General features: G+C 65.1%; 48 protein-coding genes, 1 tRNA gene, 1 pseudogene and 1 riboswitch (1 of these 51 cut by a window edge). Of the genes and pseudogenes, 38 read left to right on the forward strand and 12 right to left on the reverse strand.

The window, feature by feature from the left end; translation table 11 throughout:
• Both ACIQTZ_RS09910 and ACIQTZ_RS09915 read left to right on the forward strand, forming a co-directional pair.
• Positions 1 to 7, forward strand: the 3' portion of a protein-coding gene (locus ACIQTZ_RS09910) for a GNAT family N-acetyltransferase (RefSeq protein ID WP_402979987.1). Its footprint begins 506 nt before the window's first position; only the last 7 of its 513 coding nucleotides appear in the window; the start codon falls outside the window, past its left edge; the stop codon is at positions 5 to 7.
• A 53-nt stretch (positions 8 to 60) separates the two neighbouring features.
• Positions 61 to 441 carry a RidA family protein gene (locus tag ACIQTZ_RS09915; RefSeq protein ID WP_400331171.1) on the forward strand — a complete coding sequence of 127 codons (381 nt, stop codon included), beginning with the start codon at positions 61 to 63 and terminating at the stop codon, positions 439 to 441.
• A 69-nt stretch (positions 442 to 510) separates the two neighbouring features.
• Here the strand turns inward: ACIQTZ_RS09915 and ACIQTZ_RS09920 are convergent, their stop codons facing one another.
• Positions 511 to 1,170 carry a response regulator gene (locus ACIQTZ_RS09920; protein ID WP_402979990.1) on the reverse strand — a complete coding sequence of 220 codons (660 nt, stop codon included), beginning with the start codon at positions 1,168 to 1,170 and terminating at the stop codon, positions 511 to 513.
• Positions 1,163 to 2,875, reverse strand: a complete 1,713-nt coding sequence (locus tag ACIQTZ_RS09925; RefSeq protein ID WP_402980128.1) for an ATP-binding protein — start codon at positions 2,873 to 2,875, stop codon at positions 1,163 to 1,165. Before ACIQTZ_RS09925 ends, ACIQTZ_RS09920 begins: the two co-directional genes overlap by 8 nt.
• A gap of 197 nt (positions 2,876 to 3,072) precedes the next feature.
• Here ACIQTZ_RS09925 and ACIQTZ_RS09930 point away from each other — a divergent pair, with 197 nt between their 5' ends.
• Positions 3,073 to 4,575 (forward strand): CitMHS family transporter, encoded by a 1,503-nt coding sequence (locus ACIQTZ_RS09930; RefSeq protein ID WP_402979993.1) that lies wholly within the window; start codon positions 3,073 to 3,075, stop codon positions 4,573 to 4,575.
• A gap of 24 nt (positions 4,576 to 4,599) precedes the next feature.
• Here the strand turns inward: ACIQTZ_RS09930 and ACIQTZ_RS09935 are convergent, their stop codons facing one another.
• On the reverse strand, positions 4,600 to 4,938 hold the full coding sequence (locus ACIQTZ_RS09935; protein ID WP_402980131.1) for a LytR C-terminal domain-containing protein: 339 nt from the start codon (positions 4,936 to 4,938) through the stop codon (positions 4,600 to 4,602).
• Positions 4,939 to 5,339: 401 nt separating this feature from the next.
• A pseudogene (locus ACIQTZ_RS09940) lies at positions 5,340 to 6,146 on the reverse strand (LCP family protein); the annotation flags it as partial.
• 168 nt (positions 6,147 to 6,314) lie between these two features.
• Here ACIQTZ_RS09940 and gatC point away from each other — a divergent pair.
• The 3 genes from gatC to gatB are packed head-to-tail and all read left to right on the forward strand — an operon-like array spanning position 6,315 to position 9,665.
• Positions 6,315 to 6,611, forward strand: coding sequence for an Asp-tRNA(Asn)/Glu-tRNA(Gln) amidotransferase subunit GatC (gene gatC / locus ACIQTZ_RS09945; RefSeq protein WP_397325772.1), 297 nt, complete (start codon positions 6,315 to 6,317; stop codon positions 6,609 to 6,611).
• Positions 6,612 to 6,615: 4 nt separating this feature from the next.
• Positions 6,616 to 8,157 (forward strand): Asp-tRNA(Asn)/Glu-tRNA(Gln) amidotransferase subunit GatA, encoded by a 1,542-nt coding sequence (gene gatA / locus ACIQTZ_RS09950; RefSeq protein WP_402979996.1) that lies wholly within the window; start codon positions 6,616 to 6,618, stop codon positions 8,155 to 8,157.
• Positions 8,157 to 9,665: an Asp-tRNA(Asn)/Glu-tRNA(Gln) amidotransferase subunit GatB gene (gatB, locus tag ACIQTZ_RS09955; RefSeq protein ID WP_402944102.1), complete on the forward strand. Its 1,509-nt coding sequence runs from the start codon at positions 8,157 to 8,159 to the stop codon at positions 9,663 to 9,665. Before gatA ends, gatB begins: the two co-directional genes overlap by 1 nt.
• Before the next feature lie 50 nt (positions 9,666 to 9,715).
• Here gatB and ACIQTZ_RS09960 read toward each other — a convergent pair whose 3' ends face one another.
• A complete protein-coding gene (locus ACIQTZ_RS09960; RefSeq protein ID WP_402944100.1) occupies positions 9,716 to 10,744 on the reverse strand; it encodes a formylglycine-generating enzyme family protein in 1,029 nt (342 codons plus the stop codon).
• Positions 10,745 to 10,949: 205 nt separating this feature from the next.
• Between ACIQTZ_RS09960 and ACIQTZ_RS09965 the strand changes: the two genes are divergently transcribed.
• The 5 genes from ACIQTZ_RS09965 to ACIQTZ_RS09985 all read left to right on the forward strand — a co-directional run bounded on the left by ACIQTZ_RS09965 (position 10,950) and on the right by ACIQTZ_RS09985 (position 16,987).
• Positions 10,950 to 11,984 carry an ABC transporter permease gene (locus ACIQTZ_RS09965; protein ID WP_402979999.1) on the forward strand — a complete coding sequence of 345 codons (1,035 nt, stop codon included), beginning with the start codon at positions 10,950 to 10,952 and terminating at the stop codon, positions 11,982 to 11,984.
• Positions 11,985 to 12,015: 31 nt separating this feature from the next.
• Positions 12,016 to 12,939 carry a carbohydrate ABC transporter permease gene (locus ACIQTZ_RS09970; protein WP_402980001.1) on the forward strand — a complete coding sequence of 308 codons (924 nt, stop codon included), beginning with the start codon at positions 12,016 to 12,018 and terminating at the stop codon, positions 12,937 to 12,939.
• Between the two features lie 57 nt (positions 12,940 to 12,996).
• Entirely contained in the window at positions 12,997 to 14,658 is a 1,662-nt protein-coding gene (locus tag ACIQTZ_RS09975; RefSeq protein WP_402980004.1) for a sugar ABC transporter substrate-binding protein, read from the forward strand.
• Between the two features lie 80 nt (positions 14,659 to 14,738).
• Entirely contained in the window at positions 14,739 to 15,776 is a 1,038-nt protein-coding gene (locus ACIQTZ_RS09980; RefSeq protein WP_402980006.1) for a LacI family DNA-binding transcriptional regulator, read from the forward strand.
• A 17-nt stretch (positions 15,777 to 15,793) separates the two neighbouring features.
• Complete coding sequence (locus tag ACIQTZ_RS09985) at positions 15,794 to 16,987, forward strand: Gfo/Idh/MocA family protein (protein ID WP_402980008.1); 1,194 nt, start codon at positions 15,794 to 15,796, stop codon at positions 16,985 to 16,987.
• Between the two features lie 57 nt (positions 16,988 to 17,044).
• On the opposite strand, the gene ACIQTZ_RS09990 is transcribed toward ACIQTZ_RS09985, so the two are convergent.
• Positions 17,045 to 17,974 carry a LysR family transcriptional regulator gene (locus ACIQTZ_RS09990; protein ID WP_402944090.1) on the reverse strand — a complete coding sequence of 310 codons (930 nt, stop codon included), beginning with the start codon at positions 17,972 to 17,974 and terminating at the stop codon, positions 17,045 to 17,047.
• 109 nt (positions 17,975 to 18,083) lie between these two features.
• On the opposite strand from ACIQTZ_RS09990, the gene tdh reads away from it, so the two are divergent.
• The 4 genes from tdh to hutI all read left to right on the forward strand — a co-directional run bounded on the left by tdh (position 18,084) and on the right by hutI (position 23,014).
• Entirely contained in the window at positions 18,084 to 19,130 is a 1,047-nt protein-coding gene (tdh, locus tag ACIQTZ_RS09995; RefSeq protein WP_402980010.1) for an L-threonine 3-dehydrogenase, read from the forward strand.
• Positions 19,131 to 19,150: 20 nt separating this feature from the next.
• Positions 19,151 to 20,344 carry a glycine C-acetyltransferase gene (locus ACIQTZ_RS10000; protein ID WP_400331201.1) on the forward strand — a complete coding sequence of 398 codons (1,194 nt, stop codon included), beginning with the start codon at positions 19,151 to 19,153 and terminating at the stop codon, positions 20,342 to 20,344.
• A gap of 343 nt (positions 20,345 to 20,687) precedes the next feature.
• Positions 20,688 to 21,785, forward strand: a complete 1,098-nt coding sequence (locus tag ACIQTZ_RS10005; protein WP_400331203.1) for an NAD(P)/FAD-dependent oxidoreductase — start codon at positions 20,688 to 20,690, stop codon at positions 21,783 to 21,785.
• 11 nt (positions 21,786 to 21,796) lie between these two features.
• On the forward strand, positions 21,797 to 23,014 hold the full coding sequence (gene hutI, locus ACIQTZ_RS10010) for an imidazolonepropionase (RefSeq protein ID WP_402980013.1): 1,218 nt from the start codon (positions 21,797 to 21,799) through the stop codon (positions 23,012 to 23,014).
• Between the two features lie 15 nt (positions 23,015 to 23,029).
• On the opposite strand, the gene ACIQTZ_RS10015 is transcribed toward hutI, so the two are convergent.
• The gene (locus ACIQTZ_RS10015; RefSeq protein ID WP_402980016.1) at positions 23,030 to 26,920 is read right to left on the reverse strand and encodes an endo-alpha-N-acetylgalactosaminidase family protein; all 3,891 of its coding nucleotides are present in this window, start codon (positions 26,918 to 26,920) and stop codon (positions 23,030 to 23,032) included.
• Between the two features lie 272 nt (positions 26,921 to 27,192).
• Between ACIQTZ_RS10015 and ACIQTZ_RS10020 the strand changes: the two genes are divergently transcribed.
• From ACIQTZ_RS10020 to ACIQTZ_RS10040, 5 genes are read left to right on the forward strand one after another with little or no spacing between them, the layout of a single operon-like run.
• Positions 27,193 to 28,110, forward strand: a complete 918-nt coding sequence (locus tag ACIQTZ_RS10020) for an SIS domain-containing protein (RefSeq protein WP_402980019.1) — start codon at positions 27,193 to 27,195, stop codon at positions 28,108 to 28,110.
• A gap of 9 nt (positions 28,111 to 28,119) precedes the next feature.
• Positions 28,120 to 29,079, forward strand: a complete 960-nt coding sequence (locus ACIQTZ_RS10025; RefSeq protein WP_402980022.1) for an ROK family protein — start codon at positions 28,120 to 28,122, stop codon at positions 29,077 to 29,079.
• On the forward strand, positions 29,076 to 30,032 hold the full coding sequence (locus tag ACIQTZ_RS10030; RefSeq protein ID WP_402980025.1) for a 1-phosphofructokinase family hexose kinase: 957 nt from the start codon (positions 29,076 to 29,078) through the stop codon (positions 30,030 to 30,032). Before ACIQTZ_RS10025 ends, ACIQTZ_RS10030 begins: the two co-directional genes overlap by 4 nt.
• Positions 30,014 to 30,868, forward strand: coding sequence for a class II fructose-bisphosphate aldolase (locus ACIQTZ_RS10035; RefSeq protein WP_402980028.1), 855 nt, complete (start codon positions 30,014 to 30,016; stop codon positions 30,866 to 30,868). The genes ACIQTZ_RS10030 and ACIQTZ_RS10035 overlap by 19 nt, the downstream gene beginning before the upstream one ends.
• 24 nt (positions 30,869 to 30,892) lie before the next feature.
• Positions 30,893 to 31,693: a DeoR/GlpR family DNA-binding transcription regulator gene (locus ACIQTZ_RS10040; protein WP_400331218.1), complete on the forward strand. Its 801-nt coding sequence runs from the start codon at positions 30,893 to 30,895 to the stop codon at positions 31,691 to 31,693.
• Positions 31,694 to 31,696: 3 nt separating this feature from the next.
• Here the strand turns inward: ACIQTZ_RS10040 and ACIQTZ_RS10045 are convergent, their stop codons facing one another.
• Entirely contained in the window at positions 31,697 to 32,377 is a 681-nt protein-coding gene (locus tag ACIQTZ_RS10045; RefSeq protein ID WP_402980032.1) for a histidine phosphatase family protein, read from the reverse strand.
• 62 nt (positions 32,378 to 32,439) lie between these two features.
• Between ACIQTZ_RS10045 and ACIQTZ_RS10050 the strand changes: the two genes are divergently transcribed.
• Positions 32,440 to 33,207, forward strand: a complete 768-nt coding sequence (locus ACIQTZ_RS10050) for a CPBP family intramembrane glutamic endopeptidase (protein ID WP_402980035.1) — start codon at positions 32,440 to 32,442, stop codon at positions 33,205 to 33,207.
• Positions 33,208 to 33,357: 150 nt separating this feature from the next.
• Here the strand turns inward: ACIQTZ_RS10050 and ACIQTZ_RS10055 are convergent, their stop codons facing one another.
• Positions 33,358 to 33,996 carry a VOC family protein gene (locus ACIQTZ_RS10055; protein ID WP_397323870.1) on the reverse strand — a complete coding sequence of 213 codons (639 nt, stop codon included), beginning with the start codon at positions 33,994 to 33,996 and terminating at the stop codon, positions 33,358 to 33,360.
• 211 nt (positions 33,997 to 34,207) lie between these two features.
• Between ACIQTZ_RS10055 and ACIQTZ_RS10060 the strand changes: the two genes are divergently transcribed.
• Both ACIQTZ_RS10060 and ACIQTZ_RS10065 read left to right on the forward strand, forming a co-directional pair.
• The gene (locus tag ACIQTZ_RS10060) at positions 34,208 to 35,548 is read left to right on the forward strand and encodes a bifunctional o-acetylhomoserine/o-acetylserine sulfhydrylase (RefSeq protein ID WP_402980038.1); all 1,341 of its coding nucleotides are present in this window, start codon (positions 34,208 to 34,210) and stop codon (positions 35,546 to 35,548) included.
• 162 nt (positions 35,549 to 35,710) lie between these two features.
• Positions 35,711 to 35,825, forward strand: a riboswitch (SAM riboswitch).
• A gap of 14 nt (positions 35,826 to 35,839) precedes the next feature.
• A complete protein-coding gene (locus ACIQTZ_RS10065) occupies positions 35,840 to 36,961 on the forward strand; it encodes a homoserine O-acetyltransferase (RefSeq protein WP_402980041.1) in 1,122 nt (373 codons plus the stop codon).
• Positions 36,962 to 36,998: 37 nt separating this feature from the next.
• On the opposite strand, the gene ACIQTZ_RS10070 is transcribed toward ACIQTZ_RS10065, so the two are convergent.
• Complete coding sequence (locus ACIQTZ_RS10070) at positions 36,999 to 38,159, reverse strand: winged helix DNA-binding domain-containing protein (protein ID WP_402980043.1); 1,161 nt, start codon at positions 38,157 to 38,159, stop codon at positions 36,999 to 37,001.
• Positions 38,160 to 38,161: 2 nt separating this feature from the next.
• Positions 38,162 to 38,989 (reverse strand): SGNH/GDSL hydrolase family protein, encoded by an 828-nt coding sequence (locus tag ACIQTZ_RS10075; RefSeq protein WP_400331235.1) that lies wholly within the window; start codon positions 38,987 to 38,989, stop codon positions 38,162 to 38,164.
• 85 nt (positions 38,990 to 39,074) lie between these two features.
• Here ACIQTZ_RS10075 and ACIQTZ_RS10080 point away from each other — a divergent pair, with 85 nt between their 5' ends.
• Positions 39,075 to 39,722 (forward strand): alpha/beta hydrolase, encoded by a 648-nt coding sequence (locus ACIQTZ_RS10080; RefSeq protein WP_402980046.1) that lies wholly within the window; start codon positions 39,075 to 39,077, stop codon positions 39,720 to 39,722.
• On the opposite strand, the gene ACIQTZ_RS10085 is transcribed toward ACIQTZ_RS10080, so the two are convergent.
• Positions 39,719 to 39,946, reverse strand: coding sequence for an RNA-binding S4 domain-containing protein (locus tag ACIQTZ_RS10085; protein WP_400271402.1), 228 nt, complete (start codon positions 39,944 to 39,946; stop codon positions 39,719 to 39,721). The two genes, ACIQTZ_RS10080 and ACIQTZ_RS10085, sit on opposite strands and share 4 nt — an antisense overlap.
• A gap of 23 nt (positions 39,947 to 39,969) precedes the next feature.
• Between ACIQTZ_RS10085 and ACIQTZ_RS10090 the strand changes: the two genes are divergently transcribed.
• From ACIQTZ_RS10090 to ACIQTZ_RS10155, 14 genes are all read left to right on the forward strand, one after another.
• Positions 39,970 to 40,974 (forward strand): DMT family transporter, encoded by a 1,005-nt coding sequence (locus tag ACIQTZ_RS10090; protein ID WP_402980049.1) that lies wholly within the window; start codon positions 39,970 to 39,972, stop codon positions 40,972 to 40,974.
• Positions 40,975 to 41,052: 78 nt separating this feature from the next.
• The gene (locus tag ACIQTZ_RS10095; protein ID WP_400331243.1) at positions 41,053 to 42,438 is read left to right on the forward strand and encodes a glycine--tRNA ligase; all 1,386 of its coding nucleotides are present in this window, start codon (positions 41,053 to 41,055) and stop codon (positions 42,436 to 42,438) included.
• A 2-nt stretch (positions 42,439 to 42,440) separates the two neighbouring features.
• Positions 42,441 to 43,403 carry a GNAT family N-acetyltransferase gene (locus ACIQTZ_RS10100; protein ID WP_402944046.1) on the forward strand — a complete coding sequence of 321 codons (963 nt, stop codon included), beginning with the start codon at positions 42,441 to 42,443 and terminating at the stop codon, positions 43,401 to 43,403.
• Between the two features lie 214 nt (positions 43,404 to 43,617).
• Positions 43,618 to 44,460, forward strand: coding sequence for an FAD-binding oxidoreductase (locus ACIQTZ_RS10105; RefSeq protein ID WP_402980052.1), 843 nt, complete (start codon positions 43,618 to 43,620; stop codon positions 44,458 to 44,460).
• Between the two features lie 48 nt (positions 44,461 to 44,508).
• Positions 44,509 to 44,991 (forward strand): BBE domain-containing protein, encoded by a 483-nt coding sequence (locus ACIQTZ_RS10110; protein ID WP_402980054.1) that lies wholly within the window; start codon positions 44,509 to 44,511, stop codon positions 44,989 to 44,991.
• Between the two features lie 75 nt (positions 44,992 to 45,066).
• Positions 45,067 to 46,500, forward strand: coding sequence for a YibE/F family protein (locus ACIQTZ_RS10115; protein ID WP_400331251.1), 1,434 nt, complete (start codon positions 45,067 to 45,069; stop codon positions 46,498 to 46,500).
• Positions 46,501 to 46,603: 103 nt separating this feature from the next.
• On the forward strand, positions 46,604 to 47,539 hold the full coding sequence (locus ACIQTZ_RS10120) for an ABC transporter ATP-binding protein (RefSeq protein WP_402980057.1): 936 nt from the start codon (positions 46,604 to 46,606) through the stop codon (positions 47,537 to 47,539).
• Positions 47,536 to 48,312, forward strand: a complete 777-nt coding sequence (locus ACIQTZ_RS10125; protein ID WP_402980060.1) for an ABC transporter permease — start codon at positions 47,536 to 47,538, stop codon at positions 48,310 to 48,312. Before ACIQTZ_RS10120 ends, ACIQTZ_RS10125 begins: the two co-directional genes overlap by 4 nt.
• A gap of 29 nt (positions 48,313 to 48,341) precedes the next feature.
• Positions 48,342 to 49,445: a sensor histidine kinase gene (locus tag ACIQTZ_RS10130; protein ID WP_402980062.1), complete on the forward strand. Its 1,104-nt coding sequence runs from the start codon at positions 48,342 to 48,344 to the stop codon at positions 49,443 to 49,445.
• The gene (locus ACIQTZ_RS10135; RefSeq protein ID WP_400331263.1) at positions 49,442 to 50,053 is read left to right on the forward strand and encodes a DNA-binding response regulator; all 612 of its coding nucleotides are present in this window, start codon (positions 49,442 to 49,444) and stop codon (positions 50,051 to 50,053) included. The genes ACIQTZ_RS10130 and ACIQTZ_RS10135 overlap by 4 nt, the downstream gene beginning before the upstream one ends.
• 51 nt (positions 50,054 to 50,104) lie before the next feature.
• On the forward strand, positions 50,105 to 51,286 hold the full coding sequence (gene dusB / locus ACIQTZ_RS10140) for a tRNA dihydrouridine synthase DusB (RefSeq protein WP_402980065.1): 1,182 nt from the start codon (positions 50,105 to 50,107) through the stop codon (positions 51,284 to 51,286).
• Positions 51,287 to 51,350: 64 nt separating this feature from the next.
• Complete coding sequence (locus ACIQTZ_RS10145; RefSeq protein WP_402980067.1) at positions 51,351 to 52,667, forward strand: deoxyguanosinetriphosphate triphosphohydrolase; 1,317 nt, start codon at positions 51,351 to 51,353, stop codon at positions 52,665 to 52,667.
• A gap of 34 nt (positions 52,668 to 52,701) precedes the next feature.
• Positions 52,702 to 54,582 (forward strand): DNA primase, encoded by a 1,881-nt coding sequence (dnaG, locus tag ACIQTZ_RS10150; protein ID WP_402980070.1) that lies wholly within the window; start codon positions 52,702 to 52,704, stop codon positions 54,580 to 54,582.
• Positions 54,583 to 54,633: 51 nt separating this feature from the next.
• Positions 54,634 to 54,706, forward strand: a tRNA-Asn gene (locus tag ACIQTZ_RS10155).
• The last annotated feature ends 164 nt before the right edge of the window (positions 54,707 to 54,870 follow it).

Raw genomic sequence — 54,870 nt, forward strand, 5'->3', positions numbered from 1 at the left:
GCCCTAAAGTTTTCCTCGGAATCCCGGCACCAGGCCGGGAAGCGACAGGAAAGGCGCGGCATGCGCAAGACATTCGGCTCGGGCTCGGTCTGGGAACAGACCCTCGGCTACTCCCGTGCGGTCCAGGTGGACAACACCCTCTTCATTTCGGCGACGGCTGCCTCCGGGCCCGACGGCATCGTTGGCGATGACTTCTACTCGCAGACCAAGTACATCCTGGAAAAGCTCGGCGCTGTCCTGGAAGAAGCCGGCTTCTCCTACGAGGACGTGGTGCAGTCCAAGCTGTACCTGACGGACATCAGCAAGTGGGAAGACGCGGGCCGCGCGCATGGCGAGGTCTTCGGCGAGATCCGCCCCACGCTCTCCCTGGTGCACGTGCTGCCGTTCCTGGACCCGCAGATGCTCGTGGAGATCGAGCTCGTGGCGCAGAAGTCCGCGTAGGCACCCAACTAGGGGACAGTAACTGCTCCACTGAACGCTGAGTGGAGCACTTGCTGTCCCCTACTTGGGTCAGCCCGGGATGCCGTAGCGGTGTTCCGGGCGGCCCGTGGTTCCGTAGCGCAGTTGGATTTCGACGGCGCCATCGTCCGCGAGCGAGGACAAGTACCTTTGCGCTGTGGCCCGGGAGACGCCCACCCGGTCCGCGACTTCGGCTGCGGAGTACTGCTCACCCGCCACCAGCGACTCCAGCACGGCCGCTTCGGTCGCCGATCGCGGCTTGGCCGACGGCGTCACGTCGCCGGGGATGAGGGCCCGCTTGGCCCTTTCGATGCTGCCCTGGTCCACACTGGGTTGTTGGCCCAGAATGCGGCGGTACCGGGCATAGGCCCGGAGCTGCTGGGACAACGATTCGGCGGTGAAGGGCTTCAGCAGATAGCCAAGCGCGCCGCGGCGGAACGCAACCTTGATGGATTGTGCATCCGAGGCCGCGGTCAGCATCACCGCGTCAACATCGAGCTGGCCCAGGAGGTCCAGTCCCGAACCGTCGGGCAGGTACACGTCCAACAGCACCAGGTCCGGCCGGAGGCTGTGGATGGCCTGCAGGGCCTGGGACACGGAGCCTGCGGGGGCGAGTGCCATGAAACCCGCCACGGAATCGACGTAGGCCGCGTGCAGCCTGGCCACGTGGAAGTCATCATCCACGATCAGCACCCTCAAGTCCTCAACCACTGCTGTCCTTTCCCAACGTTGAGTCGGTGTCCGTCGCCGCAGAGTCCATGACTCCGGGGACACTTGCCATAAAAACTGCTCCTGGACCTCCTGTGCTGCCGGCTTCCAGCACCCGGACGTCCCCACCGCGGCGCCGGGCAAGTTGGCGTACCAAAGCCAGGCCCAAGCCCTGGCCGGCGCCCGGACGCGCCGGATGGTCCGCCGTCGTAAATCCTTCCGCAAACACGTCCTCCGGTTCGATACTGCCCAAACCGTCGCCCGAGTCTCCCACCACGATGTGGAGGGTGCCGCCGTCGTGCGTTGCATCGTCCAGGAGCTCAACCTCCACCCAGCGCTCAGTCGCTGAGCCGGCGACGGCGGCGTTGACGGCGTTGTCGATCAGGTTGCCCAGTACCGTGGTGACGTCCTGGGGGTCGGCCACATGACCGCGGACCAGGGTTTCGGGGCCGATGCGCAACGCCACGCCGCGCTCGGAAGCCTCGACGCTCTTGGCGCCCACGAACGCTTGCAGGTACGTGTCCTGAAGCAGTTCGCCCTGCTCCACCGGGAACTTCAGTGGGCCGGTGGCGGAGATGCGGGCCAGGTATTCCTTGGCTTGCTCGTACTGTCCGATGCTCATGAATCCCGCGATGGTATGGAGTTGGTTGGCGAACTCGTGGCGCTGGGCGCGCAGGGCCGTGGACATGGTTCCCACGGCGTCGAGTTGGCGGGTCAATTGCTGGAGCTCGGTACGGTCACGGAGCATGACCACCCAGCCGAGGTCCTCCTTGCGGTGCCAGGCCTTGCGCGCGCTGGCCACCAGCACGCGCCCGCCGGCCACCACTTCCACGGCCTCCGCGTCCTGGGCTGCCGGACGGGTGAGCTTTTTGAGCTGCTCCGGCACCGGAGCGGTGGCCCAGTCCTGGCCTGTGGCATCGGGAACCTCCAGGAGCCGGGAAGCTGCCGCGTTGAAGACCGAGATCCGGCCGTCGGCGGCAATGCCGATCACGCCGTCGTCCACGCCCTGCAGGACTGCCACTTGGTCGTGGACCAAGGTGCTGATTTCTTCCGGTTCCAGTCCGAGGGTGAGCCGCTGCAACCGGTGGCGGAGCAGGAACGAGGCCAGGACGCCGGCCAGCAGGGCACCACCTGCCGTCAGGGCAATTGGCGCGATGTCCCGGGCCAGGCTTTGGCTCAGGGATTCCATGGAGTAGCCCACGCTGACCTCGCCCACGATCGCACCGTTGGACGTACCGGCACCCTCGGGAGTCCCCGGCGCGTAGATCGGGACCTTCGCGCCGGCGGACGGGCCGAGTGTTCCTGTGTTGCGGGTAGTGATTTCCTGGCCGCCCAAGGCAACCGACGGATCCGTGCTCACCCGCTCGCCCAGCCTGGCCGTCTCGGGGTGGGCCAGCCGTAATCCGGTTTCGTCGGTAATCACCACGAACAGGGCGCCGGTCCGGATCCGGGCGGCTTCGGCGGCCTCCTGCAGGGGACCGGCAGCGAGTACCGCCGGGGGAGGGGTGCCTTCTTCCTTGCTGATTTCCTGGACGTCGGATCTGACATCGGGATCAGCTGCCACAGTCCGGGCCAGGGTCAGGGCCTGGTTCTCGGCTTCCGTGCCGATGCGGTCGTAGACCAGCCAGGCGTGGACGGCCCCGCTGAGGAGAACCACCAGGAGTACGACGCCGAGCTGGAGGAGGAGTGTCTGGGTGGAGAAGCGCATACTGATCCGGCTGTTGCGGGGCACCTTCACTCCTTTCCTCCTGTTCCATTGAATCACTGAGCACAATGCGCAAAACGTTCGCAACGAGCAGTATTCCCATCAAGACCCACAAACCTCACGGCGTGACGGAGGCCACCCTACGGTTTGTAGTGCGCATCACACCGAAGTGTTGCCATCACAGTAGTAAGGAGCCGGCCGTGCTGGTTTTGCTTGGATTCGCAATGATTGCGGTATTCATGGTCCTGATCATGACCAAAAAACTGACGCCAGTCCTGGCGCTGATCATCGTCCCCACCATCTTCGGCCTCTTCGCCGGAGCCGGGCTCGGCATCGGACCCATGGTCATGGATTCGATGAAGTCCATGACGTCCACGGCCGCGCTCCTCATGTTCGCGATCATCTACTTCGGCCTCATGATCGACGTCGGACTCTTCGACCCCCTGGTGAAGTTCATCCTGCGCAAGCTCGGCAACGACCCCGCCAAGGTGGTCCTCGGCACGGCGATCCTCGCCGCCGCCGTTTCCCTCGACGGTGACGGCTCCACCACGTTCATCCTCACGACGGCCGCGATGCTTCCGGTCTACCTGCGCCTCAAGATGAGCCCCGTCGTCCTCACCTGTGTGGCAGGCCTCGCCAACGGCACCATGAACATCCTGCCGTGGGGCGGCCCCACAGCCCGCGCCGCAACGGCCCTGCACCTGGACGTCAACGACGTCTTCGTCCCGATGGTCCCGTCCCTGATTGTTGGCCTGATCGTGGTCCTCGTCTTCTCCTGGCTGCTCGGCCTGCAGGAGCGCAACCGCCTCCGCGCCACCGCTCCGGAGATCTGGGGCGAGGTCGCCGATCCGTCTGACGCGTTCGACGGCGGTAACGGCCGCGGCGGCGCTGTTGCGGCCGGTTCGGGCTCAGGTTCGGCCAAGGGCAGCTCCCGCTTTGGCCGCACCGGCTCAACCCCGACGGCGGGTGAGCCGGGCACCGGCGGAGGCTCCGTCGTCGTGGTCCTGGAACGCACCGAAGAACTGGTTGACGAGCACGACACCGCCATGGCGGACACTGCACTGGATCCCAACCGCTCCACGCTGCGCCCCAAGCTGCTCTGGTTCAACCTGGCCCTGACCGTCGCGGTGATGGTGACCCTGGTAGCCAACATCATCCCGCTGCCGTTCGTCTTCATGGTGGGCTCGGCCGTTGCACTCCTGGTGAACTTCCCCAAGGTCAAGGACCAGGGCGCCCAGTTGATCGCCCATGCACCGTCCATCGTGGCAGTGGTCAGCATGGTGATGGCAGCCGCAGTCCTCACGGGTGTACTGAATGGCACCGGCATGGTCAAGGCCATGTCCGAGTGGCTCGTCCAGATCATCCCCGCGGACATGGGACCGTTCATGGCAGTGATCACCGGCGTGCTCAGCATCCCCATGACGTTCTTCATGAGCAACGATGCCTTCTACTTCGGCGTCCTTCCCGTCCTTAGCGAGACCGCCGCGCACTACGGTGTTGGCGCCGCGGACATGGCCCGCGCTTCCATCACCGGCCAGCCGTTCCACCTGCAGAGCCCCTTGGTCCCGGCCATCCTCCTGCTGGTCTCCCTGGCCAAGGTGGACCTGGGCGACCACCACAAGAAGGTCCTGTGGCGCACCGCGGTCATCTCGCTGGTGATGCTGGCAGTCGGTGTCCTGACGGGAGCCATCGGCATCGGCTAAAAGTTCCGCCGTTACCGCAAATGATCAGCCTGCCGGGTTCGTCGCCTGGCAGGTCTGGTCATTTGCTGTTTGTGCAGCAACGTTCCCTTGGGCGGGCGCCGGGGTGGGCTTGGCGCCTGACGCAAAGTCCTCGCCCGCGTAAATCTGGACGCCTTGGATGGCTGAGGCGGGTTGGATGCTGCTTGCCGGCAAACCGAACATCGCGGCGACGTCCGCGGCCACGTCCTCAAAACCGGACTGATAGTAGACCACGGTGGTGGGTACCGCCTGGGCCTCGAGCTTGGTGATCTGGGTGAAGCCGGCCGTCGTGAGCGTTTCCGCGATGGCGTTGCTGCGGCCTGCCACGTTGGTGCCGTTGGCCACCGAGACCGGTTGGAGGGACTTGTCATACGAAGACGTGGCGGGCGCCGTGGACTGGTCGGCCTGCGCAGGGGGGCACCCTTGCTGAGGTCCGCGCTGTTCTGCAGGGCCGAGAAGAGGTTTCCTGCCGCGGGTTCGTCCAAGGACAGCCGGTTGGGATCAGAGGGCGCCGGAACCGTAGGGACGGTGATGAAATTGACCTTCGCAGGGTCGATGTTCTTGAGCCGGTCCGCGATGGTCAGCAAGGATGGAACCGAAGCCAAACCTGTGTCCACGGTCAGGTTCTTGGTCATGGTGTCTGCGATATCCAGCACCTTCTGCGGGTTGCTGAGGGTTCCCTCGGACTTGAGCTTGCGGGTCAGCGAACCGAGGAATGCCTGCTGGGCCTGGATGCGGCCCAGGTCCCCGCCATCGGCGAAAGCATGCCGGGTCCGGAGGAAAGCCAGCGCCTGGTCGCCCTGCACCTGCGAGGTTCCCTCCGGGAGCTTAAGACCGGAATCGGGATCGTTGACGGCCGAGTTGACGCACACATCCACGCCGCCAACCGTGGTGGAGAGTTCTTTGACCGCGTTGAAGTCGGCCATCATGAAGTGGTCGACCTCGAGTCCTGTCAGTTTGCTCACCGTGTCCACGGCACACCCGATGCCGGCCTCGGCCATGGCGCTGTTGATCATCACGCCCTCGCGTGCGGCGTGCTGCTGCTTGGTTTCCTGGTCTGTGCACTCCGGGACGTCCACCAGCAGGTCCCGCGGGAAGCTGATGACGTTGACGTTCTGGTTGTCCGCTGAAATGTCCACCAGCATCATGACGTCCGACTGCCCATAGCCGGCGGATTGGTCGGCCGTGCCGTACTGGCTGTTCTTGCCGCTGCGGGTATCGCTGCCCAGGACCAGGATCTGGAGCCGGTCCTTCCGGTCGTCCACGGCGCCTTCGGTCCGGGTGCCTCCCGCGCCCAAGGAACCGGTGGAGATGTTCGATTGCAGGCGCCAGAGCCAGTAACCGCCGAAGCACAGGACGCCCACCAGCACTGCGGCAACCACCAGGATGCCCACCCTGAGCCAACGGCGACGCTTGCGCGTCGGTGAGCCCAGGCTGCCTTCGGCGAGGCTTCCTTGGCCTGGGTAAAGCGTGGGTTCTGAGGGGTTGTGGTCAGGGATATTGTGGCGACCTTGCACGTCGCGGGCCTTTCCTCGGGGTAAGAAGCTGTCCATGGTACGCACCGAAACTGGGAACTTCCCGAGTCAGGGTCCTTGCCTGCGGGCAGGCCTGCCCCCATCCGCACGGCTGCTGACGGCCGTTGACGGCTGCACGGCAGGTGAAGGGCAGCCCGGCCAAGTAGACTGGTCCGGAAAACCATTTGAACTTTGCAGGGGAGATCCATGGCTGCGATCAACCGTGACGACGTCGCGCATCTTGCGCGTCTGGCTCACATTGAAATGAGTGCCGAAGAGCTGGACAGGATGGCCGGCGAGCTTGCCGTCATTGTGGATTCGGTGAAGTCCGTCAGCGAAGCCGCCGGGGATGACGTCCCGGCCACGTCCCACCCGATTCCGTTGACCAACGTGTTCCGCGAGGACGTTGTGGGCCACACGTTCACGGCCGAGCAGGCATTGTCCGGCGCCCCTGACGCTGCCGAGGACCGTTTCAAGGTTCCGGCAATTTTGGATGAGGACTAACACCATGACTGAACTGAAGAACGAACTCATCCACCACTCCGCTGCCGATCTCGCCGCCAAGCTGGCCGCCCGCGAGGTATCCGCCGTCGAGGTTACCCAGGCGCACCTTGACCGGATCGCCGACGTCGACGGCCAGGTCAACGCGTTCCTGCACGTCAACACGGAGGAAGCCCTGTCCGTCGCAGCCGAGGTTGATGCCGCGCGGAATGCGGGCGAAGAGCTCCACGCGCTCGCCGGCGTACCCATCGCGGTCAAGGACCTGATCGTCACCATCGGCCAGCCGACCACCGCCGGCTCCAAGATCCTCGAAGGGTGGCACAGCCCCTACGACGCGACGGTCATCAAGAAGCTCCGCGCGGCCAAGATGCCCATCCTGGGCAAGACCAACCTTGACGAGTTCGCCATGGGTTCGTCCACGGAGCACTCGGCGTTCGGCCCTACACGCAACCCGTGGGACCTGGACCGCATCCCCGGCGGTTCCGGCGGTGGCTCCGCTGCCGCCGTCGCAGCTTTCGAAGCTCCGCTCGCCCTCGGTACGGACACCGGCGGCTCCATCCGCCAGCCCGGTGCCGTCACGGGAACGGTGGGCGTGAAGCCCACCTACGGTGCCGTGTCCCGTTATGGTGCCATCGCGATGGCGTCGTCGCTGGACCAGATCGGCCCCGTGTCCCGGACCGTCCTTGACTCCGCGCTGCTGCAGGAAGTCATCGGCGGACACGATCCCTTCGACTCCACGTCCCTGACTGATCCCTTCACCAACCTGGTTGCCGCCGCCCGCCTGGGCAACGTTGCCGGGCTCAAGATCGGCATTATCAAGGAACTGCACGGCGAGGGCTACCAAGCCGGGGTCGAGAACCGCTTTAACGAGTCCCTTGAGATCCTCAAGGACGCCGGTGCGGAAATCGTGGAGGTTTCCTGCCCCAACCTCAAGTACGCCCTTGGCGCCTACTACCTGATCATGCCGTCCGAGGTGTCCAGCAACCTGGCCAAGTTCGACGGCGTCCGGTACGGCTTGCGGGTCCTCCCCAAGGACGGCCCCATGACCATCGAACGTGTCATGGCCGCAACCCGCGCCGCCGGTTTCGGCGACGAAGCCAAGCGCCGCATCATCCTGGGCACCTACGCCCTGAGCGCCGGGTACTACGACGCCTACTACGGCTCGGCCCAGAAGGTCCGTACGCTGATCCAGCGCGACTTCGACGCCGCCTTCGCGCAGGCCGATGTCCTGATCTCGCCCACCGCGCCTACCACGGCGTTCAAGTTGGGGGAGAAGCTGGACGATCCGCTGGCCATGTACCTCAACGACGTCGCCACGATTCCCGCCAACCTCGCCGGCATCCCGGGCCTGTCCCTTCCCGGCGGCCTGGCAGACGAGGACGGCCTTCCCGTGGGCATCCAGCTCCTGGCGCCTGCCCGCGAAGACGCCCGCCTGTACCGCGTCGGCGCCGTCCTCGAGTCCATCCTTGAAGAGAAGTGGGGCGGCCCGATGCTCGCACAGGCACCTGTCTTGGGTTCTGCTTCCACCACCGCCGGAGGTTCCAACTAATGTCCGTCGACGCAACCCTGAGCTTCGAAGAAGCCATGGAGAAGTACGATCCCGTCCTGGGGTTCGAGGTCCATGTGGAGCTCAACACCAAGACCAAGATGTTCTCCTCGGCTCCGAACGTCTTCGGCGACGAGCCCAACACCAACGTCAACGAGGTTGACCTGGGCATGCCCGGCGTTCTTCCCGTGGTCAACAAGACGGCCGTGGAGTCCTCCATCAAGATCGGCTTGGCCTTGAACTGCAAGATCGCCGAGTCCTGCCGCTTCGCCCGGAAGAACTACTTCTACCCGGACACCCCCAAGAACTTCCAGACCTCCCAGTACGACGAGCCGATCGCCTACGACGGCTACCTGGACATCGAGCTGGAAGACGGCACGGTTTTCCGCGTTGAGATCGAGCGCGCGCACATGGAAGAGGACGCCGGCAAGCTGACCCACATGGGTGGCGCCGCGGGCCGCATCCAGGGTGCCGACTACTCACTGGTGGACTACAACCGTTCCGGCGTTCCGCTGGTGGAAATCGTCACCAAGCCGATCGAGGGGGCGGGCAGCCGGGCACCGGAACTGGCCAAGGCGTATGTTGCGGCGATCCGTGAAATCGTGAAGAACCTGGGCGTTTCCGATGCCCGCATGGAACGCGGAAATGTCCGCTGCGACGCAAACGTCTCCCTTCGTCCGCACGGGCAGGAGCGCTTCGGCATCCGGTCCGAGACCAAGAACGTGAACTCGTTGCGCGCCGTGGAGCACGCAGTCCGCTACGAGATCCAGCGCCATGCAGCCGTTTTGGATTCCGGTAACCCGATTGTCCAGGAAACGCGCCACTGGCACGAGGACACCCGTTCCACGACGTCCGGGCGGCCCAAGTCCGACGCCGACGATTACCGCTACTTCCCTGAACCGGACCTGGTTCCCGTGGTTGCCTCGCGTGAATGGGTTGAGGAGCTGCGCGCCACCTTGCCCGAGCCGCCCGCGGAGCGCCGCAAGCGCCTCAAGGAAGCCTGGGGCTATTCGGACCTCGAGTTCCGCGACGTGGTGAACGCCGGCGTCATGGACTCCATTGAGGAGACTGTTGCTGCCGGTGCCAGCGCAGATGTCGCCCGTAAGTGGTGGATGGGTGAGGTTGTTGGCCGTGCCAAGACCGCCGAAGTCGACCCCGCCGAACTCGGTGTCACGCCGGAGCTGATCGTCGAGCTCAACAAGTTGGTTGAAGGCGGCAAGATCAACAACAAGATGGCCTCCCAGGTCCTGGACGGCGTCCTCGCCGGTGAAGGAACCCCGGAGGAGATCATCCAGAAGCGCGGCCTCGCGGTGGTTTCCGACGACGGCCCGCTCCTGGAAGCCATCGATGCCGCCCTGGCTGCCCAGCCGGACGTTGCGGAGAAGATCCGCGGCGGCAAGGTCCAGGCCATCGGTGCCATTGTCGGCGGCGTCATGAAGGCCACGCGTGGCCAGGCCGACGCCGGACGTGTCCGCGAACTGATCCTCGAGAAGCTCGGGGTACAGGGCTAGGAACGCCTCCATAAGAAGCAGGCCGCAGACTTTGTCTGCGGCCTGCTTTTTTAGAGCGCCACGGTCCTGAAGCCAAGGTTTGCACTGGCCGAATCCGGCGTGTTCGAACTGCGCGCCGCCAACCGGTAGCGGTTGCAGTAGGAGTCGTGGCATAGGTAGGAGCCGCCGCGCATCACGCGTCCCCTCCCCACCGTGGGTCCCTGCGGATCCTGCACCGTGCCGTTGGCCAGGCATGTTGCGTAGTACTTGGGCAGGAACCAGTCGCTGCACCACTCCCACACATTGCCGCTGGTCTGGTACAAACCGTAGCCGTTCGGGGCGAACCAACGGGCGGGTGCGGTGGTCAGGAAGCCGTCCTCCACGTCATTGCGCACGGGGAATTGACCCTGCCAGATGTTGCAGTTGTGGCGGGATTCCCCTTCGCCGGAGCTATGGAGCCCGTTGCCCCACGGGTAGCGCAGGCCTTCCTCTCCGCCACGGGCCGCGTACTCCCATTCGGCTTCAGTAGGGAGCCGTCGGCCGGCCCAGGCGCAGTAGGCCAGGGCATCGTTGTAGGAAACGTGGGTCACCGGGTGGTCGGGAATTTCGCTCCAGTGGGAGAGCGGTCCTGCCGGGTGGGCCCAGTTGGCGCCGCGGACGTTGAGCCACCACGGGACGTTGGTGACCCGGTTGAGGATGTCCTTCGGCTCTACCTGGACCGCCAGGTGGAAGACGGGCGAGGTTCCGAAGCTTTCCGATTCGGTCCGGTAGCCGGTGGCATCGACGAAAGCCGCAAACTCCTGGTTCGTGACGGTAGTGGCGCTGATGAGGAAGGCCCCGACTCCCACTTCATGTACGGGAGACTCGCCGTCGTCCGCATAGCCTTCGTTGAAGGGGTCGCCCATGGCGAACGTCCCGGCCGGGACGGTGACATCGTTGGAACCGGCCTGCGCGGCCGCACGTTCGGGTGTGGGACCTTGGGCGGAACGCACGACGCCGGTCGGCGGCGTGGGGTGTCCGTCCGCCGCGCGCTGTGGCGGCGTTAGCCCCGGCGTCGAACCTTCCCGGGCGGTTCCGCCCGGACTGCAGCATCCTGCCATTCCCGCTCTTTCCTCACGTGCGAAGCCGTTCGTCGTGTTCGCCCCTCTTCCATCTTACTGGCGCTCTTTGTCCCTCAAAATGATGAAAACTGATTTCTAGGCGCAGTTTCAATCATGATCTTGCAAATGCGGTACGAGTCACTTATGGTTTGTTAAACGGTTAACGAACGTGGCTTGAATCACACTCGGCACTTGAGGAGACAGCATGAACTCGACAACGGAACAGGCTCCGGCATTGCCCGAAGCCAGCCGTGTCCCGGCTCGGGAGGGCGCCAAAGCGCCAGTGTCCGGCTCCCGGAAAGGCAAGGGCACCAAGCCGCCCAGCCAGAGCTTCCGCTCGCGCTTGAAGCGGGACAGGCAGATGCTCCTGATGATGGTTCCGGGCATCGCCTTCCTGTTGCTCTTCTTCTACATCCCCATCCTGGGCAACGTCATCGCCTTCCAGGACTACCAGCCCTACCTGGGCATCGGGGACAGCCTCTGGGTGGGCTGGCAGAACTTCGTGGACCTCTTCGCCAACCCGGACTTCATCCACGCGTTCTGGAACACGCTGTACCTGGCGGCCTGGCAGTTGGTGTTCCTGTTCCCGGTTCCGCTGGTCCTGGCCCTGATCGTCGATTCCCTGATCAGCACCAGGGTCCGGCAGGTCTTCCAGAGCATTGCCTACCTGCCCCACTTCCTTTCCTGGGTCCTGGTGATCGCCTTCTTCCAGCAGATGCTGGGCGGTGCCGGCTTCGTGAACAACCTGCTCCGGGACTGGGGCATGGATCCCATCCCGTTCATGACCAACTCCGAGACATTCCCTGTGCTGGTGGTGGTCCAGATGATCTGGAAGGACGCCGGCTGGGCCATGATCATCTTCCTCGCCGCCTTGGCGAGCATCGACGCTTCGCTCTATGAGGCGGCAGCGGCGGACGGTGCCGGACGGTGGCGCCGCATGTGGCACATCACCCTGCCCGGCCTGCGTCCCGTGATCGTCCTGCTCCTGATCCTGCGCATCGGCGACATCCTCTCGGTGGGCTTCGAGCAATTCATCCTGCAGCGCGACGCCGTGGGCGCAGGGGCCGCGGAAGTCTTGGACACGTTCACCTATTACACCGGCGTTGTGGGTGGCGGCTGGAGTTCGGGTGCCGCTGCGGGCTTGGCCAAGGGCGTGGTCAGCATGCTGCTGATCTATGGAGCGAACAAGTTGGCACACCGCTTTGGCGAAGACGGAATCTTTGCTCGAAAGGTCGGCTAGCCCCAGCGGCGGCCGAACAAGGAGAACCCCCATGGCAACAACACTTTTCACCCGAAAACCGCGCGAGCTGAGCTACAACCCCAAGCGTCCGGTCTGGAAGGAACGCCCTTCCGCGCTCTACCAGACCGTCAAGTCGGTGGTCCTGGTGGCCTTCAGCCTGTCCATCCTGGCACCCATCCTGCTGGTGGTCTCGACGTCCCTCGCGGACAACGAACAGCTGGTCAAGGCCGGCGGCTTTGTCCTCTGGCCGGAACGTCCCACGCTGGAGGCCTACGCCACCATCTTCAAAGGCCCCATGGTGCTGCAATCCCTGGGTGTGAGCGCCCTGATCACCGTGGTTGGCACCATCCTGGCCCTCTTCGTCACCATCACCATGGCCTACGCCACCAGCCGCTCGGTCCTGTTTGGCCGCCCCGTGGTACTCGCAGTCCTATTTACCCTGCTGTTTGCCCCGGGCCTGATCCCGTCGTTCCTCATGATCCGCCAACTCGGCCTGCTGGACTCGTTGTGGTCGCTGATCCTGCCGGGCATTTTCGGTGCCTTCAACTTCGTGGTGATGCGGTCCTTCTTCATGAACATTCCCGGCGAACTGATCGAGAGCGCCAGGATCGACGGCGCCAATGACTGGCAGATCCTCTGGCGGATCGTCTTGCCCTTGTCCAAGGCAGTGATCGCCGTGGTGGGCCTGTTCTACGCAGTCGGCTTCTGGAACTCGTTCTTCAACGCACTGCTGTACATCAACGACCACGGCAAGTGGCCCATCCAGCTGCTGCTGAGGAACTTCGTGGTGCAGGGGAGCGGTGCCGCCGACCAACTGGGCATCACCACCACCCCGCCGCCGCAGTCCATCCAGATGGCCGTGGTTGTCGTGGCCCTGGTTCCCATCCTCATGGTCTACCCCTTCCTGCAGAAGCACTTCGCCAAGGGCGTCATCACGGGCGCCGTCAAGGGCTAGGCCACCAAAAATCCCACGCGTCAGAAACCAACAAAGATCACCAGAAAGGGTTATGCCATGAAGAGCACTACCTCAGGACAGGCTGGATTCAGCCGCCGCGGCTTCCTTGGCCTCGCCGGCCTGGCCGTGACCGCCGTCGGCCTGTCCGCCTGCGGTGGCGGCGGAGCTTCCGGGGGTGGGGGCGCCGCTGCCTCCGCCACGGTCAAGCTGCCCACCTACAAGGAGTTCACGGGCGTGACGCCGGACATCGCCGGCAACGCCCAGGGCCTGCAGGCCGGATACTTCAAACTGCCCAACGCCGTGCAGTCCGTGAAGACCCCGCCGCTCAAGGGCAAGGTCACCGGCCTCACGGAAACCTTCGACACCATGAGCCCGGGCCTGAAGGACAACCCGTTCTGGCAGCGCCTCAACGCCAAGCTCGGCGGGGACCTCGAGCTGCAGATTGCCGAAGACATCGGAGACGGCTACCCGGCCAAGTTCGCCACCGTCCTTGCCAGCAACGACCTCCCGGACATGATGTGGGTACCGCCAAACCAGGGCATCCCCAACGTGGGCCCCATGCTGGAGGCCAAATTCCAGGACCTCACGCCGTACCTCTCCGGCGACGCCGTGCTCGAGTACCCCAACCTGGCCGCACTGAAGCCGGATTCCTGGAAGACCGCCGTCGTGAACGGCAAGATCTGGGGCGCTCCCATCCCGAGCACCCCGTTCGGCCAGGTGTACCTGGGCAACCACGACATGTGGGCGCAGGTGGGTGGCTTCGAAGCGTCCAGCGCCGACGAGTTCCTGGACAAGGCCAAGGAACTGACGCGTCCCGGCGAGCAGAAGTACGCCCTGGAACCGGCCTATATCAATGCCCTGCACATGGTCACCGAATGGTTCGGCGCCCCGAACAGCTGGGCCGTCAACAAGGACCGCACGCTGACCCACCTGTATGAAACCGACGAATACATGGCGGGCGTCGAGTTCACGGCCAAGATGTTCGCCGCCGGCGTGTTCTACCCGGATTCCAAGGCCACGGACATCCGCAACCGCGTGGCCAACGGCAGCGTTGCCGCGCAGGTGGTGGTGGGCCCGCACGATATCCGCAGCTACCGTTCACTGAGCCGTACCGCGAAGTTCGACATCCTCATTCCGTTCAGCGCCGACGGCAAGGTCAAGCCGACGTACGACATGGGCTACGGCACGGTGGGCTTCACGCCGTTCAAAAAGGCCGAGGAAGGCAAGATCCGCGAGCTGCTCGCCCTGATCGATTACCTCTCGGCGCCCTTTGGAACCGTGGAGTACATGCAGAAGAACTTCGGCGAACTGGGCCAGGACTACACGATCGACGGCAGCGGCAACCCGGTCCGCACGGATACGGGCACCATCAACGCGCCCGGCCTCGTCTCCGCCCTGAACATCATGGCCAGCCCGGAGAACGTCATCTTCAACCCCGGCTTCGACGACGACACGCGCTACGTCAGCGAGCAGGAGAAGAAGCTCCTGGAACTCGCCTGGCGCAACCCCACCAACGGTTCCTACTCGGACACCAACGCCAAGGTGGGCGCCAAGATCACCAAGCAACTCAGGGACAAGGTGGTGGACATCATTACCGGCCGCGCCAAGATCGACGAGCTCAAGGACGCGGTGAAGCGCTGGAAGAGCGAGGGCGGCGACAAGATGCGCGACGAGTACCAGGCTTCGTTGGACCCCAACGCGCCAGTGTTCCGGAGCTAGCGGCTTCCCGGGCAGGCCCGGCTTGACGGGCTAGCCTCGACACCACGGACACGGACATCACATCAACACCAGGGGGAACCATGGCAAAAACAAGCAGTACCGGCGTCAGGCCCACCATCCGCATGGTGGCCGAACTCGCCGGGGTCTCCACAGCCACGGTTTCCTATGTGATGTCCGGTCGCCGCGGTGACGGCGGGCCTGGCGTTTCGGATCCGACGGCGGAGAAGGTCAAGGCGGCCGCGGAGCGGCTCGGATACCGGCCCAACCAGGCCGCGCGCGCCATTCGCACCGGACGGACCAACACCGTGATCCTGTCGCTGACCATGCTTTCGGATCCGTGGTCCCTGTCCGTCATCGAGGCGGTCCAGCGGGCCGCGGAAACCCTGGGCATCACGCCGATGATCCTGGGCGACGCCGACTGGGTGAAAGTGCTCGGTACCCACAACGCGGACGCGGTCTTCGTGGATGCCGTCCGCGAAGACCAGACTGCGGCGCTCCGGAAACTGGCCGGGCACGGAACCACGTTGGTGGTCTTCAACGAAACGCTGGAACCGGAGGGTTTCGACGTGATCCGTTCCATCGCGGAGCCGGGCTGCCGGATGGCCGTGGAGCACCTCCTCCACGGACACCGGCGGATCGCTTGCCTGACTCCGGCCACGGCTGCCGGAACGTCCGGTGGCAGCCGCTACCGGGCGTACTCGGAGGCCTTGGCCGCCGCAGGGATCGACGAACGGGACGACTACGTGGGGCTCTTCGACGGAACCACGTCCGGAGCCTTTGCCGCCACGACCAAGCTCCTGGGACTTCCGGACCGGCCCACGGCGATCTACGCCACCACGGATTTCGCGGCCGTGAGCGCCATCAACGCCGCCCAACGCCTTGGCCTGGCCGTCGGTCAGGATGTGGACATCATCGGTGTGGGCAACACCGTGGAGGGCGAACGCATGTCGCCGTCGCTCAGCACCGTGGGTCCCGTGGACTTCTTTGACAAGCTCGCCAGGCTGCTCCTGCAGCGGGCCACGGGCACCGGTGATGCGCCGACGGTCCTGGATTTCCCCTGGCACCTCTTCGTGCGGGAATCGGCACCACACCGCAGTGCCGCAACAAGACTTAATTAGGAATCAGCAGAAGGAATGTGCACACCATGGAAAAGGATTTGAAGGTCGGCATCGTGGGTTTCGGCCTGCGTTCGGGGTTGTGGAAGCACGCCCACAAGCCCGGCCAGGGGTCTGTCGTCACGATCGTCTGTGACCTCAGCGAACGGGGACGGGCGGATGCCGCCGAGCGCATCCCCTCGGCACGGATCACGGACGACCTTGAGGAATTGTTGGTCAGCGGCCTGGACGCGGTACTGGTGCTGACCCCGGACAACCAGCACGCCGCCGTCGCCATCCGTACCCTGAAAGCCGGCATCCCCACGTTCTGCGAGAAGCCGCTGGACGTCACGCTCGAGGCCGCGGACCTGATCCTCAAGACCGCCTATGAAACAGGCACCCGGCTGTACGTCGGCCACAACATGCGCCACATGCCCGTGGTGGTCCAGATGCGCCAACTCATCGAGCAAGGAGTCATCGGTGAGGTCAAAGCCGTGTGGTGCCGCCACTTCGTGGGACACGGCGGCGACTACTACTTCAAGGATTGGCATGCCCAGCGGGCGAATGTCACGTCCCTGCTCCTGCAGAAGGGTGCCCACGACATCGACGTGATCCACTGGTTGGCCGGCGGCTACACCAAGCGCGTCGCGGCAGTCGGCGACCTCGCTGTCTATGGCGACGTGACGAACCGCGCCAACAACGACGGCAAGCGGATGGGCGACTGGTTCTCCCTGGACAACTGGCCGCCCACGGAGCAGCAGGACCTGGCGGAGGTGATCGACGTCGAGGACATCTCCATGATGAACATGGTGCTGGACAACGGCGTCCTGGCCTCCTACCAGCAGTGCCACTTCACGCCGGACTACTGGCGGAACTACACGATCATCGGTACCAAGGGCAGGATCGAGAACTTCGGCGACGGGCCGGGGGAGACCATCAACGTCTGGACGTCGCGCACCTCCGGCCGGGGCGAGCCGGACCAGGTCATCACCATCCAGGACGGCGAAGGCGGCCACGGGGGCGCGGATCCGCGGCTGATCGAGGAGTTCCTGCGGTTCGCTTCGGAGGGCGGCCGGACCCAGACCAGCCCCATCGCCGCCCGCCAGGCCGTGGTGGCCGGCATCCTGGCCGCAGAATCACTGCGCGCGGATGGGTCCGCCCGGGAAGTCCCGGAGTTGCCCGCGGAGTTGGTGGAGTACTTCGACGCCGGCCAGCCCGCCTTGGTCCGCGACTAGCCCAACTGGGTCGCAGTTAAGCTCGTTTTGACCGCTGAAAACGCGCACTAATGCGACTTACTTGGGTGCGGAAAGCCCGGTCATGACGGTTTGAAGTGACTCGCAAACCGTCATGACCGATTTCCGTTTAAGCGTCTCCGGCCGGGCCAGGATGTCGATCTTCCGCACGGAATTCACTCCGGACAACGGCCGGAGCACCACGCCGGCATCCAGCACCCGCCGTGCCGTGAACCTCGGCAGCAGCCCGATTGCCCCACCGGCCGAAACCAGCGCCGCCACGGTCGAGTAGTCGTTGATGCGGTGCAGCACTTCGGCCGGGCGCCCGCTCACAGCAACGACGGCGGCCAGCACGTCCGCGGGGGAGTACCCATCGCGGCTGGTCACCCAGGGTTCATCCACGACGTCGGACGGCTCCAGTTCGCGGTGTGCTGCCAGCGGGTGGTCCGCGGGCAAGGCAATGTCCAGGGGTTCATCCGCGAGCGGGATCACCGCCACCTTGTCCTCGGGCCACGGGGGACTGTTATCCATGCGGTGCGCCAGGACAAGGTCGTAGCGCGCCACCAATCCCGGGAAATCCTCCTGGGCCACATCCTCGTCGGACAGGCGCAACCGTGGCGACATCCCGCCGTCGGACGCTTTTCCCGAAGCCAGCAGCGCGGCGAGCGGTGCGAACAGTGCCTGCCCGGCGCTGTGGAAGGCGCTGACACTGACCGGCGCGTCGGGAGCGTCGTGGTAGGCGCCGATTGCCGCGCGGGCATCCGCCATGGCATTCACGACGGCGGCACCCGCCTCGGCGAGCACGCGGCCGGCGTCGGTGAGCACCAGGGCCCGGCCTTCCTTGCGGGTGAGCGGCACATCCACCGACTTCTGGAGCAACGCCAGCTGTTGGGAAACGGCCGACGGCGTGACCATGAGCGTTTCCGCCACGGCCTTGACGCTGCCCAGGTCCCCGAGCTCGCGAAGCATCTGCAGTTGGTGGATTTCCATTAGCAAATCCTAAATCGTGGATTGAGAAGAATCTAGTTGTGCTAAATCGTTGCCGGGTCTTCAATGGACTCAGCAGCAGCGAAGCAGCATCAAGCCAGTGAGGAATCCCATGAAGGCTCTCTACAAATCCGGACCACACGCCGGGTTCGAACTCGTCGACCGTCCCGAGCCCGAAGCGGGCCCCGGCGACGTCAAGATCCGTGTCATGACCACGGGTATCTGTGGTACGGACCTCCACATCCAGAGCTGGGATGCGTGGGCGCAAAGCATCATCGAGGCACCCCTGATTGCCGGACACGAGTTCTACGGCGAAGTGGTGGCGATCGGTGAGGACGTCCGCGATGTCAAGGTGGGGGACCGGGTTTCCGGCGAAGGCCACGTGGTCTGCGGCATCTGCCGAAACTGCCGCGCCGGACGCCGCCAGATGTGCATCCACACCGTCTCCGTGGGCGTGCAGCGCGATGGTGCGTTCGCCGAATACGTCGTCATCCCGGAGACCAACGTCTGGGTCCACCACGACGAATCCGTCACCCCGGAACTCGGCGCCATCTTCGACCCCTTCGGCAACGCCGTGCACACGGCTTTGAGTTTCCCGCTGGTGGGCGAAGACGTCCTGATTACGGGTGCCGGCCCGATCGGGCTGATGGCCATCGCTGTCGCCCGTCACGCCGGTGCACGCAAGATCGCCATCACCGATGTCTCTGAACCGCGGCTCGAACTTGCCCGGCAGATGGGCGTGGACCTGGCCGTGGACGTGTCCAAGATGCGCGTCCGCGAAGCGCAGCAGGCTCTCGGCATGCGCGAGGGCTTCGACATCGGCCTGGAAATGTCGGGACACCCCACGGCGCTGCCTGAGATGATCGACAACATGAACCACGGCGGACGCATCGCCATGCTCGGCCTGCCCAGCCAGTCCATCGACATCGACTGGGGCAAGGTGGTCACGCACATGCTCACGCTCAAGGGCATCTACGGCCGCGAAATGTTCGAGACCTGGTACGCCATGAGCGCCATGCTCTCTTCCAACCCGGTACTGCACCGCAGCATTTCCGCCGTCGTCACCGACAAGCTGCCGGCCACCGAGTGGGAAAAGGGCTTCGAGATCGCCCGCAACGGCGTGGGCGGCAAAGTGGTCCTCGACTGGACTGAACTCTAAGAATCCTCAGGAGCAATTCAATGTACTCAGCCATCAAAGACCAACTGCAGGGCGAACTGGACGAGATCCGCAGCGCCGGACTCTTCAAGACCGAACGCCACATCGACTCACCCCAGGCCAGCCACATCGCCGCGGGCCAACTCGGCCAACCCGCCAACAAGGTCCTGAACTTCTGCGCCAACAACTACCTGGGCCTGGCCGACCACCCGGACATCATCGCCGCCGCCAAGTCCGCCATGGACGAGCGCGGCTTCGGCATGGCCTCCGTGCGCTTCATTTGCGGCACCCAGGACCTGCACCTGGAACTGGAAGCCCGCGTTTCGGAGTTCCTGGGGACCGAAGACACCATCCTCTTCTCCAGCTGCTTCGACGCCAACGGTGGTGTGTTCGAGTCCCTCTTCGGCCCGGACGATGCCATCATCTCCGACTCCCTCAACCACGCCTCCATCATCGACGGCATCCGCTTGAGCAAGGCCAAGCGCTTCCGCTACGCCAACCAGGACATGGCCGACCTGGAAGCCAAGCTCGTGGAGGCGTCCGGTTCGCGGCGCAAGATCATCGTCACGGATGGAGTCTTCTCCATGGACGGCTACCTGGCGCCCCTCGAAGCGATCTGCGACCTCGCCGAGAAGCACGACGCTTTGGTGATGGTGGACGACTCCCACGCCGTCGGGTTCATGGGATCCACCGGCGCCGGTACCCCTGAGCACGCCGGGGTCTCGGACCGGGTGGACATCTACACGGGCACCTTCGGCAAGGCCCTTGGCGGCGCCTCCGGTGGATACGTTTCCGGCCGTGGCGAGATCGTGGCCATGCTGCGCCAGAAGGCCCGTCCGTACCTGTTCTCCAACTCCCTCGCACCGGCCATTGTTGCGGCCACGATCAAGGCCTTGGAACTCGTGCAGGGATCGGGCGAGCTGCGCACCCGCCTGTTCGAGAACGCTGCGCTGTTCCGCCGCCGGATGAGCGAGGAAGGCTTTGAACTGCTCGACGGCGAACACGCCATCATCCCGGTCATGTTCGGTGACGCCGTGGTTGCGGCGCGTATCGCCGACGAGATGCTCGGCCATGGCGTTTTCGTCACCGCGTTCAGCTACCCCGTAGTGCCCAAGGGCGCGGCCCGCATCCGCGTCCAGCTTTCCGCCGCGCACAGCACGGACGACGTCGAGGCTTGCGTCCAGGCGTTCGTCAAGAGCCGCGCCGCAGTCGCCTAACCCAACCCTCTCTCACCGACCACCCCCTTTTCCGGCACGCTCTCTCACCGATTGCCCCTTTTTTGGGGACGTTCTCTCACCGAATGCCCCTGTTTTGGGGACGTTCTCTCACCGAATGCCCCTGTTTTGGGGACGTTCTCTCACCGCGTTGCCCTCTATCGGCGCCCCGTTCATTCCCCGGAAAAGAGCGAGAGAGGGTTTGGTGGAAGGGGTGATTCGGTGAGAGAGGGTTTGGTGGATGGGGTGATTCGGTGAGAGAGGGTTTGGTGGATGGGGTGATTCGGTGAGAGAGGGTTTGGTGGATGGGGTGATTCGGTGAGAGAGGGTCTGGAAGGATGGGGGCATGGCTTCGAAGTATGACGTGGTAATCGTTGGCGGCGGGATCGCCGGGCTGTCCCTGGCATCGGCCCTCGCAGGGAAGTGTTCCGTGGCGTTGGTGGAGGCGGAGCAATCCTTGGCCTTCCATACCTCCTCACGGTCGGCGCGCCAACTGATCCCCAGTTACGGCCCTCCGGTGGTGCAGGAACTGACCATCCGGACGCTCGAACTCATGAAGGCCCGCGACGAAAACCTGCCGGAGCCGGTCCTGACCCCGCGCGGATTCATGCTGGTGGGGGACGAAGCAACGGTCAAGGCCGAGGCAAGCGGCAACATGCACAGCATCACCCATGCCGAAGCCCTGGACCTGTGCCCCGCCCTGAAGCCGGACTCGTTCACGGCAGCCGGACTGGACAGTGGCTCATACGGTTGTAACGCACCGCTGCTGTTGGAAGACCACCGCAAGCGTGCCGAAGCAGCTGGCACGGACATCATCACCGGAGCCAGGGTTCACTCGGCGCAGCGCATCGGAAGTGGCTGGGAGGTGGGCGCAGGGACGGAAGGCTTCCAGTCCGCCGTCGTGGTTAATGCGGCAGGAGCGTGGGCTGACGAGCTGGCTGTCATCAGCGGAGTCGAGAAACTCGGCCTGCAGCCGTTCCGCCGGACAGCGGCGATCGTGAACGTGGAAAACCCGCTCGCTCCCCAAACCCCCATGGTGTGCGCGGCCGACGATTCCTTCTACTTTCGGCCCGAAGGCAACCAGGTACTGATTTCGCCGTCGGAGCATGTGCCGAGCGGAGCCGAAGACGCCAAACCGTACGCCGGCGACGTGGATAAGCTCATAGCCAACCTCAATGCCGTTACCACCCTCGGCATCCAGTCCGTGGACCGCTCCTGGACCGGCCTGAGGACAGAAGCCGCCGACGGCGTACCCGTGGTTGGTTTCGACGCCGAGGCCCCGGGGTTCTTCTGGCTGGCCGGGCAGGGCGGGTACGGTTTCCAAACATCGTCCGCCATTGCCGAGCTCGCCGCGGCTCTCATTCTCGGAAACGTCCAGCCCGAGAGTCCGGAATCCCGGACAGCGGAGCAACTGGCAGCAGTCCGTTGGTCCATCCGGCGCTGAACAATAGGGACATGACCGGAACCACACTCATCACCAACATCGGCGAACTGATGACCCAGGACCTGGAGCACCGGGTCCTGAAGGACGCCGCAATCGTGCTGGAAGGGGAGCGGATTTCCTGGATCGGTTCCAGTGCCGAAGCCCCGGCAGCGGACCACCAGATCGACGCCGAAGGCCGCGCCGTCCTGCCGGGCTGGGTGGACTCGCACTCCCACCTGGTCTTCGCCGGCGACCGCACCGCCGAATTCGAGGCCCGCATGGCCGGCCAAAGCTACAGCGCGGGCGGAATCGGCGTAACCACCAACGCCACACGCAGCGTAGGCGATGACGAACTCAGCGCACTGGTCAGCGCCCGGGTGCAGGAAGCCGTCTCGCAGGGCACCACCTACCTGGAGAGCAAGACTGGCTACGGGCTGGACGTACAGAACGAGGCCCGGAGCGCCCGTATTGCCGCTGAACTCGTGGACGAGGTTACCTACCTCGGAGCCCACCTGGTACCGGCCGGCTCCGACCCCGAAGAATACACGGACCTGGTCTGCGGCGAGATGCTCGACGCCGTTCTGCCGTACGTCCGCTGGGCTGATGTGTTCTGCGAAACCGGTGCCTTCACCGAGGCGCAGTCCCGCCGGGTCCTCCAGGCTGCCCGCGAGGCTGGACTGGGGTTGCGCGTGCACGGCAACCAGTTGGGCGAAGGACCGGGCGTGGCTTTGGCAGTGGAGTTCGGTGCCGCCAGCGTGGACCACGTGAATTACCTTTCGGAAGATGACATCCGGGCGCTCGCGGGTACGTGGACGGGCTGGGATGCCGCCACCGGTACCGGCTCCAGGGGCACCGTCGCCACGTGCCTCCCGGCCTGCGACCTCTCGACGCGCCAGCCGCTGGCCCCCGGCAGGGAACTGATCGACGCCGGCGTGCAGATCGCGTTGGCGGCCAACTGCAACCCGGGTACCTCCTACACGAGTTCCATGGCGTTTTGCGTCACGACGGCGGTCCTCCAGATGCGCTTGAGCGTCCACGAAGCCGTCCGGGCGGCGACGTACGGCGGCGCCCTGGCGTTGGGCCGGGAGTCCGGGAACGACGTCGACGGCGAACGGGCGGTGGGCTCGCTCGCCGTCGGTCATCGCGCGGACCTGCACATGCTCAAGGCGCCGTCGGCGACGCACCTTGCCTACCGGCCGGGTATCCCGCTGACGCATTCGGTGTGGCAGGCCGGCCGGCAGGTTGTCTAGGAGCGGGGCAACAGCCTAGGAGCAGGTGAACTTCGCGTCCGCCCAGTCGGCATGGTCGTTGCCGTTGCCGTCACCGGAATCGTTGGCAACGAGGTCCACGTACTGCGCCCCGGTGATGTCCGCCGTCAAAGGCAGGGGAGCACTCGTGGCCCCGAGGACCGGGGTTGTCACCTTCGCTGTTCCATCGGCAACCACGGAGAATTTCACGCTGCCCCGGGTCGCTTGCGCGTCGTCGATCCCCACGGTTGCCGTGAAGGCGCTGCAACGGCCGCCCAGGAAGTAGCGGATGGCGCTGTTGGCATGCGCCCCGAGTCCCTTGGAGTAGACGGTGCCATTGAGCGTCAGCGGTGTGCCGTCACCAGCTCCGGTACCTCCGTTGGACAGGTCCTTCTCCACCGGCCCCCAACCGTTGGTTGCACTCACCCAGGGGTGGTCGCTGGCATAGACGGTGGCCTGCGGCGGCTTGGGGAGGGTCCGCACGGACGTGGTGGTGCTGATGGTCCGCTGGCCCACGGGATCTGCCGTGGTGGTGTACGTTGCCTTTGCCGTGATGGGGTAGTCGCCGTCGGCGGTGGCCGGCGCCGTGATCTTCCATGTCGAGGCCAGGGTTCCCCCGGCGGGGAGGTTGCCTGCCGTGCCCGGGGTGGAGGGAGTTGCGGTCCAGCCTTCAGGCAGTTCCAACGCCACGGACAGGTCCTTGATGGCGGCGGGCTCATCGGAAACAAACGTCGTGACGAAGTCCTGGGCTTTGCCTTGCTGGATCACGTCGCCTTGGAGGGCAGCGGTGAGCTGGGCGCAGGCGGGGACAGAATCGGAGGCGCCGAGGTCCTCCACCAGGAGGTTGTCCAGGGTGACGTCTGACCCGTTGGCGCTGCCGGTGCGCTGCAGGCCCACGAAGTAGTCTCCGCAGAATCCCGTATCGAACACCTGCTCAAAGCGGGTGGTGCTGGTCTTGGCGTCGATCGGCTGGCTTCCCGTCACCGCAGGTCCGGCCGCCGAATCGTATCCCGACACCCAGGCGTATTGCCCGGCCTTGGAGTTCTGGTAGTCGAACGAGACCTTGTACTTGTGACCGGCCTTGAACGGAACGGTTGCCTCCGTGGTGCGGTACACCAGGCCGGGTCCTCCGCTGGTTGCAAGGTTCTCGTCGTGGGCAATCAAGGACCATTGGCCGTCCAGTACTTCGTCGATCACGTTGGTGTGCCAGCCCTTCTGGGTGAAGGGTTCGTGGCGCTCGGTGATGTGCGTCCGGGGGTCGGTGGAGCCTCCGGCGTTGCCTTTCACGAACGGTCCCCAACCTTGGTCAACGTTTTCGAAGTCTTCGCTGAGCACGCCGGTGGTGGCCACCCGGGCGGTCTTCACCGTCCGGAAGTCATCGACGCGCACTGTGGCGTCGCCGTCGTCCGCTTTCAGGGTGATGGTCGCCTTGGTGTTGTTGCGCGGCACGTCCACCAGGACCCGGAGGCGCTGGAACGAGGTGCCGTGTTTTTCGTCCCCTGCCACGAAGTTCTCGGCGTTGGAGGAGTCGATCGTGACGCGCTCGGTTTTCCCGTCGACCGTGACGGAGAGGGTGGTGGGCCGGGTTTTGCCCGGCTGGATTTCCACCCACGCACTAACGGACTGGGTTCCGGCGTCGAGCTTTACTTCCTGGCCGATCGACGACGGCGATGCGCCCAGTTGCGCGAAGCGGCGGCCCTTGTCGTCGCGTACTTGGGTGACGGAGCCGGTGGGGTTCCAGGCCGTCAGGTCGGAGCCGTTGAAGCCGGGATCGGCAAAGACGGTCCCTGAACCGAAGTCGGCTTTTTTGGGAAGTGCGTTGCTCTTGGTTGTGAGGACGTAGGGCTGTTTGGCGTCGGCTGTGACAGTGACCTGGCCGTTGGACACGGGAACGTCGGCAACCTTCACCCGGCCGTTGTCCGTGAGTTTGAACAACTCCAGGGACTTGGCCTTGGCGAAATCCTTGGTCAGCGTCCACGTGGTGGAACCGCCGGCGGGGTTGTAGTGGTAGAGCTTGTCCAGGGTGTTGTTCTCCTTGGAGGACCAGGGGAGCAGGTAGGTGCCCCCGGTCAGCACTGACGCGCCGCCTACGGTGATGTTGCGGGCTTCGGCGGTATTGCCCGTCACGGAAACATTGTCTGCGAGGTCGATCCGGTCAGCGGTCCACTTGGTGATGGGGTGGTGCTGCAGGAACTTGGCGGGCAGGTTGGCCGTCCAGATGTTCTCGCTGAAGGCATTGAAGTCGTTCTGGCCCGTCCAGCCTTCGAACTCTACGATGTGGCTCACGCCAAGTTTGGGATCGGGGTTCCACACATCCGACTGGCTGTTGTTGATGAACCGGAGGATCTGGGAGTTGATGCCCTTGTTGGTGGAGCCGCCGTATTTCTCATCGTTGGCCCAGTGGGACCAGGTGTTGTTCCTGGACAGGTGGTCCGCCCATTCGGACCCGACGCGGAAGCCGTTCTTGACGAGCTCCTGCTGGAGGCGCTCGGCGAGCCAGCCGTACTCGTAGTAGACGTCCACGTAGACGAAGTCCAGGTTCTTGTCCGTGGCCTCGCGCAGTTCCTTGATGCGCTGGGCGAGCTTGCCGGACGTAATGTCCTGCCGTTGGTTGATGTAGTACGACTGGTCCAGCCAGTTCCAGCCAAGCGCCTTGTCTGCCCGGAGAAGATCCTCGCTGAAGGACTTCGCTTCCGGGTAGATCTCGGTGGCGTTGATGTGGACCCCGAAGCTGGCGTTCCAGTCCTTGCCTTCCTTGGCCAGCGTGTTCAGGTCCGCCAGGCCTCCGGCGCGGGTGTTGAAGTTGTTCCCGTAATCGGTGTTGGCGGAATCGTGCCCTTCGCTGGTGTAACCCTTCAGCATGGCCACCTGGCCCAACCCGTCAGTGGCCAGGGAGATCCGTTTGACGTCGTCGAGGGTGCGCAGGAAGGGGTGGGTGGCCTGTGAGGCGAAGTTGAAAGGGATGTGGGTGATCACGTTGTCCGGGGTCTGATCGCCCTTGTTGGCGCTGACCTGGATGGACCGCATGGCGATGGCGGCGTCCTGCCAGTCCACGGCGCCGTCTGCGTTGGCGTCGGTGGTGATGGCCACGCGGGTCCACGGCAGTTCTTCCGTGGCGCCTGATCCTTCAGCGCGGTAAAGCCATTGGCCGCTGGAGATGCCCAGGGAGACTCCGCCCGCACCGTCGGAGACCGCCTGGCGCCAGAACCGGCCGCGGTCCTTGGCTCCGGATCCTGAGGAGCTGTCATAGAGGGCATTGGATTCCAGCGCTGCTCCGAGGGTGGCGGTATTGGCGAGCGCATAGGCCGAGCTCTTCGCCGCTGGATCCAAGGGGGTGGATGCTGTGACAGGGGTAAATTCGTCGCCCGTTACTGCTCTGTCAACTGACAGGTTGGCCGTTGAGACCTGCGCGCCGGGCTGCGTGGAATTCACCGATACGAGGTTCAGGCGGGGGAGTTGCAGAGTCCTGACCACGTGGTCAGGGGAGTCCTTGATTCCCGTGATGTTGAAGGACACCACGTTTTTCTTGACGGAAAGGCGTGCCGTGATGGTGGCGTTGCCGAACCCGGGAACCGTCAGGACGTAATCCATGGCCTCCTTGCCGGAGGTGGTGGAGGTGCCGGTGGCCTCGTATTCGGTGCCGTTGATGGTGATGGTGTGCAGCCGGGCCCGGGAGCCGTCCAGCGAGGCTTTACTGGCGGTATCGGTGTAGCTGAAGACCTGGGGGAAAGAGGTGGACACTTCCACGTTGAGCTGGCCGGACCTCAGGGTGGCGGCACCGGGGCTTGCGGCTTCGGACGAGGGAGCCGCGGTGGCGGGCGGGAGGGCGAGGAAGCCGAGCGAGGAGGAAGCGACGACACAGGCCAAACTCAGCGAGGCGATGCGTCTGGGGGATGACAAGCCGGGCATAGTGCTCCTTCTTGATTATTCCGAGCGAGTAACAATCATGTTCTTCCGGACTCGACAAGCCTGATGCATTGGACAGAAGTTGACAAGAGTTAACGGAATATTCGTGTTTTCGCACAAGTTCTCACATGATTGCTCGTGTGATCGAAGCGGCGTCGAGGATGAGCGAAAGACGTCAGTGCTCGCTGCCGGTGATCCTTGTGAGATTGAAATTGATCGTTTAGTGTTTCTATAGATCAAAAAACGTCATTGCCTGAGCGGGAGTGGAACACACGATGAGCAACAACACCCTGGGTGCCTTCATGGAAGAGGAACTCGAATCACAGCCCGCCGTATGGCAGCGCGCGGTGGAGCAGGCAAGCGCGGAAAACCGTCTCCCGGCGGATGGCCAGCGGATCGCCGTCATTGGATGCGGCACCTCCTGGTTCATGGCCCAAAGCTACGCAGCGGCCCGCGAATCTGCAGGTAAAGGCGTCACGGATGCGTTTGCTGCCTCCGAAGCCTTCCTCAACCACAACAGCACCGGGCGAAGGTACGACGCCGTTGTAGCGATCACCCGTTCCGGCACCACCACCGAGGTGCTGGAGATCCTGGCCGCGCTCAAGGGCATTGTTCCTACCGTCGCGATCATTGGAGACACGTCGTCGCCCATCGTGGACCTGGCCGATGCCGTCATCGGATTGCCCTACGCCGATGAGCGCTCCGTGGTCCAGACCCGCTTCGCTACCACCGCACTGGTGTACCTGCTGGGCAGCCTGGGCATCGACCTCGCCACCGCCATCGCGGACGCTCGCAGCGCCGTCACCGCACCGGTTGAGCAGGAACTCCTGGACGCCGAACAATTCACCTTCCTCGGAACCGGTTGGACCGTAGGCCTGGCCCACGAAGCAGGCCTGAAAATGCGTGAGGCAGTCCAAGGCTGGACCGAGTCCTACCCGGCCATGGAATACCGCCACGGCCCGATCTCCATCGCGGCTCCCGGACGTGTTACCTGGCTTTTCGGCAGCCAGCCCGACGGCCTGGACCAGGACATGGCCGTGACCGGAGCCCTCTACATCCACACGGACAAGCACCCGCTCGCCGAACTCGCCCGGGTCCACAAGGTCACCTTGGAGCGCGCCCGCGTGCGCGGATTGAATCCCGATTTGCCGCGCAACCTGACGCGCTCAGTCATCCTCGACGCGTCGGCCTAGGCCACTGCCATGGTTCTCGGAACCGCGCCCACGGCCGTTTTGGCTTTCGACGTCGGCGGCACCGACATCAAGGCCGGCATAGTAGACGCCTCCGGAAGCGTCCTGGGCATGCGCCGCGTGCCCACCCCCTTGGACCGTACCCACCCCGGGGAAGCAGTCCTGGACCGGTTGGCGGCCCTCGCGGACGAACTCTCGGCCGAGTTCCCGGAGGTGCCTGCGAAAGCAGCGGGAATCATCGTCCCCGGCATCGTTGACTCCACGGAAGGCGTGGGCGTGTACTCGGCCAACCTCGGCTGGCGGGACTTCCCTTTCACTGCCGAAGCCGAAAAACGGCTGGGCCTGCCCGTCGCCTTCGATCACGACGTCCGCTCGGCAGCGGCAGTGGAACACCGTTTCGGGGCATCCCGCCAATTCAGCGAAGTAGTGGTCATGGTGGTCGGCACCGGAATCGCTGCCGCCGTGTTTTCCGGAGGCAAGGCCGTCACGGCTGGAGGATTTGCCGGGGAGTTGGGCCACGCCCAGGTGCCCGACCCGGACCAAGGACCACACCGCTCCACCATCCTCGAAGCGGTGGGCTCCGCAGGAGCCGTCACCAAGCGCTACAACGCGCAGTCCCCGGAACCCGTGGACGGCGCCAGGGAAGTGCTGGTCCGGGCCCGTGCGGGCGAACCCCGCGCGGCCCGGATCTGGCAGGATGCCGTCGGCGCGCTGGCGTTCACCATCTGCCAGTGCGTCAACATCCTCGGCACCGAGGCCGTTGTGATTGGCGGCGGCCTGGCCGAAGCGGGGGATGAACTGCTGGAGCCGCTGCGCCGAAAGATCGACCAGACCCTGGATTTCCAGCGCCGTCCCCGCCTGCTCAAAGCACAGCTCGGCCAGGACGCAGGCCTCCTCGGCGCCGCCCTCAACGCACGGGCCCTCCTGGAACGGAGCGCGTTGGATCGCACCCTTGTGGGAGGCGAGCCGTGAACCGCATCGTCACCGTGACGCCCAACCCCGCGATCGACATGACCTACACAGTCCACGGCATCACCGAGGGCGCAAGCCACAGGGTACCCACACCGTTGAGCCGGGCAGGTGGGAAAGGACTCAACGTAGCCCGGGTGGCCCATCAGACCGGCCACCCGGTCCTCGCTATCGCCCCCACTGGTGGTGCCGCCGGCCAGACCCTGGCCGCCGAACTGTGGACCAGCGGTGTGCCGCACACCCTGGTCAATGTTGCCGCGGAAACCAGGCGAAGCATCGCGCTCGTAGACACCGTTTCCGGCGAGACCTCCATTTTCAACGAGGAAGGCCAGCCCCTCCTTCCCGACGATTGGCGCTCGCTGGCTGCCGCCGTCGTGAAGGCCGTGCAAGGCGGTGACGGCCAGGGCGGGGCCAGCGTGCTTGTTGGGTCCGGCAGCCTGCCGCCGGGCGCGCCGGCGGACTTTTATCCCTCGCTGGTGCAGCTGGCGCACGACGCCGGGATCCCGGCCATCATCGACACGTCCGGTCCCGCGATCATCGCCGCAGCCCGCGCAGGCGCGGACGTGCTGAAACCGAACCATCACGAACTCGCCGAGGCCACGGGGGAGCCAAGCGTCGAAGCTGCGGCGCTCTCGCTCATCGCCTTGGGCGCGCGCACTGTGCTGGTGAGCGCCGGGGCTGACGGCATGCTGGCCTTCGACCACGCCGCCCCCGGCGGCTACTGGAGTGCCCGGTTGCCGGCGCCGTTGAGTGGGAACCCCACAGGGGCGGGCGACGCCGGTGTGGCGGCTGCCGCCGTCGCCCTCGCCGAAGGCAGGACGGAGCCACGTGACATCCTCCGGCGCGCCACCGCCTGGTCCGCTGCGGCGGTCCTCATGCCGGCCGCAGGCGAAATCTCGCCGCGCTACAAGGAACTCGATAAACAACTGATCGTGACATGGAAGGAGACCCGGTGACCCTGGTCAACACGCGGGAGCTCATGGAGAAGGCCGCGGCCAACGGCACAGGCCAGGGCGCCTTCAACGTCATCCACGTGGAAACAGCCGAAGGCCTCGTGGCCGGAGCCGAAGCCGCCGGCGTGCCCCTGATCCTGCAGATCTCCGAGAACTGTGCCAAGTACCACGGGGGGCTCGAACCGATCGGCCTGGCCACCCTGGCGATTGCCCGGGACGCCAACGTTCCGGTCGCCGTCCACCTGGACCACGCCGAGTCCGAAGACCTCGCACTCGCCGCAGTGGACCTCGGTTTCGGCTCCGTCATGTACGACGGCGCCCACTTGCCCTACGACTGGAACGTGGAAGTCACGCGGCGGGTAGCCCGCTACGCCCACGACCGGGGCGTCTACGTGGAAGCCGAACTCGGCAAGGTCGGCGGCAAGGACGGGGCACACGCGCCGGGCGTCCGGACGGACCCGGGGGAAGCTGCTGCCTTCACGGAAGCAACCGGCGTGGACGCGCTCGCTGTTGCCGTCGGGTCGTCACATGCCATGACCGAGCGGAGTGCCGAACTGGACCTGCACCTCATCACCCGGCTGAAATCCGCGGTGGGAAAACCGCTGGTCCTTCACGGTTCCTCCGGCGTCACAGACGAGATGCTCGTAGCTGCGATCGGGGCGGGTATGACTAAGATCAACGTATCCACACATTTGAACGGGTTCTTCACCCGCGCCGTCCGTGAGTACCTCGATGCCTACCCTGCAGTGGTGGATTCCCGGAAGTACCTCAAGGCCGGCCGGGACGCCCTGGTGCTGGAATCTGCACGTATGCTGACGCTGTTCGCCAAAGCGAAATAGCTGGACCGACGCGAAAGGCTTGTCATGACCCGCACCGATCGGCTGACCGCCATCCTGGACCTCCTGGCCGAATCCGGCCATGTGGAAGTCGAGGACATCGTGACGCGGCTTGGCGTGTCTCCCGCAACGGCCAGGCGCGACCTGGACAGCCTCGCCAAGCAGCGCCTGCTCAGCCGGACCCGCGGTGGCGCCACCACTGGATCGGTGGCCTACGATCTCCCCGGCCGTTACAACCGTGACGACCATGCAGAGGCCAAACAGGACATCGCCTTGGCGGCGTCCGCACTGATCCGCCCCGGATCGGTGATCGGCCTCAGCGGCGGGACCACCAACACGGCTCTTGCCCAGTTGCTGTCCACCCGTGAGGACCTGAACGCACCCTCCAACCGGCCCACGCTCACGGTGGTCACCAACGCCATCAACATCGCCTCGCAGTTGGCCGTGCGTCCGAACATCAAGATCATGGTCACCGGTGGCATCCTGAATCCCCGTTCCTACGAACTCGTGGGCCCCTACACGGACGTCATCATGCAGAAGGTGGCGCTGGACATTGCGTTCATCGGCGTCAACGGCGTGGACCCCGACCTTGGCCCCACCATCACCGATGAGGGTGAGGCCATGGTGAACACCGTCATGGCGCGACGGGCCACCGAGTCCTACGTGGTTGCCGATTCCTCGAAGGTAGGCCGCCGCTCGTTCGCCGCGATGGCCGGCTACGAATTCCGGCACCTCATTACCGATGCCGGGATCTCGCCGGAGCACAGGGCCGCCTTTGAATCCAAGGGCACGGAAGTGATCGTGGCTCCGGCGGGGGTCACGGCGTAGGCGTCAGAACAGCATCGGGGGAGCGTCCAGCACGGAGTCGTCCACGTTCCGTGGGACCCACTGGCTGAAGGGTTCATCAAGGACGTACAGCTCGTCGTCTGTCCTGACCAGGGTCCGCAGTTCAGCGTTCCCGGGGTTGTTCAAGGATTCGAAGTACTCCACGGTCCAGTGGAACCAGCGCATGCAGAAGAGCCGCATGGTCAACCCGTGCGTCACCAGCAGCGTGTTCGGCGCGTACGTTGGCTTCTCCCAATGCCGGTACAGGGTTTCCATGAAGGACGAGACGCGGTCGTAGACATCCGAGCCGGACTCGCCCTCCCGGAACCGGTAGAAGAAGTGGCCGTACAGGTTGCGGAGTTCCTTTTGGTCCTCAATGTCCCCGGCGATCTGGAAATTGGCCCAGTCCTGTTCCCGGAGCCGGGGTTCCTCGATGACGCGTTCCACCAGCGGACCAAGGTTCAGTGCTTCCAGGGTCTGGTAGGCGCGCAGGTAGGGGGAAACGTAGACGCAGACCTGCTCTCCGTCGAGCTTGCGGCGAAGCTGCTCTCCGGCGACCCGGGCCTCTTCCACGCCCTTTGCCGTCAGCGGGATCCTGTAGTCGGGCACGCGGTTGTAGATGGAGGTATCCGCATTGGCAGCGGACTGGCCATGCCTGATCATGAAGATTCTGCCGGGGGCGCTCATCCCACCAAGCATAGGGCTGGCCTTCCCGGCAAAGTGGCAGGAACTACGGGCAAGATAGGAACATGCTCCTAGCCTCCCGCCGTCGCCTGCGCGCAGAAGTCCTCATTGTGCTGGGCCTCTCCCTGGGCCAGTCCGCCGTCTATTCGGTGGTGCAGCTCCTGGACAAGCTGACCCGCGCCCCCTTGTCGGAGGCTACGTCCACCCTCAACAGGTCCCAAAGCACGCGTGAATACTTCGACCTTACGTACCAGCTGCTGGACATCCTGTTCGCCCTGCTGCCGGTAGTCCTGGTGTTCTATTTCCTGTCCCTGCACGTCACCGGGGGATCAGCAGGTGGGTCGGCGTTCGCCCGCCTTGGCTTCAACTTCGCCCGGCCCGGCAAGGACTCTCTCCAAGGCCTGGGCCTCGCCGCCGCGATCGGCATACCGTCCTTGGGCCTGTACGCAGTGGGGCGGGCGCTGGGCATCACCACGGCAATCCTGCCCAGTGGATTGGACGCCTACTGGTGGACCGTCCCGGTGCTCATCCTCTCGGCCATACGCCATGCGATCGTTGAAGAAGTGATCGTGGTGGGCTACCTGCTGGACCGGTTCGGAAAGTTCGGCTGGAGCACGCCGCTGGCGATCCTCGTCAGTGCTGTCCTGCGCGGAAGCTACCACCTGTACCAAGGCTTCGGGCCCTTCATCGGAAACGTGGTGATGGGCTTGGTGTTCGCCTGGCTCTACACCAGGACCAAACGGGTCATGCCACTGGTGATAGCGCACGCCCTGTTGGACATTGTGGCATTCGTTGGCTTCAGCCTGTTCGGCAAGGCAGTAGGCCTCGGCTAGCAGGCCCCAACTGGGTCGCATTTGTGCGCGTTTTGAGCGCTCTAAACGCGCACAAGTGCGACCCAGTTGGGAGTTAAAGGTATTCGGCCGCCATCCGCAGGTGACGTCATTGGCACCCGCTGATAGCGGCCGAAGTTTCTTGCAGGGGTGTCAGATGGTGACGGCGCCCGAGGTGGTTTCGAAGGTCACGGACATGATCCCGGGCGTGCCGTGCGGAGCCATCCACTGGACAGCGACGTCCTCAAGTGGCTTTTCCACGGGCTCGCCCAGCCATTCGGTGACACGTTCCGCCGAGCCCGCAATGGTCAGGCTGGACATCTTGACGTCACTTTCATAGACCTTGGAGGGATGCAGGCCGGGATCGCCTTCCCACTTGAGCAGGTACGGTACCTGGGGATCTGCGATCAAGCCGAGGATGCCGATCTGCTGCCACACGAGTTCCCGGCCGTCGGGGAACTTGCGGTTGCCGGGAACTGCGGAACGGCCAAGGCGTTCTTCGAACGGAGCGAGGTCGTCAACGGCGACACACCAGCCCATCCAACCGCCGCCGGCTGCCGAGCGTGCCCGGACTGCCTGGCCGAAGGGTGCCTTATCCGAAGCGGGGTGGTCCAGGACCTCCACCACTTCAAGGTATTTGTTGTCCGCAAGGGGAATGATCATGTTCCGGGTACCGAAGCGCGGGTGCACTCCGCCCCGGACTGCGTCCACTCCCAATGCCGCGGAAATTCGTTCTGTCGTGGCCAGAAGGCCATCTCGTTCACAAGCGTAAGAGACGTGATCCATGCGCATGGCTTCATCTTGGCACTTTGTGATTCGGGTCTCAGCTAAGTCAAGCCTAACCAAGGTGGGATGTTATTGGAGGGCGGCGCGTGGCGTCATGGCGGGACGCCGGAATGACGCCCGAAGACCGAAAAATACTGTCTTCGTCACAAACCTGTGCATTGCCGCGGGGCCTTCCTAGACTGGCCGCAGTTGGAAGCATTCACAATCCACCGAACCCATGCGCCACAAAGAGGAGAACGCAATGTCCCAAGGATGGTCTTTCGAAACCCGCCAAATCCACGCAGGCCAGGAACCCGATTCCGCCACCGGTGCCCGCTCGCTTCCGATTTACCAGACCACGTCCTTTGTGTTCCCGAGCGCCGAGAGTGCCGCCAACCGCTTCGCCCTGGCCGAGCTTGCCCCGATCTACACCCGTATCGGCAACCCCACCCAGGATGCCGTGGAGCAACGGATAGCCAGCCTCGAAGGTGGCCTGGGTGCCCTGCTCCTCAGCTCCGGGCAGGCCGCGGAAACTTTCGCGATCCTCAACGTCGCCGAAGCGGGCGACCACGTGGTGGCCAGCCCCAGCCTCTACGGCGGAACCTACAACCTGCTGGCCCACACCCTGAAGAAGTTCGGCATCTCCGTGACCTTCGTCGAGGACCCGGACAACCTCGAGCAGTGGCGCAACGCCGTGCAGCCGAACACCAAGCTGTTCTTCGGCGAGGTTGTCTCCAACCCGCGCCAGGACGTCCTGGACATTGAGGGCATTGCCAAGGTTGCCCACGAAGCGGGCGTCCCCCTGGTCGTTGACAACACGCTGTCCACCCCGTACCTGATCCGTCCCATCGAATGGGGCGCCGACATCGTGGTCCACTCGGCCACCAAATACCTGGGTGGCCACGGTGCGGCGATTGCCGGCGTCATTGTGGACTCCGGAAACTTCGACTTCGGCAAGGACCCGGAGCGCTTCCCCAATTTCAACACCCCGGATCCCAGCTACAACGGCCTGGTCTATGCCCGCGACCTCGGCAAGGACGGCGCGCTCGGGGCCAACCTTTCCTACATCCTCAAGGCCCGCGTCCAGTTGCTGCGCGACCTTGGCTCCGCGGTTTCTCCGTTCAACGCGTTCCTCATCGCCCAAGGCCTGGAAACCCTGAGCCTGCGCGTGGAGCGTCACGTCGCGAACGCCACCACAGTGGCCGAATGGCTGGAAGCCCATGACGACGTCGAATCCGTCGCCTTCGCGGGGCTGCCGTCCAGCCCCTGGTTTGAGCGTGGGCGCAAGTACGGCCCCCGCGGTACCGGTGCCGTTGTCGCGTTCACCATCAAGGGCGGCGTGGAAGCGGGCAAGCGGTTCGTGGACGCCTTGGAGCTGCACTCGCACGTGGCCAACATCGGCGATGTCCGGTCCCTGGTGATCCACCCGGCCTCCACCACCCACAGCCAGTTGACCGTGGAGCAGCAGGCTGTAGCCGGCGTTACTCCGGGACTGGTCCGTCTCGCGGTGGGCATTGAGCACGTAGATGACATCATCGCCGACCTTGAGGCGGGATTCCGCGCGGCCAAGGGCGCCTGACGCCGGATCTGCCGTGAAATACGGTGGCGCCACCCGGCCGACGATTATTCGCCGGGCGGCGCTGCCGGGTGCTCGTTCATGAACGAAGATGCTCCAAACCGTCACACAGCTGTCACATTCTTCGCCAGAACGGCTGTGTTCTTCCTAGACTCTTACGTATTAGGTCATGAGTGCCAGTGACAGCCCCGGCTTGCTGGCCGGCAACCCTCCTCCGCGGTGGGGTGCCCCGGGTGAGGACCTGGCCTGCCGCATGAAAGGCGGTGGGCAAGCGCGAGGTTAGGTGTCAAAGGAATGACCATTACTGCTACAGCCCTTCCCACATCCGAGGAAGCAGACGGAACCCTCAAGTACGCCCACGTGGGCCCGCTGGAACTCGAAGCCGGCGGCTTCCTTCCCGATGTGGTGTTGGCCTACGAAACATGGGGCCAGCTGAACGCCGATGCCTCAAACGCCGTGCTGGTGGAGCATGCCCTGACCGGTAGTACCCACGTCGCCCGCGGCGCCACCGATGAAGACGGATGGTGGGAGCAACTGGTAGGGCCAGGTGCCACGATCGATACCGACAGGTTCTTCGTCATTTCGATCAACATCGTGGGTGGTTGTAACGGCAGCACCGGGCCGTCGTCAGCGGCTCCGGACGGAAAACCGTGGGGTTCCCGGTTCCCGCTGGTCACCCTCCGGGACACCACCGAGGCTGAGTCCCGCCTGGCCGATGCCTTGGGAATCCGCGCCTGGCACTCCGTACTGGGCGGTTCCATGGGAGGCGCCCGTGCGCTCGAATGGGCTGTGACTTTCCCGGAGCGGGTCAAGCGCTGTGCGGTGGTGTCCGTGGGTGCCTACAGCACCGCAGAACAAATCGCCTTCGCCCAGTCGCAGACGCTCGCCATCCGCCAGGACCCCAACTTCAACGACGGCGACTACTACCAGGGTGCCGCGCCGGAGGCCGGCCTCGCCCTGGCCCGGAGGATCGCCCACATCACCTACCGCTCCGCCTTGGAATTGGATGTCCGTTTCGGCCGCGAACCGCAGCACAAGGAAACCCCGCTCGCCGCAGCCATCCTGGGGAAGCGCGGCCGGTACCAGGTGGAAAGCTACCTCGACCACCAAGGCACCAAGCTGGTGCGGCGCTTTGACGCCAACAGCTACATCGCCATCACCGAGGCCCTGATGAGCCACGATGTCACGCGTGGGCGGGGTACTTTGCAGGAGGCCCTGGGCCGCACGACTGCCGAGTTCTTTATTGCCGCCGTGGATACGGACCGGCTCTATTTTCCGGCCCAGTCCAAGGAACTCGCCGACGCGTTGCCGGGTGACGTTCCGGTGCATGTGATCGAGGCTCCCATCGGCCACGACGGCTTCCTCACGGAGATCGGGCAACTCTCGGCGCAGTTGCGGGAGTCCTTCTTCGCCTGAGCGGGGTACCGGGCAGGCTGTCCAACGGGCATTGCCGTCAGGCCAGCCTGGCTTCCACGCCCAGGAACCGGCCATAACGGTCCACTTCGGCTTCCAGTGCCCGCTGGACGGCGGGCGTGGCGGGCTGGTTCAGGCGGATATCGAGTTCGCAGGTGCCACCGGCGAATGCGTGGCGCCACCAGCCGGCCAGCCTGCCATCCAGCAGGACTACGTGCATGGGGCCGCCGTTTTCCGGGAAGTAGGGTGCCACCCCGCCGAGGTAGTGCCGGGACTGCGAGTAGCCCATGACGTACTCGTCGTAGCACTGGATGAGGTCCACGCGGGGGAGTGCGGCGTCCGGATCTGAGCCGACCTCCCGGGCGGCCCCGGTCCGCTCCAACCCGGCAACATCATCTGCTGCCAGGTGGAAGTCCAGCCCGTCGAGCGGAAGCGAGGCCAAGGCCCCAGGGGCAACGTCGGCGGCTACCTCGAGCCCACGTTTCACGTCCTTCATGGTCAGGCCGGACCACGCCGAGCAATCCTTGACCGTGGCCGGTCCACGGCTGGTGAAGTACCGCAGGGCCAACTGGCCCAAAGCCTGGTCCCGTTCATCGGCGTCCAAAGCGTCAGGTCCAGGCTTGGGTACCCGTTCCCCGAACAGCGCGTACGTCTGCTTGAGGGCACCCCCGGCCGAGCGGATAGGTTTGCCGCTGACCAGGATCCGGCTGATTTCCGCATGCATGAGGTGGTACACGAAGCCGAGTCCCTTGCCCGGGAACCCCGCGTCCTCCAGGACCGCGGAGAGTTCCTCGCGGGTCTTATGGGCGCCACCCGCAACTGCTTCGGCGAGGAGGCCGGAGCTTCGGGCGGCTGAGGCGGCATCGACCCCCGTCTGCCGGTACATGCCTTTGTTTCCCTGATGCAGCCGTTCCCCGGACAGGCCCATCAACCAGCCGAGGTCGTCGCGGTGCACAAAGTGCCAAGTGGGCCGGAGGATGTGGGTCCGCAGGATGGTGCCGTCTGCCACGAGTTGCTCCACATCCGCAGCGGAAGCTTCGGGAGTCCGCTGGGCCAGGGACCAGCGCGCGTAGGGAAACTCCTGGGCTTGGACAGCGAGGAGGTTGCGGACTGCTTCTGATGCCGTCGGAGCCAACGGAGCGCGGAGGTGCTGGCGGCTCAGTCGGAGGCGAACGACGTCGTCTGGCTCCAAGGCGACCACGCCTAGCCGCGCGGCAATCCGGTGGCGTTGGGCCCGAAGACGGGTCCCGGCGTCGGACGTTTTGGCGTGATGCCGTCGCCGGAGGACTGGTGCCGCAGGCGGCGGATCACCCAGGGGACGAAGTATTCGCGCGCCCACACGAGGTCCGAAGAGCGGGCTTCCCGCCAGGTCCGGGGCGGGAGGGGCTTGGGGACGAGGGGTTCGAGCGTGTGTTGGACGTTCAACGCCTCCAGCACCATCATTGCGATGGTGTGGTGGCCGAGGGGCGAGAAATGCAGGCGGTCCTCGTCCCACATCTGCGTGTCGGCGAGCTGCCGCAAGGACCACATGTCCGCGACGATGGCGTCGTGCCGGGCGGCGACGGTCCGCAGGTTCTCGTTGTAGATGGCCACCTTGCCGCGGATCCGGCTGAGCACGGAAGAAGCTGTGTCCGGGCCGTTGAACAGGACCACCGTTGCCCCGCCCGAGCTGAGTTCCTGGACGGCTGCGTCCAGCTTCTCGGCCAGGAGGTCCGGATCGCCACCAGGCCGGATGAGGTCGTTGCCGCCTGCCGATATGGAAACGAGGTCCGGTTGCAGTTCCAAGCACGGGCCAACCTGCTCGTCCACGATCTGCTGCAGCAAGCGGCCGCGAATGGCCAGGTTGGCGTACGCGAAATCGTCGTGGCCGCGGCCGAGTTCTTCGGCCACCCGGTCCGCCCAGCCACGGAAGCCTCCGGGGTTCTGCGGCTCGGGGTCGCCAATGCCCTCGGTGAAGGAATCTCCCAGCGCCACGTAGCGGCTCCAAGGATGCGTTTGGATTCCATCGCCTGGCGTCACCAATGAACTCATTCTTCCTATCCTGCCTTGTGGACTCGTGCCTGCGAACCTACGCCACCGTAGGTTGTTACCCATGGGTAACTGCAAGAATAGACCCATGACTGAAGCCGTTGCATTCCCCGCGCCCGTTGTCCTGTGGTCCCATGACGAAACCGAAAGGGCGGGAAAGCCGCTCCTGGTCTTGCTCCACGGCTACGGATCCAACGAGGACGACCTCTTCAGCCTCGCCGGAGTCCTTCCCGAAGGCTTCGTAGTGGCCTCCCTGCGCGCCCCCATGCCCATGGGCCCGGGCTTCACGTGGTTCCCGCTCACGGCGTCCATCGACTACTCGCTCGATGCCGTGAAGCTGGCGGCCGAGTACGCGTTGGAGTGGCTGGACACCGTCAAAGCCAACCACTCCTCGGTGACGCTGCTGGGCTTCTCCATGGGCATGGCCATGGCAACCACCATGCTCCGGTACCGGCCCGCGGACTTTGCTGCCGTCGTCGGGCTTTCAGGCTTCGTGATCGACGCCGGTGCCGACGCCGCCTTCCGCGACGCCGAACTGGACGGTTCCGTGCCGTTCTTCTGGGGCCGCGACCAGCAGGATCCCGTCATTACCCAGGACAAGATCGAGTACACCATGGGCTGGGTGCGCCAGCACGTGGACCTCACCAAGGTGCTCTACACGGGCATGTGGCACGGGATCAACCAGCAGGAGATCGGGCACGTGGGCGAGTTCCTCACCCACAAGGTCCTCAGCTAGGAGGCAGCGATCCGGACCGTCTGGCCGTTGACGGTTACGGTATCGCCGGCGTGGAGTTGGCGGCCGCGGCGTTCTTCGATGTCGTCATTGACCTTGACCAGGCCGTTCTTGATGAGCTCCGTGGCTTCCACGCCGTCCTCAACGAGGTTGGCGAGCTTCAGCAGTTGGCCGAGGCGGATCATGTCGTCGCGGATGGGGATTTCGTCGATTTCGGGGTTGCTCATACAGCAATGATGCCTGAAGTAGTGTGGTGACAGTGCCGCACCCTACCCGCCGTTCCAGCCTTCCGCTTGCCCTTGGCCTGCCCCTCGCCGTCCTGACGGGGCTGGTGCTCCCGGTCCAGGGACGCATCAATGGAGCGTTGGCTGGCACCCTGGACGACGGCATCGCCGCCGCGGTAGTGAGCTTCACCACGGGCCTGGTGGTGATCGCCGCGATTTCCTTGGCCACCCCCAAAGGCAGGGCGGGGCTGGCGAGGATTGTTCCCGCGGTCCGTGCGCGCAGCTTTCCGCCGTTCTACGTCATGGCCGGCGCCGTAGGAGCCTTCTTCGTCTTCGCCCAATCATTCACCGTGGGCCTCCTTGGTGTGGCGCTGTTCACGGTGGCGTCCGTGACGGGTCAAACGCTCAGTGGCCTGCTGGTGGACCGGCTGGGCATTGCCCCAGGCGGCAAACGGTCCCTTACCGGGCTGCGGGTCCTGGGCAGCGTGCTCACCGTTGCGGCCGTGGCGTGGGCGGTTTCGCCGCGCTTTGGCGGCTTGTCCGACGTCGGATCGCTGCTTTTGCCGGTTCTTCTGCCTCTCTTGGCGGGTTTCCTGATGAGCTTCCAGCAGGCCATGAATGGAACAGCCACGGTGCACTACGGCACACCGCTGGCAACCACCCTGGTCAACTTCCTGGCCGGTTCGGTGGTGCTGTGGATCGCCTGGCTGGTCAAGGTTGCGGTTGCCGGGGCCGGAAATCCCTTGCCCGCGCAATGGTGGTTCTACCTTGGCGGCCCGCTGGGTTGCGTGGCGATCGGCCTCGCGGCGCTGCTGGTCCGCAGCCTCGGCGTCCTGGTCACGGGGCTGGGCATGATTGCCGGCCAGTTGGTGGGTTCGTTGGTGCTCGACGTCGTGATCCCCACGTCCGGGACGGTGGTCGCCTTGCCCACGGTGCTGGGTACGTTGCTGACGCTAGCGGCCATCATTGTGGCCACGCTCCCATGGCCCAAAGGATCCTTTGCCGGAAGGTCGGCCGCCAAAGGCCGGTAGGCTAGGACACGCAGCTTCCTGCACAGTTCAAACCACCGCGGACCGCACCCAGCGGCCCTGTAGAAATATGGAGTACCCATGGCAGCAAAATCCGTCCTCGACCAGGTCATTTCCCTCTCCAAGCGGAGGGGATTCGTGTTCCAGGCCGGTGAAATCTATGGTGGCTCCCGCTCCGCGTGGGACTATGGCCCCCTCGGCGCGGAACTGAAGGAAAACATCAAGCGCCAGTGGTGGCAGAGCATGGTCCGCGGCCGCGAAGACGTGGTTGGCCTGGACTCCTCCGTGATCCTGCCCCGCCAGGTATGGGAAGCTTCCGGCCACGTGGAGGTTTTCTCCGATCCCCTGGTGGAGTGCCTTTCCTGCCACAAGCGCTACCGCGCGGACCACCTTGAGGAAGAGTACGAGGAGAAGAAGGGCCGCCCTGCCGAGAACGGCCTGGCGGACATCGCCTGCGCCAACTGCGGAACCCGCGGCCAGTGGACCGAGCCGCAGGAGTTCTCCGGCCTCCTGAAGACCTTCCTCGGCCCCGTCGCCAGCGAAGAAGGCCTGCATTACCTGCGCCCCGAGACCGCGCAGGGCATCTTCGTGAACTTCAACAACGTGCTCACCACGTCCCGGAAGAAGCCGCCGTTCGGCATCGGCCAGATCGGCAAGTCCTTCCGCAACGAGATCACGCCCGGAAACTTCATTTTCCGTACCCGTGAGTTCGAGCAGATGGAGATGGAGTTCTTCGTCGAGCCCGGCACGGACGAAGAGTGGCACCAGTACTGGATGAAGGAACGGATGGCCTGGTACACGGGCCTGGGCATCCGCGAAGAGAACCTCCGCTTCTTCGAGCACCCGTTGGAGAAGCTGAGCCACTACTCCAAGGGCACCACGGACATCGAATACCGCTTCGGCTTCCAGGGCTCCGAGTGGGGCGAGCTTGAGGGCATTGCCAACCGCACCGACTTCGACCTCTCCACCCACGCCAAGGCCTCCGGCACGGACCTGAGCTACTTCAACCAGGCCACCAACGAGCGCTACACCCCGTTCGTGATCGAACCCGCAGCCGGCCTGACGCGTTCCTTCATGGCGTTCCTCATCGACTCCTACACCGAGGATGAGGCCCCCAACGCCAAGGGCGGTGTGGATGTCCGTACGGTCCTGAAGCTGGATCCGCGCCTGGCCCCGGTCAAGGCTGCCGTACTTCCGCTGAGCCGCAACGAGGACCTGTCCCCGAAGGCCAAGGCCCTTGGCGCCCAGCTGCGCAAGAACTGGAACATCGACTTCGACGACGCCGGCGCAATCGGCCGCCGCTACCGCCGCCAGGACGAGATCGGTACGCCCTTCTGCATCACCGTGGACTTCGACACCCTCGAGGACCAGGCCGTCACCATCCGTGAGCGCGACACCATGAGCCAGGAACGCGTCTCCCTGGACAAGGTGGAAGCGTACCTGGCGGCCCGTCTGATCGGCGCCTAGGCGTGGCATTGGAATACCGCGAATGGAAGGAAGGCGACGACCTCGCCCTCCTGGAGATCTGGGGCGACCCGGAAACCCTCCCCGCGGAGCAGTTCCGTGCTGCCTTGGCGCCTTCCGGCAACCAGCCGTGGCGCCGGTGCATCGTGGCCGAGGACGTGGTGGACGGTGTCCGCATCCCCGTGGCGGCCGGTGTGGTCCACGAGGCCTCCCTCCATCCTGAGCGTCTGTGGGCCTACATCGAGGTGGCCAAGGATCATCGCCGCAGTGGAATCGGTGCCACCCTCCTGGCCATGCTCCGCGCGGAAGCCGGGAACGCGCCGTCGGGCGTTTCCGCGCTGCGCAGCAAGGTGGAGCCGGGCACGCCCGGGGCCGCCTTCGCCGAGGCGGCAGGGCTGGGACCCATCCAGCGTTCCCAGCTGGTGGTGGTGGACCCCGAGCCACTGAAGCTGCCAAGGTTCGGAGACGGCTCCGAGGAGGCCGCCGCCGAGCGTGTGGAGGACCTGGCCACCGGGTCTGTGGAACTGAGCGACGTCGTGGGCCGCTACTACTCTGCCGTGCACCACTGGGACAGCCCGGGGGAGCTCAGCATCGCCACGGTGCAGCGTCTCTTCCTGCATGACCTCACGGGGGCCCACGGTGCGATTGTCCTGCGCGCACCCAAGGCCAGTGCTTTCGGTGAGGGCGTGCCGGCATCCAGGAAGGGCAAGATCCAGGCGTTCGCCATCAGCTACGCCCAGGGCAACACCGGGGAGCCCTCCGACGTCTTCCTGGGGCACGATCCCCAGTTGGCGCCGGATGACGCGGAAACCGCCGTGCGGGACCTGCTGGCCCTCATCGCCTACCAGCACCCGGTGCTCCTGGAAGTCGATGAGTCCATGGCCGCCCTGCGTGGTGTCCTGAAGCCGCTGCTGGGGTCAGGCAAGGCGCACGTACGCGGCGCGGACACCCTTATTGTGAGCGATTGAGCGGTTACCGCCCGGATTGCGGATCCCGCCGGCACCACGATTTCGTGGCGCCGGCGGGATCCGCTGTTTAGCGGCCGGCAGCGGGCAAGCAAAAGATGCTTGACGCCGCCACCGCGCAGGAGTAGGCATGACGACGTAAACCCCCACGCCGCCGTAGCTGGAGGGAAACGGCGTGGGAACATCCCGGTCTCACATTTCTTATTGGTGGTAAACCATGAATGGAATAGCCCTTGACGGGCTGCGGGAACAGTTGCGCGGCCAACTCATCACTCCGGAAGATCCCGAGTACGATTCCGCGCGGTCCGTTTTCAACGCGATGGTGGACAAGCGTCCGGCGGGTATTGTCCGCGTCGCGCAAGTGGCAGATGTCATTGCCGGCGTGAACTTCGCACGGGACAACGGCATGCCGCTCGCCATCCGTGGCGGCGGGCACAGCGCCCCCGGGTTCGGGACCTGGGATGACGCCCTGGTGCTGGACTTCGTGAACCGCACGGGTGTCCGCGTGGATCCGGAGGCCGGAACGGCGAGGGCGGAGGCGGGAACCACGTGGGCGGACTTCAACCACGCCACCCACGCGTTCGGCCTTGCGACCACGGGCGGCATCGTGGGCTCCACAGGGGTTGCCGGCCTGACCCTGGGCGGTGGCATCGGCTATCTGGCCAGGAAGTTCGGCTTGTCCTGCGACAACCTGGTGTCCGCGGATGTGGTGACCGCCGATGGCTCGTTCGTGGTGGCCAGCGAGGACCGCAACGAGGATTTGTTCTGGGCCCTGCGAGGTGGCGGGGGAAACTTCGGCGTGGTGACCTCCTTTGAATTCACGCTCCATCCAGTGGACATGGTCCATGCCGGGATCGTCATTTACGGAGCCGAGCACTCGGACACCGTGGCGCATTTCTATCGCGACTACATCGCCACGGCCCCCGAGGAATTCGGCGCCTTCCTGGGCTTCCACCAGGGCCCGCCTGTGCCTTTCCTCCCGGAGGAATGGCATGGAAAACCCGTCTGCGTGGTGGTGGGCATGTGGACCGGGGACGCCGTCGAGGGACCATCGCGGTGACAGCCGTTCCTGGACGCCGCCCCCGTGGCCGGATCCATGGTGGGACCCATGCCCTACCCGGCGCTGAACGTGGCCTTCGACGGACTGAACCAGAAAGGCATGCAGGGCTACTGGAAAGCCAACTTCCTCCGCGAACTCAATGACGGTGCCATCGGGGCGCACGCCACCTTCGGCTCCACGGTGACCAGCGTCAACACCTCCGTCCACGTCTACCCGATCGACGGGGCCGTCTCCAGGGTGGGAGTCCAGGACACAGCCTTCGCCAACAGGGACATGAAGTTCTCTCCGGTGATCGCCACCCAGTGGGTGGACCCGGCGGACAATGACGCCAACATCGCGTGGGCGCGCAACTACGCCGAGGCTTTGGCACCCCATTCCGAGCGTGGCGGGTACATCAACTTCATGGACTCCGAGGACCAGCAGCGCGTCAGCGAGAACTATGGGCCCAACTGGGTCAGGCTGGTGCAGATCAAGGGAAAGTACGATCCCGGCAACCTCTTCCACGTGAACCAGAACATCAAACCTGCCTGAGGCCGGGATAGCGCCGGGGGCGTCGAGTGACCGTGGCTTGGCCGCGTAGGGTTGAGGCATGAGGTTTAGCTGCTGATGGGCCACGGCCACTCCCACGCCGACAGTTCCGAGCCGACTCCTGAAGCCATCGCATCACGCAAGCGGGCCAACTGGCTCCTGGCCGGCGTGCTGGTTCCGCTGGGTGTCCTGACTATCGTTGCCATGATGCTCATGTGGCCTTCCGGCAGCCGCGAAGGGATTTCGTTCGCGAGCCCCTACCAGGCCGCCCCGGGCGTCACGTTCGATACCGGCAAGATCCAGCGGGTGGTGCAGGAAAGCTGCACCCAAACCGGCCAGGCGGATTCCAGCCAATCCGGAAGCACGCCGGCCGGTTCCGAGTGCACTTTCGCGTTCACCGAGCCGGACAAGGGCGGCGAACCCGTCAAGGTAGTCATCAACCCGGACGTCGCCAAGTCCCATGGCGTGGATGTGGGTGACAACATCCGCTACCTCAACCTCTCCGGTGTCCAGGGGGCAGCGGCAGGCAGCGGCTCGCCGTCGTACGTGTTTGTCGACTTCGTGCGGAACGTTCCCATCGCGCTGCTGGCCGTGCTCTACGCGGTAGTGGTCATCGCCGTGGCGCGGTGGCGTGGCTTCCGGGCCCTCCTTGGTTTGGTGGGAGCCTACGCGGTCCTGGTCAGCTTCATCCTGCCCGGCCTGGTGGAAGGCAAACCCCCGCTGCTCCTGGCGTTGGTGGGTTCCACGGTGATCATGATCGGGGTGCTCTACTTCGCGCACGGCTTCTCGGCCCGGACGTCCACGGCATTGCTCGGAACAATTTTCGGGCTGGGCATCACGGCGCTGCTGGCCGCCTGGGCCACTGACGCAGCCAACCTCGCCGGCGTCGGCAACCACGACGCCGCCACCCTGATCAATATGTCGGACAAGATCTCCATTTCCGGCATCATCCTGTGCGGCCTCATCATCTCCGGGCTGGGCGTCCTGAACGACGTCACCATCACGCAGTCTTCGGCAGTGTGGGAACTGTACGAACTGGCGCCCAACACCAGCGCCCGCAAGCTTTTCACGTCGGCCATGCGGATCGGCCGGGACCACATCGCCTCCACGGTCTACACCATCGCCTTCGCCTACGCGGGCGCCGCGCTGCCCATCCTCATCATCGTGATGCTCTACGACCGTCCCCTGGCCGAAGCCTTGACCAGCGCCGAATTGTCCGAGGAAGTCATCCGGACCCTGGTTGGTTCCATCGGCCTGGTCCTCGCCATTCCCGTCACAACGTTCATCGCAGTGCTGGTGGTCAAGGCCACGGGCCTGAAGCGTGGGGAGGGATCCTCCGCCGTAGGCCTGGACGATGTTGCCGATGCCGGCGCGCTCGCGGCCGCTGCCGCCGTCGTGGGTTCCGAACGGGACCACGCGAACGACGCCGGCCACCGCACCGGGACTGCGGGGCAGGCCCGGCCGGGGAGCCGGCGGGCCAGGCGCGAAGCCGAACGTGGCACCGACGAATAGCCCATGACATTTGTCATCGCTGACTGGTGACACCCGGTAGAAGTGCAGGAGCTTGTTCGCGGCTTGACTGGTTAGTGACACAAAACCACTGCCAGGGAGAGCGATGACAACCGCAGGCGTACCGGCCGTCCAAGCCGCCGGACTTCATAAGAGCTTCGGAAAGGTCCACGCCGTCCGCGGCCTGGACCTGACCGTGCAGCAGGGAGAGGTTGTTGCTTTCCTGGGTCCGAACGGGGCGGGAAAGACCACCACCATCGACATGATCCTCGGGCTCAGCACCCCGGACCAGGGCGACGTCTCCATCTTCGGCCACACGCCGCGGGGCGCCGTTGCCAGGGGACAGGTGGCTGCCGTCATGCAGACCGGTGGACTCCTCCGGGACATCAGCGTCCGCGAAACGGTGCAACTGACGGCCGCAATGTTCGAGTCGTCGCGGCCGGTGGACGAGGTCCTCTCCCGGGCCGGCATCCTGGACATCGCCGATCGCCGCGTGGAGAAGTGCTCGGGTGGCCAGCAACAACGGCTGCGCTTCGCGATGGCCTTGGTTTCCGATCCCGGCCTCCTCATCCTCGACGAACCCACCACCGGCATGGATGTGGCCGGCCGCCGCGACTTCTGGTCCGCCATCCGGGCCGACGCCACGAAGGGGCGAACGGTCATTTTCGCCACCCACTACCTCGAAGAAGCAGACGCCTACGCGGACCGGATTGTCCTGGTCCGGCAGGGAACCGTGGTGGCCGACGGAACGGCCGCCCAGATCAAGAACCTCGCGTCCGGCCGCACGGTCAAGGCGTCCCTGCCGGTGGAGGACCAGTCGCTGCTGGCCGCCTTGCCGCCCAGTGATGCCGTGGAGTTCGACGGCGGCCGCGTCACCGTCCGCACGTCCGACTCGGACTCCGTGGTCCGCTACCTGCTCAACAACACCCGGGCCCACGACCTCGAAGTGGTGGCCAACAACCTCGAAGAGGCCTTCGTGGCCCTGACGGGTGATGAGCCGTCCAGCGAGACAGTCCGCACCTTCGAAGGAGACCGGGCATGAGCCAGGTGACAGCAATCCAGGACCGTAAGCCCTCGGCCGGGGGAGTCAACGGCACGTTCCTCTGGATAGAAATCAAGCGGATGCTCAGGAACCGCCGGACCGTGATTTTCACAGTGCTGATGCCGGCGATCTTCTTCTTCATCTTTGGCCTGTCCAACAAGAACCAGCTGTTGCCCAATGGCCACAGCTACGGCCAGTACATCCTCATCAGCCTCACCGTGTATGCGGCCATGACCGCCGCCACGGGTGCGGGGAGCCAGGTTGCGGTGGAACGTGCACAGGGCTGGAGCAGGCAGCTTCGCCTGACCCCGCTGCTGCCCGGCGCCTACATCGCCGTCAAGGCTGCCGCGGCCTTGACCCTTTCGCTGGTGGCTGTGATCGCCCAGTTCGTTATTGGGGCGATCGCCGGCGTGACCATGGACGTACAGACGTGGCTCACCGCGGGCATCGTGGCATGGCTCGGCTCCTTGGTCTTCGCGGCGTTGGGCTTGTTTGTTGGTTACCTCATGCCGAGCCAGAACGTCATGCAGATCCTCGGCCCGGCCCTGGCGATCCTGGCCATGTTGGGCGGGCTCTTCATGCCCATCGAGGTCATGGGGGATACCTTTGGCCAGATCGCCAAGTTCACTCCGGCGTACGGAATCGGCCAACTGGCAAGGAGCCCCATCACGGGCGACTTCGATCTGATGTGGATCGTGAACGTCCTGGTCTGGCTGGCGATCTTTGTGGGCGGGGCAGCCATGGCCTTCCGGCGCGACACGAACCGGGTCTGAGCGCCACGGTCTTGGCTAGGCTGGGAGTCATGAAAACCCAGGCCTTCGGCGAGATGTTCCGCGGGCCCGGTCCGCGCCGCTGGTTCCTTGGCGCCGGGCTCTCGGTGGCGCTGTGGGCGTGGCCCACGTGGAATCTGGTGTGGTCCGTGGATGAGCCGTTGGTATGGAAACTTGCGGCCTCGGCTTCATTGGTCGCTTTCTTCCTTGCCTACGCCTTCCTGCCGATGTTCGGCTGGCGGAGGTCCACGCGCACTGGCTTGGCCACCGCCGGCATCCTGCTGGCACTGGATGCCCTGGTGATCCTCTTCCTGGGGCGGGAGGCCTTGTGGACCTGGCCTTTCCTGGCCTGCGCCATCGCCATGACTGTCCTGCCGCCGCGCGTGGATTTTGCCCTGATCGTGTTCCTGGCCGCAGTATCGCTCACTGTCGAATTGTCGGACGGGAACCCGGAGCAGGCGTTCTTCCAACCGGCATTGATCCTGTCCTTGGGCCTCATGATGACCTCGTTCGCCAGGCTGATCCGGCAGACCGTGGAACTCCGTGCCGCACAAACAGGCCTGGCCGACGCTGCGGTGGCCGCTGAACGGAGCCGGGTGGCCCGGGACATGCACGACATCCTGGGGCACTCCCTGACTGTCATCGCCGTGAAGGCCGAGCTCGCGGGCCGGATGCTCGAGGCTCCCTCCGGCACCGACCGCGCAGCGAAGGAAATTGCCGAGGTCCAGGACCTCGCCCGCGGCGCCCTGGCCGACGTCCGGGCAACGGTTGCCGGCTACCGCGGGGTCAACGTCCTCGCGGAACTGGCCGTCGCCAGGACGGCACTGGAATCGGCGGGAATCGAGGCCGAGCTCCCGGCCACGTCGGAGGAAGTTCCGGCGGGGCGTCGCGAGTTGTTTGGCTGGGTCCTGCGCGAGGGCGTCACCAACGTGGTGCGCCATTCGGGCGCCGGACGCTGCCGGGTGCGCTTGTCGTCGTCCACTGTCCTGGTGGAGGACGACGGCGTGGGGCCGGGTCTGGGGGATGGCATGGGGAGCGGCTTGGCCGGAATTCGGGAAAGAGTGGAAGCCGCCGGGGGCACGCTCAGCATCGGTTCCAGCGAACTCGGAGGATTCAGATTGGCGGTACAGGTATGACCATCCGTTTGGTGATTGCCGATGACCAGGCTTTGGTCCGCGGAGCCCTTGCAGCCCTGCTGGGGCTGGAGCACGACATTGAGGTGGTGGCCGAACTGGGCGACGGCACGGGCGTGGCAGCAGCAGTGGTGGAACACGCAGCGGACGTGGCCATGCTCGATGTCGAAATGCCGGGCCTCGACGGCATCAGCGCGGCAGCCGAGGTCCGTCAAGCCGCCCCCAACTGCCGGGTCCTCATGGTCACCACCTTCGGCCGGCCGGGGTACCTCAAGCTGGCCATGCGCGCCGGGGCTTCCGGCTTCGTGGTGAAGGACACCCCTGCCAGGCAACTCGCCGAGGCCGTGCGCCGCGTCCACCAGGGCCTCCGGGTGGTGGATCCGGCGCTCGCGGCCGAATCGCTGACGTCGGGGGACAGCCCGTTGACCGAACGCGAGACTGAGGTGCTCAGGGCAGCGTCCGACGGCGGCACAGTAGCCGATATTGCCAAGGCAGCGGTGCTGTCCGAGGGAACAGTCCGGAACTACTTGTCCTCGGCCATGGCCAAGACAGGCGGCCGGACCCGGGCGGAAGCGGTGCGCATCGCCGCGGGGAACGGGTGGTTGCTCTAGCGTTTCATCGAGGCAGGCGGCCGATTTGCCCTGATTTGCAACAATGGATGGGTGACTGTAGTAGCAACACCTCCCACTCCCAGGCTTGAGCTCCCGCCTTTGCAGCTCGGCGACATCACCGTGGACACTCCCGTGATCCTGGCCCCCATGGCGGGCATCACCAACTCCGCTTTCCGCCGGCTCTGCCGCGAATACGGTGGCGGACTCTACGTGGCGGAAATGGTCACCTCGCGTGCCCTGGTGGAACGGACCCCGGAGTCCCTGCGGATCATCTCGCACGACGACGACGAGAAAGTCCGCTCAGTGCAGCTCTACGGCGTGGACCCGGTGACGGTGGGTGCGGCCGTCCGCATGCTCGTGGAAGAAGACCGCGCGGACCATGTCGACCTCAACTTCGGCTGCCCCGTCCCCAAGGTCACCCGCCGTGGTGGTGGCTCGGCACTGCCGTGGAAGATCGACCTCTTCACCTCTATTGTCCAGACCGCCGTCAAGGAAGCGTCCAAGGGCGGCATTCCGCTGACCATCAAGATGCGCAAGGGCATCGATGAAGACCACCTGACGTACCTCGACGCCGGCCGGATCGCCCGCGATTCCGGTGTGGCCGCCGTCGCGCTCCACGGACGCACCGCGGCGCAGTTCTACTCCGGCCAAGCGGACTGGTCCTCCATTGCGCGCTTGCGCGAAGCCCTGCCGGACATTCCGGTCCTGGGCAACGGGGACATCTGGTCTGCCGAGGATGCTGTCCGCATGGTCCGGGAGACCGGCGTCGACGGTGTTGTGGTGGGCCGCGGCTGCCAAGGACGCCCCTGGCTGTTCGGCGACCTGCAGGCCGCCTTCGAGGGCAGCGATGAGCGGCACCGTCCGGGCCTGCGCGAAGTGGCCGACGGGGTGTACCGCCATGCCGAACTCATGGTGGAGACTTTCGGGAACGACGAGTACAAGGCCCTCCGCGAAATCCGCAAACACATGGCCTGGTACTTCAAGGGTTACGTGGTCGGCGGAGAACTCCGGGCCAAGTTGGCCACCGTCCCCACGCTTGAGGTGCTCCGGGAGCTGTTGGCCGAGCTGGACCTGGAACTGCCGTATCCGGGGGTGGATTCCGAAGGCCCACGAGGCCGCGCAGGATCTCCCAAGCGGCCCGCTTTGCCGAAGGACTGGCTGGACAGCCGCCAGCTCAACGCGGAACAAAGCGCCGACATCGCGGCAGCCGAGCTGGACGTTTCGGGCGGCTAGCTCCCAGCGTGCAAGACTGGCTCAAGAGGCACCAGAGGACGGCGCACGAAGGAGGCAGAAACCCATGGGAACCGAAGCAACGATCGGCCGTGCCGGAACTGCGCACGAATATGCGCAGGCGATCCCCGGTTACTCCGAAGCGGACTCCGCCCGTTGGGTCGAAGAACCGCGCAAGAACACGTACCGCTCGGACTTTGAGCGCGACCGCGCCCGCGTGCTGCACTCCTCGGCCCTGCGCCGCCTTGGTGCCAAGACCCAGGTGGTGGCACCGGACACCGACGACTTCGTCAGGACCCGGCTGACCCACAGCCTGGAGGTAGCGCAGGTGGGCCGCGAGCTTGGCCGGTCCCTGGGTTGTGACCCGGACGTGGTGGATACCGCCTGCCTCAGCCACGACCTCGGACACCCGCCGTTCGGCCACAACGGCGAATCGGCGCTGAACGAGGTAGCCCATGCCATAGGCGGCTTCGAAGGCAATGCCCAAACCCTGCGCCTGCTGACCAGGCTCGAACCCAAGGTCCTCACCGAGGACGGGCGGCCCGCCGGACTCAACCTCACGCGGGCCAGCCTGGACGCTGCTTCCAAGTACCCTTGGTCGGCCCTGGACGCCCCGGTGATCCATGGGCACCGCACCAGCAAGTTCGGCGCCTATGAGGACGATCTCCCGGTGTTCGAATGGCTCCGCGAAGGCGCCTCGGGCAACCGGTCCTGCATCGAAGCGCAGGTCATGGACCTTGCGGATGACATCTCCTACTCCGTCCACGACGTGGAAGATGCGATCGTCGCCGGCCATTTCCAGTTGAAGTGGATGGAGAACCCGGACCACAGGGCACGCGTGGTGGGCTACACCAAGCAGTGGTACCTGCCGCACAACGAGCCAGCCGAGATCGACGCTGCCCTGGCCAGGCTTGAAGCCACCAAGGTGTGGGTCCGCGAGGCCGACGGCAGCCGGAAGTCCATGGCGGCGCTCAAGGACATGACCAGCCAGCTGATTGGCCGCTTCTGCCAGAGCGCCATGGAAACCACCCGCTCACACTTCGGCCCCTCCAACCTGACCCGCTATGGTGCCGAGCTCATGGTGCCCGAGGAAACGGTCACGGAAATCGCTGTCCTCAAAGGCCTGGCCACCACCTTCGTCATTTCCACGGACCACCGCCAGCCGGTCTATGAGCGCCAGCGCGAAGTCCTGCACGCCCTGGTGGGAGTGCTCAATGCCACCGGCGACCGGCATCTGGAGCCGATGTTCGCTGCGGACTGGCGTGCCGCCGTCGACGATGGCGCCCGCCTGCGCGTGGTGATCGACCAGGTGGCCTCGCTGACTGACGGTTCGGCCCTGGCGATGTACGAGCGTTTGGTGGGGAGCCTGCCGTCGCTGTGGTAGTTTTCCGCCCATCCTGCCGGACTAGGATGGTCTAGTGGCTGGCCTGATCAAACGTGAAGACATCGATGAAGTACGCCAGCGCACGGACATCAAGGAAGTCGTGGACGGCTACGTCACCCTCCGCAGCGCCGGACTCGGCAGCTTCAAGGGCCTGTGCCCCTTCCACGACGAGCGCTCGCCCTCCTTTACCGTCCGTCCCCAAGTAGGCAGGTACCACTGCTTCGGCTGCGGCGAAGACGGGGACGCGATCTCCTTCATCCAGAAGATGGACCACAGCTCCTTCCACGAAGCCGTGGAAAAACTCGCTGCCCGGATCGGCTACGAACTCCGCTATGAGGACGGCGGTACCGGACCCAGCCGCGAGGAAGTCGGCAAGCGTCAGCGCCTGCTGGATGCACACAAGATCGCCGACGAGTTTTTCCGTGCCCAGCTCCTGACGCCGGGGGCCGCGGAGGGCCGCAACTTCCTGGACGGCCGTGGCTTCGACCGCGCCGCTGCCGAGCATTTCGGAGTTGGCTATGCGCCGCAGGGCTGGGACTCACTCCTCAAGCACCTGCGGGGACGTGGGTTCACCGACGCGGAGTTGAAACTGACAGGGATGTTTTCAGAAGGCAACCGTGGAATCTACGACCGTTTCCGCGGCAGGCTCATCTGGCCTATTCGGGACATCGCAGGGGACACCATCGGCTTCGGTGCCCGCAAGCTCTTCGAGGACGACCAAGGTCCCAAGTACCTCAACACCCCCGAAACCACGCTTTATAAGAAGTCCCAGGTCCTTTACGGAATCGACCTCGCCAAGCGGAACATCGCCAAGGACCGCCAGCTCGTGGTGGTGGAGGGGTACACCGACGTCATGGCCTGCCACCTGGCAGGAGTCACGACGGCGGTGGCCACTTGCGGTACTGCCTTCGGTACCGAACACATCAAGATTGCCCGCCGCCTGCTCTCCGACGACGGCACCGGGGGAGAGGTAGTCTTCACCTTCGACGGCGACGCCGCCGGTCAAAAAGCCGCCTTGCGGGCCTTCGAGGAAGACCAGCGGTTCGTGGCCCAGACCTACGTCGCCGTGGAGCCCACCGGCGCAGATCCGTGCGATCTTCGCCAACTCAAAGGCGACCCGGCCGTGCGCGAACTCATCGCCAGCCGCAAGCCGCTCTTTGAGTTCGCCATCCGGGCCTCGCTGCGCAAGCACAACCTGGACACCGTGGAGGGCCGCGTCGCTGCTCTCCGGGAAGCTGCGCCGGTGGTGGCGCAGATCAGGGACTCAGGAATCCGTCCGGCCTATACGCGCGAACTCGCGGGATGGCTCGGCATGCCCATCGAGGAAGTCAGCCGGTATGTCGGGGCGGCGGCCAAACGGGCAGCCTCCGGCACAGCCACGGCGGGTCCGGCGGAGCAACAGACGACGGCAGCACCGCCGTCGAACGGTCCGGCGTTCAACCGTCCCGACCCCCGCGACCCCGTTGCGGGGATGGAGCGGCAGGCCTTGGAAGTGGTGCTGCAGGAGCCGGGAGTCCTGGGCGAGGGAAACTGGGAGCGTTTCGAGGCCTCCTACTTTGCCACTCCGGCGTACGCGGCGCTCCATGCGGCCATCAGGGCGACGGGAGTAGCCCAGGCGGCCGATCCCGTGGCCTGGGTGGAGAAGGTCCGCCAAGAGGTTCCGGAGCCGTTGCGGCCCTTGGTGTCCGAGTTGGCGGTGACTCCGTTGCCGGCGAGCACACCCGAGGCAATGCAGCGGTATTGCCGGGACATCCTCGCCCGGCTGTTCGAGCTGCAGATCACCCGCATCAAAGCAGACAAGATGGGCCAGCTGCAACGCCTGGATGCCGCAGCCCATCCGGAGGAATTCCAGCGGTTGAACCGCGAGCTGATGCAGCTGGAAATGGAGCGCCGGGCACTGCGGGCTGAGGCCTGAGGTTCGATTTCGCTTTTCGGCTGAGCCCTGTTAAGCTAATTACCGCTTCAATCCTCCGTAGCTCAATTGGCAGAGCATTCGACTGTTAATCGAAGGGTTACTGGTTCAAGTCCAGTCGGAGGAGCGGACACATACCCCCGTTTCGGATCTCCGGAACGGGGGTATTTTTATACCCCCAGGGGGTATTCCGAGTCGATTTCGCTTTTCGGCTGAGCCCTGTTAAGCTAATTACCGCTTCAATCCTCCGTAGCTCAATTGGCAGAGCATTCGACTGTTAATCGAAGGGTT

This window comes from Paenarthrobacter sp. NPDC090520, from assembly GCF_044769205.1.
Taxonomy (GTDB): Bacteria; Actinomycetota; Actinomycetes; order Actinomycetales; family Micrococcaceae; genus Arthrobacter.

Coding starts and splice junctions, on each gene's coding strand:
- ACIQTZ_RS10040 (WP_400331218.1), top strand. CDS start 30,893: ATGACCCGCACCGATCGGCTGACCGCCATCCTGGACCTCCTGGCCGAA.
- ACIQTZ_RS09960 (WP_402944100.1), bottom strand. CDS start 10,744: ATGGCAGGATGCTGCAGTCCGGGCGGAACCGCCCGGGAAGGTTCGACG.
- ACIQTZ_RS10080 (WP_402980046.1), top strand. CDS start 39,075: ATGACTGAAGCCGTTGCATTCCCCGCGCCCGTTGTCCTGTGGTCCCAT.
- ACIQTZ_RS10105 (WP_402980052.1), top strand. CDS start 43,618: ATGAATGGAATAGCCCTTGACGGGCTGCGGGAACAGTTGCGCGGCCAA.
- ACIQTZ_RS10055 (WP_397323870.1), bottom strand. CDS start 33,996: ATGCGCATGGATCACGTCTCTTACGCTTGTGAACGAGATGGCCTTCTG.
- ACIQTZ_RS10045 (WP_402980032.1), bottom strand. CDS start 32,377: ATGAGCGCCCCCGGCAGAATCTTCATGATCAGGCATGGCCAGTCCGCT.
- ACIQTZ_RS10050 (WP_402980035.1), top strand. CDS start 32,440: ATGCTCCTAGCCTCCCGCCGTCGCCTGCGCGCAGAAGTCCTCATTGTG.
- ACIQTZ_RS10035 (WP_402980028.1), top strand. CDS start 30,014: ATGGAAGGAGACCCGGTGACCCTGGTCAACACGCGGGAGCTCATGGAG.
- ACIQTZ_RS09975 (WP_402980004.1), top strand. CDS start 12,997: ATGAAGAGCACTACCTCAGGACAGGCTGGATTCAGCCGCCGCGGCTTC.
- ACIQTZ_RS10020 (WP_402980019.1), top strand. CDS start 27,193: ATGAGCAACAACACCCTGGGTGCCTTCATGGAAGAGGAACTCGAATCA.
- ACIQTZ_RS09990 (WP_402944090.1), bottom strand. CDS start 17,974: ATGGAAATCCACCAACTGCAGATGCTTCGCGAGCTCGGGGACCTGGGC.
- ACIQTZ_RS09965 (WP_402979999.1), top strand. CDS start 10,950: ATGAACTCGACAACGGAACAGGCTCCGGCATTGCCCGAAGCCAGCCGT.
- ACIQTZ_RS10025 (WP_402980022.1), top strand. CDS start 28,120: ATGGTTCTCGGAACCGCGCCCACGGCCGTTTTGGCTTTCGACGTCGGC.
- ACIQTZ_RS10125 (WP_402980060.1), top strand. CDS start 47,536: ATGAGCCAGGTGACAGCAATCCAGGACCGTAAGCCCTCGGCCGGGGGA.
- gatB (WP_402944102.1), top strand. CDS start 8,157: ATGTCCGTCGACGCAACCCTGAGCTTCGAAGAAGCCATGGAGAAGTAC.
- ACIQTZ_RS09925 (WP_402980128.1), bottom strand. CDS start 2,875: ATGCGCTTCTCCACCCAGACACTCCTCCTCCAGCTCGGCGTCGTACTC.
- ACIQTZ_RS10085 (WP_400271402.1), bottom strand. CDS start 39,946: ATGAGCAACCCCGAAATCGACGAAATCCCCATCCGCGACGACATGATC.
- ACIQTZ_RS10120 (WP_402980057.1), top strand. CDS start 46,604: ATGACAACCGCAGGCGTACCGGCCGTCCAAGCCGCCGGACTTCATAAG.
- ACIQTZ_RS10015 (WP_402980016.1), bottom strand. CDS start 26,920: ATGCCCGGCTTGTCATCCCCCAGACGCATCGCCTCGCTGAGTTTGGCC.
- ACIQTZ_RS10095 (WP_400331243.1), top strand. CDS start 41,053: ATGGCAGCAAAATCCGTCCTCGACCAGGTCATTTCCCTCTCCAAGCGG.
- ACIQTZ_RS10000 (WP_400331201.1), top strand. CDS start 19,151: ATGTACTCAGCCATCAAAGACCAACTGCAGGGCGAACTGGACGAGATC.
- gatA (WP_402979996.1), top strand. CDS start 6,616: ATGACTGAACTGAAGAACGAACTCATCCACCACTCCGCTGCCGATCTC.
- ACIQTZ_RS10005 (WP_400331203.1), top strand. CDS start 20,688: ATGGCTTCGAAGTATGACGTGGTAATCGTTGGCGGCGGGATCGCCGGG.
- hutI (WP_402980013.1), top strand. CDS start 21,797: ATGACCGGAACCACACTCATCACCAACATCGGCGAACTGATGACCCAG.
- tdh (WP_402980010.1), top strand. CDS start 18,084: ATGAAGGCTCTCTACAAATCCGGACCACACGCCGGGTTCGAACTCGTC.
- ACIQTZ_RS10130 (WP_402980062.1), top strand. CDS start 48,342: ATGAAAACCCAGGCCTTCGGCGAGATGTTCCGCGGGCCCGGTCCGCGC.
- ACIQTZ_RS09915 (WP_400331171.1), top strand. CDS start 61: ATGCGCAAGACATTCGGCTCGGGCTCGGTCTGGGAACAGACCCTCGGC.
- ACIQTZ_RS10115 (WP_400331251.1), top strand. CDS start 45,067: ATGGGCCACGGCCACTCCCACGCCGACAGTTCCGAGCCGACTCCTGAA.
- gatC (WP_397325772.1), top strand. CDS start 6,315: ATGGCTGCGATCAACCGTGACGACGTCGCGCATCTTGCGCGTCTGGCT.
- ACIQTZ_RS10065 (WP_402980041.1), top strand. CDS start 35,840: ATGACCATTACTGCTACAGCCCTTCCCACATCCGAGGAAGCAGACGGA.
- ACIQTZ_RS10145 (WP_402980067.1), top strand. CDS start 51,351: ATGGGAACCGAAGCAACGATCGGCCGTGCCGGAACTGCGCACGAATAT.
- ACIQTZ_RS09970 (WP_402980001.1), top strand. CDS start 12,016: ATGGCAACAACACTTTTCACCCGAAAACCGCGCGAGCTGAGCTACAAC.
- ACIQTZ_RS10110 (WP_402980054.1), top strand. CDS start 44,509: ATGCCCTACCCGGCGCTGAACGTGGCCTTCGACGGACTGAACCAGAAA.
- ACIQTZ_RS10135 (WP_400331263.1), top strand. CDS start 49,442: ATGACCATCCGTTTGGTGATTGCCGATGACCAGGCTTTGGTCCGCGGA.
- ACIQTZ_RS10075 (WP_400331235.1), bottom strand. CDS start 38,989: ATGAGTTCATTGGTGACGCCAGGCGATGGAATCCAAACGCATCCTTGG.
- ACIQTZ_RS09980 (WP_402980006.1), top strand. CDS start 14,739: ATGGCAAAAACAAGCAGTACCGGCGTCAGGCCCACCATCCGCATGGTG.
- ACIQTZ_RS10060 (WP_402980038.1), top strand. CDS start 34,208: ATGCGCCACAAAGAGGAGAACGCAATGTCCCAAGGATGGTCTTTCGAA.